Genomic DNA, 42538 nt, shown 5'->3' on the forward strand with positions numbered 1-42538 from the left:
CGTGGGCGACACCCTGTTCATGCCCGACGTGGGCACCGCGCGCTGCGATTTCCCGGGTGGCGACGCCAAGACGCTCTACGCCTCGGTGAAGAAGATCCTCTCGCTGCCGGGCGACACGCGCCTCTTCATGTGCCACGACTACCCGCCCAATGGCCGCGAGGTGCGCTTCGAAACCACGGTGGCCGAGCAGCGCGAGAAGAACATCCACGTGCACGACGGCGTGAGCGAGGGGCAGTTCGTCGACATGCGCACCAAGCGCGACGCGACGCTGGACATGCCGGTGCTGATCCTGCCCTCGGTGCAAGTCAACATCCGCGCGGGCGAACTGCCGCCGCCCGAGGCGAACGGGGTGTCGTACCTGAAGATCCCGGTGAACGCGCTCTGAGCAAAAAAAAGAAGCCGGCTGATGCCGGCTTCTTTTTGGGGGGATACGGGGCCTTACTTCTGGCTCAGCACCCAGGCCGCGAGCTTCTTGGCTTCCGCCTCGCTCACCTGCGGGTTGGCCGGCATGGGGATCGCGCCCCAGACGCCGGAGCCGCCTTTCATGATCTTGCTGGCCAGCATGTCCGCGGCCTTGGCGTCGCTGCCGTACTTCTTGGCCACGTCCTTATAGGAGGGACCGACCAGCTTCTTGTCCACCGCGTGGCAGGCCATGCAGTTCTTGGCCTTGGCCAGTGCCTCGTCGGCCATGGCGGGCGCCGCCAGGGTGGTCATGGCGGCCATAATCAGAAGCGCACGTTTCATGGGGTGTCCTTTTGGAATGTCAGGGGGCGAACGGGGCAAATTCTATCCAGAGGTTTTGCCGTGGCCCTGTTATCGGACTTTCTTTGCCGGAATTTACCGGTGGTTTACCGGAGGCTGTGATGTATCTGCTGGGCCTGGGTATCGTGCTGTTGCTGATGAAGTACCTCGAGTACGGCCCCGTCGCCGGCTGGTCCTGGTGGATCGTGCTGGCCCCGTTCGGCCTGGCCGCGGCCTGGTGGGCCTGGGCCGATTTTTCGGGCTACACCAAGCGCAAGGCCATGGAGAAGATGGACCAGAAGAAGCGCGATCGCCTGGACAAGCAGCGCGAGAAGCTGGGGCTCAAGACGAGCAAGCGCCGCTGAGGCGGCGCTTGCTCTCAGCCCGAAGCGGACTCAGAAGTTGTCCAGCACCGCGCCCTTGCTCGCACTGGCCGCGTTGAACGCGAACTTGGCCTGCACGCCGCGCGTGTAGCGCGGGGCCGGGGCCTTCCAGGCGGCGCGGCGCTTGGCCAGTTCGGCCTCGCCCACATTGAGTTCCAGCACCAGCTGGTGGGCGTCGATGGTGATCGAGTCGCCCTCGTGCACCAGCGCGATGTTGCCGCCCGCCGCCGCCTCCGGCGCCACGTGGCCGACCACCATGCCCCAGGTGCCACCGCTGAAGCGGCCGTCGGTGATCAGACCCACGCTCTCGCCCAGGCCGGCACCGATCAGCGCGCCCGTGGGCGCCAGCATCTCGGGCATGCCCGGGCCTCCCTTGGGGCCCAGGTAGCGCAGCACCATCACGTCGCCGGCCTTGATCTTGCCGTCCAGGATGGCCTGCAGCGCCGACTGCTCGTCGTCGAACACGCGCGCCGGGCCGGTGATCACCGGGTTCTTCAGGCCGGTGATCTTGGCCACCGCGCCCTCGGGCGAGAGGTTGCCCTTGAGGATGGCCAGGTGGCCCTGCGCGTACATCGGGTCGCTGATCGGGCGGATCACGTCCTGGTCCTTGCGCGGCTCGTCGGGCACGTCCTTGAGCACCTCGGCGATGGTCTGGCCGGTGATGGTGAGGCAGTCGCCGTGCAGCAGGCCGGCCTTGAGCAGGATCTTCATCACCTGCGGGATGCCGCCCGCCTGGTGCAGGTCGACCGCGAGGTACTTGCCGCTGGGTTTCAGGTCGCACAGCACCGGCGTGCGCTGGCGGATGCGCTCGAAGTCGTCGATGCTCCAATCGACCTCGGCCGCGTGCGCGATGGCCAGGAAGTGCAGCACCGCGTTGGTGGAGCCGCCCGTGGCCATGATGACCGCCACGGCGTTCTCGATCGCCTTCTTCGTGACGATGTCGCGCGGCTTGATGTCCTTGCGGATGGCCTCGACCAGCACCTTGGCCGATTCCTTGGCCGAGTTCTGTTTCTCGTCGTGCGGGTTGGCCATGGTGGAGGAGTAGGGCAGGGAGATGCCCAGGGCCTCGAAGGCGGAGCTCATGGTGTTGGCGGTGTACATGCCGCCGCAGGAGCCGGTGCCGGGGATGGCGTGCTGCTCGATGTCCTTGAGTTCCTGGTCGCTGATCTTGCCGGCGGCGTTCTGGCCCACGGCCTCGAACACGCTCACGATGTTCAGATCCTGGCCCTTCCACTTGCCGGGCAGGATGGTGCCGCCGTAGACGTAGATGGCGGGCACGTTGGCGCGCAGCATGCCGATGAGGCCCCCGGGCATGTTCTTGTCGCAGCCACCGACGACGACCACGCCGTCCATCCACTGGCCCTGCACGCAGGTCTCGATGCAGTCGGAGATCACCTCGCGGCTCACCAGCGAGTACTTCATGCCCTCGGTGCCCATGGCCATGCCGTCGCTGATGGTGGGCGTGCCGAAGATCTGCGGGTTGCCGCCGGCTTCCTCGATGCCCCGGACGGCCGCGTCGGCCAGCTTCTGCAGGCCGCTGTTGCAGGGGGTGATGGTGCTGTGGCCGTTGGCCACACCCACCATGGGCTTGCCGAAGTCGGTTTCCTTGTAGCCCATGCCGTAGTACATGGAGCGGTTGGGCGCGCGCGATTTGCCCTGGGTGATGTTGTCGCTGCGCAGCGCCTGCGCGGGGGTCTTGTCGGCCATGTCGTCTCTCTCGGGTGTCGTGGGGGAGGGGGAAAGCCCCGCAGTATGCGGCAGCGCCGCCAGGGCATCCAATCGGATCGGCTCGATTCATTGATATGCTGGGCTTATGAACAAAGGCCCGAATCCGCAGCGTGGCGAATGGCGGCAGTGGCGCCAGTTCGCCGTGCTGGCCGAGGAACTGCACTTCGGCCGCGCCGCCGCGCGGCTGCACCTCACGCAACCCGCATTGACCCAAGCCATCGCCTCGCTGGAGGCCGCGCTGGGCGTGCGCCTGTTCGAGCGCAGCCGCCGTCAGGTGGCCTTGAGCGCCGCCGGCGAGGCCCTGCTGCCCGAGGTGCGCGAGCTGCTGCGCCGCGCCGAAGCCTTGCCCGCGCTGGCGCGCTCGGCCGCGCAGGGCGAGAGCGGCCACTTGCGCATCGCCTTCGTCTCCACCGTGGGTTTCAGCCTGCTGCCGCCCTGGGTGCGGGCGTTTCGCGAGCGCTGGCCGCGCGTGGAACTGGAGCTGATCGAGGCCACGGGCGACGTGCAGCGCGAGCTGATCGCGCGCGGCGACGTGGACGCGGGCTTCGTGCTGCACGCGCCGGGCGACAGCGCGCCGGGCCTGCAGCACCTGGCGCTGGTGACCGAGCCCATGGTGCTGGCCCTGCCCGAGGCGCACCCGCTGGCGGGGCGCGCGCGCCTGTCGCTGGCCGCCGTGGCGAACGAGCCGCTGGTGATGTTCCCGCGCCGCATCCTGCCCGAGGTGTTCGACGAGCTCGTGCGCCTGTACCGCGCCGCCGGGCATGAGCCGCGCGTGGCGCAGGAGGCGATCCAGATGCAGACCATCGTGAACCTGGTCTCGGCCGGTCTGGGCCTGGCCTGGGTGCCGCAGAGCGTGCGGCAATTCCAGCGGCCGGGCGTGGTCTACCGGCCCGTGGGCCTGCCCCGGGGCGAGGCCGTGCCGCGCTGCGAGACCAGCCTGGTCTGGCGCGACGCCGCGCTCAGCCCGGCGTTGCAGCGTTTCATCGACGCCGGGCGTTCACAATAGCCGCCATGCTGCAACACCCCCAGATCGATCCCGTGGCCCTGCAGATCGGGCCGCTCGCCATCCACTGGTACGGCCTGACCTACCTCGTGGCCTTCGCGCTCTTTTTCTGGCTGGGCCGCCTGCGCCTGCGGCACGAGCCCTATGCCAGCATCACCCAGCCGCGCCCCTGGGAAAAGCGCGACGTCGAGGACATCCTGTTCCTCGGGGTGCTGGGCGTGGTGGCGGGCGGGCGCATCGGCTACTGCCTGTTCTACCAGCCGGCCTACTACCTGCAGCACCCGCTGGAGGTGTTCTACGTGTGGCAGGGCGGCATGAGCTTTCACGGCGGGCTGCTCGGCGTGATGCTGGCCATGGTGTGGTACGCGCGCAGCCGCGGCCGGCCCTTCTTCCAGGTGATGGACTTCATTGCGCCCTGCGTGCCCACCGGTCTGGCGGCTGGGCGCGTGGGCAACTTCATCAATGGCGAGCTGTGGGGCCGCGTGGCCGACCCTTCGCTGCCCTGGGGCATGGTGTTCCGCGGCGCGGGTGATCTGCCGCGCCACCCCTCGCAGGTCTATCAGTTCCTGTTGGAAGGCGTGCTGCTCTTCGTGCTGCTGTGGCTCTATGCGCGCCAGCCGCGCAAGACCGGCCAGGTGTCGGGCGTGTTTCTGCTGGGCTACGGCGTGTTCCGCTTCATCGCCGAATTCTTCCGCGAACCCGACGCACACCTGGGCCTGCTGGCCCTGGGCATGAGCATGGGGCAGTGGCTGTGTGTGCCGATGATCGTGGCGGGCATCGCGCTGTGGTGGTGGAGCGGGCGGCGCGGGGCGGCGGGCTGACCGCTCCCCCTTGGCGTCATTCCCTGTCTGACAGGGACTTTCGAAGGTCATCGCAGACTTGCAAGATGGCCTTGAGCAGCTTCGCATGGGCTTTCTGCGAGGTAGGCGGTACCTTGTCGGAGTTGCTGAGCAAGCGCTGGGTGTAGCCGATCAGCACTTGCACGAGTGACGCGGGGTGGTGGCGCAGTACCTTGCGCAGGTGCTGGATCTGAGTGATGACGTCCTGATGTTCGGGCCCCAGCGGCAGGGCCGCGCCGATGCGCTGCAACTGCGCGTCATCGAACCGGGCAACCCCCTGCAGCCGATCGATCCAGGACAGCACCGTCGCGGCGGCCTCGCGCCTGGCGCTGGCGTCGTCCTTGGGTAAGGTCTTCAGAAGCCACAACAGGATCAGCACGAGGTTCTCGCTGTGGTGCGGCGAAAGGCGGGCCTCCAGCGCCGACGTGCGCTGCGTCTTCAACACCTGCAGAGGAACGTCCGGCGACGCGGGATGCTGATGCCATTGCCCAATGACCCCGGCAAGCTCCGGATCTTCAAGCGATCCGGCCAGTAGTCGCACCTGGGCGTCCGGCGTTATCAAACCCGCGTCGGTCAGGGCAAGGGCCAGTTGGGCGTGGTCCTTGCCCGAGCCCTCCCGCCAAGCGCTCCAGTCGAGCGCTTGGGCGTTGTTCGCCACCCGCTTCCAGACCTCATCGGGCAACTGAAGGATGGCGGCCTGGATGTCCGGGGGGCTGTGCAGGAACAGCTCGACGAGGAGCTGCTGGGTGGGCTCACCCGGCGGGCCCGCCATCCGGTCGGGTCTTGGGTGGCACAACAACGACACGGTTTGCTTGAACAGGTGGCCTTGCTCGGCGAAACCGCGCCAGCAGGGCGCGTAGCGCGACAGTTGGTGGCCCATGACCATCAGGTGTCCCGTCACCGGATCGGTGTTGACCGGGAGGCTCAGCGCGAGCGTGGCTTCCACCAACCAGATCCACTTGGCCAACCGGTGCCCCTTCTGCGAAAGGGGGCGCGGAGCGGCGGCCACCGCGGCGGCACACATGCGCGAGAGGCTTTGCAGCACCGTTGTGCGGGCGTTCGCCTGCGTGTGATTGTGGGGCTGGCGCTCGCTCGGTGTCAGGAAATGCACGATCTGCCGGACGAGGTCAAGGGCCGCTTCGGGCGTGTCGACGGCCCGGCAGGCGGTGTCCACCAAGGCCTCCAAGCGGCGCCAGTGCTCGTTGTCCAAGGGCGTGGGGTAGTCTTGCAGCAGCAGGCCCATGTCCATGCTGGCCAGGACGGGTTGGATGGCGCTCTGAATCCTGGGGGCCTTCAGTGCCAGACCGAATTCGTGCAGGCCGACGATCAGCGTTCGCTCATGGCGGACGGCGAGGAGGGGGGTGACAAGGACAAGCAGTGCCTCTTTCCACTGCTCGTTGGAGGCGATCAGTACGTCCGGCGAGGTGTTGACCAGCGCTTGCAGGCACCCCAGCACACGATCGGGATCGACCGCTTTCAGCGCCGCCCTCATCTCCTGCTCGCAGATTCGGGCGCAACCGTCCATTTGCTGTATCTGCTGCAACACCCCCAGCAGCGCCAGCATGGGCAGCGCCTCGGAGCTGTCGATCGCATCGGCGATCAACTTGATGAGGGTGGATGCAATGCTTTCGAGGGCATTTCTATCGGCGCACGAGCGCAGGTGGGGAATGGCCTGGCGCAGCACGTCCAGCAGCATCAACTGGCTGCCGTTGTTGGTGGCCACGTCGGCGACGAACTGGGCCAGGTGCGCGGCCGGGAAGTTCTCGGGGTGGGCGTCGTCCCGATAGTCCAGGCTGGCAACCAGGGGACCTGCCGTATCCAGCCTGATGAAGCAGTGTCGTTCACCCAGTGCGTTCAAGATGATGTCGAACTCATTGTCCAGCTCGACGAGCACGCTATCGAAGGGTGTCCTGTGTTCGCTCTTCAAGCTGGAGAGCGGCCGGTCCGCGTGTTCGCGCAGTTGTCGCACGACCATTTTTCTCGCGCCGGGCGTGAGGGTCTGAAGGTATTCACCCGCGGCTTGCGGCGCGCCATGCAGGATCATGGCCGTGACCAGCTCACCGGCGAACACCCGGTTGGCCGGCGCCAGCAGCGGGGTTGCGAGCGGGTTGTCGGATGGGGCGGGTGGTACCAACGAGCTGGGCTTGGCACGGCTCAGCACCGCCCACAGGTCATCGTCCTGCGCCATTTTCTGCACCGTCTCTGGCGGCAGATGCAGGCGCCTGGCCAACTGCAGCAGGGTGTTGGCGGCGCGGCAATGTCGCCGTGTCTGTGTCTTGTCATTGGCCGCGCCGCTGTCATACAGGCGTCGAGCGAACACGGGCTGCACCGCATCCACCAGCGGGAGATCCGACACTCGCTGGGCGACGATCCGCAGCCGGCCTTCCACATCGCCGACCCACCCGGCGCCCTGCGTCGCGGGGGCTGGCTTTTGGGGTGGCCGTTTGCAGATCGGCGGATCGGGCATGGGCGATTGGGGTGGCTTGCGCTCGTTGGCGTCCCCAGTCTTGGGGGTGGTGGTCTTGTCAGCGTGCAGGTGGGAGGCGCTGTTGGCCTTTCCGGCTTTTCTCATGGGGTTTCCGAGGTGGCGAAGGGGCTTCGTCGCCGGGTGTTCGCACGGGTTCCGTGCGAGTTGGCGGAACCCGCGTGCCTCGACGGTGAACTCATGCCTTCGTTCCGATGCAAGGGGGCTCTGCATGGCACTGGATTTGTTGATCCAATGGGTGAATGGCTTTGGCGTGGCCAGGGGCCGAACGGCACAGGTCATGGATGACGCCCCTGGTGTTCTGCTGGATGCGGACACCGCCTCGCTGGTCGCGATCGAGTGGGACGCCCGCGCGCACGCCGTGCACCTGTACGGCCATCCGGGACACGCCTTGGCGCCCCGCCTGCCCGGTGGGGGAGCGCCGCAGGAGGTCGACGAGGACCAGAACGAAGAGGGGGGCGACGAGAAGAACGCAGAGGGCGGGGGGACCTATCCCGCGTCGATTGACCTGAGCGACAGCGACGCCGAGCGGCGCACGCTGCACGTGGACCCCGACACAGGCTTGGTCACGCTGAGCCTGATCGTTCCCTTCGCGTCCCTTACCGCCCCGACATTCGAGGCCGTGATCGACGACTTCATCGCCGACATGAACCTGTGGTCGATGCTGTTCGCCGGCGAGGTGCTGGTGCCCGAGGTCGACGTGGGTTCCCGCGACTCAGGTCGCGACGGTGGCGGTCGCATGCCCTGGAGGGCGATCCTTGGCTGAGGTGGCCCCGCGGGTCGCGCGCCCTACTTCATGCCTTTGCGCACCTGGTTCCAATACGTCCACTCATCCTGCAGACTCCTTCGCTGCGTGCCGTTGTCCAGCTCGAGCAGCAGCTTGCTATAGCGTGCGAGCACGGTCTTCAACAATCGGTGCTCGGCGGGTGAGAGCGGCGTGCTTGTCTGGCGAAGGCGGTGGATGCAGTGCAGGACCCAACCCCGCAACACCTGTGCGGCGATCTGCGGGTTCGCGATCCTGTCAATGAGCACATCCAACTGAAACGCCGCCATGGCCGGCGTGGTGTTCAGCTGCAATTGGGCGCCGATGTCGAGCAGGTCCTTGTCGCTGGCATTGCGCGTGGCCCGCAGCCGGCGGATGCCCTCGGCCAGGATGTCGAACAGCGCCCGGGTGTCGTCGGCTGATGCCTGAGAGGCCGTTGCCTGAAGCCAGCGCAGCAGGGCAGGAAGGCCTGGGCGCCAGTTTGCCGCGTCCGGCGCCTGGCCGCACAAGGCCGACAGCGTCTGCCGCGCCTGAGGGGTCATCTCCGGCCTCGTCTGCAGCACGGCAACCAGCCGGTCGAACCCGGCCTGGGCCAGCAGGCCGCTCAGCACATCGGCCAGGCCATCCGGGAGCAGTTTGCGGTCGTCCAGCAGATCCTGCAGCACCAGGAGCTGCACCGCCGGACTCAGTTGGCCCTTGTGCAACACCTCACGGGCCTCGATGGCGCGCCACAGGACACCCGCCCACAGGCGGCCCACGGGCCAGTGCAGGACCACGGACTGGATCTCGATCGGGCAACGCTTGAACAGATCCCGCATGCGTTCCAGGCTCAGATGGAAAGTCTGCGCAAGGGAGATCTGGCAACCCAGCAGCTTCAGCGTGAGGGCGAAGGGTTCTCCCAGGACGTGGAAATGCGCAAGGCAGGGACCGAAGGTGAGAAGGTCCACGGCACCCGGTTGATGGCCGTCATCTCCGGTCCGCACCAGCTCCATGACGGCGCCCGTGACCCAGGCCCACTGGGCCAGGGTTTCGCCGGCCGCCGAAGGCCAGTGCGCCGATCGTTTGATCAGGCCCTCGACGGCGTGGACGAGGCCGTCCAGCAGGTCGTCGCGCCACTTCCCCCAGGTGGCGACAGGCGGCCCATCGTTCGACACGGCGCTGGAGGTTTTCAGGTTCGCCAGAAACTCCAGGGCGTCCATGACGAAGTGCAGAGCCGCACCAGGCGACGCAACCTGGCCGAGGCGGTCCAGCAGCACCGGAAAGTGCGTGGTGGACACCGTCCTGGGGTGATAGGCCTGCGTCTTGAGCCACAAGCCGGCCCAGCCATGGTCCACCATGGCCTGCAGGGCGGCGGCCTGGTAGAGAGGTTCGGTGCGGATCAAGGGATCCCTGAGCCACAGGCTGGCCCGGATCAACGATTCGATGGCGGCGGCATCGCCCGTGGCGAACAACAGCGTGCAGGCCCGTCGAATCAAGACCGCGAGGGCGACGGCTTGAATCGGCGCGAGCGAGCGGTATTGGTTCAGGAACCGCTCGATCTGCGACTGGGTGGCCAGGCAGACGGACCTGCCATCCCCGCAGTCGAGGCCGAATTCGCGCAGGGCCTCGAACAGGACGTCGCGCGCCCCTGTACGCGTGTCGTCGTGTCCCAGGGCCTGTGCGATGTGGGCGAGCAGCAGATCCGCCAGTTGGGGGCCGGCCTGGGTGCCCGTTTCCAGCATCAGGCGCGTTTGGCCATCCGCATCCCGCCAGATCAAGACGCCCTGTGAGGCCAGGTCGGCCTCGATCGCGCCGAGCGACGGGGCCTCCTGCCGCTCGCTGCGCCAACGCCGGCGCAAGGCGTCGATGGCGGGTCTCAGGGCTTCGTCGGCGTCGCGGCCGTCCTTGAGCATGTCGTCGAAGACCGCTTCCACGAGCTCGCGCACGTCGCTGGCTTTGAGCTTCTGGAGCGGCTGACTCTCGTCTTTCAGCAGCCGGCGCACGACCCGTCGGCGGTCGGCGGCGAGAGGGCAGGCGCTGAGCCACTGAAACGCCACACCCGTTTCGCCCAGGCGCAGCAGCGCGGCGACCATGGCGGCACCGCGGCCGGCGTTCGACTTCGCCGCGCACAGTTGGCCCCACAGCGCCTCGTCCTGGATGAGGGCCAGGCCCAGCGCAGGCTGCACGCCGAACTGGCTGAACAGATCGATCAGCGCGGTGGCGGCCGGCCAGCCGTGCAGCGGGTCGTCGAGGTGATTCAGGCGGCCGAGCAGGGAGGATTTGAGCTTGTCGCTCAACCGCGCTGCCGCACCGGTGAACTCCACGCAGGGTGTGTGGGTCTCGGCATCGATGCAGAGGCGAAGGTACCGGCTCAGGGGGGCCTTGGTCCCGGTGGGCTTCACCGGGACCTGGGCGGGCGGCGTATCAGAAGACGCAGGGAGCGGTGCAGGCCGAGAGGCGGTCTGGTTTGTCGAGACCCGCGGCAACTGGCCGGTGGAGGCGCGTCGCGTCGGCGGTGGTGCGTTGTTGAGCGATCGGGTGCCGGAGCGCATGGCGACAGGAGGGTAGGTGTGACAGCAGAAAGGCACGCATGCGTGCCCCGCTCGTCACGCAGGTTCCTGTCGGCGACGCTGCCGTCATCATGAAGCTGTGACGCGCTCTTTCGCGTCTGCAGCTTCTCACGTCGATCCGGCTTGCCACTCGACAAAGTTGGCGTAGTGCTGCCAGTTCTGGTCCGCGAGTTGCGGAAGAACGGCGTCTGCATACTCGTCGGCGGGTTCGTTGGGGCCTCCCATCACCGTCGCGTAGAACGCGCCCATGTCGCCGTCTTGCAGGGCGTTGCGCAGCCTGTCTCGGGTGGTCGCCGTGATGTTCACCGGAAGGGCCACACCGTCGTTGGCGAGGTAGGTGTCAAAGATCTTCTGAGCCTGCTCCGGCGTGGGCAGGCGGTCTCCCGAGTATTTGGACATCTTCTTGAGGAAGCTGCTGACCTCGCCCACGTGCGCCTTCGTCTTGAAATACAACTCCAAGCGCCCGCGCAGAAGGATGTACTGGTCCTCCGAAAAGATCCGGACCATGTCGCGGCAGCAGGCATCGCGTGAGCTGGCGGGGGGCGGGCCCGCCTCGGCGCCGGCCGTGTGGTGGGCCTTCGCCTCTTTCACGGGCTTCGTTTTTTTGCTGAACAGCGACTTCAGCAGGCCCTTGCTTTCATGTTTTTCGCTCACAGGCTGTCCGGACGGCTTTTCCTTCTTGTTGTTCTTGGGCTTCTCGATCGTGTCGATGCTGGCTTCGCTCTTCTGGCGAAGCAACTTGGTCCGTGGCTTGGACGACGTGCGGATGGCCTTCCTGTCGGTGTGCGGCTTGGGGCTTTCGATGGAGAACTCGATCGCCTTTTCTGCCTTCTTCCGATTCTCTGGCGTGGAAGTCACGGGCTGCCGCTCGGACTGGACCTTCTCGCGCGTGCCCTGCTTCTTCAACAGATCGAGGGGAGGTACGTTGGTGTTGCTGATGATCGATGTCTTGCTGCCGCTTTTCTTGAGCATGGTGGGTTCCTCGTGAAGTGCCCGAAGGCGGTTGAGAGTCAGACGCGGAACGCGCCCGGTTCGAAGCGAGGCGTCGGGTCGTCCATCGCCTGGCACCCGTTGGCCACGTGCCGTCGCCACCGCGTCGCCAGCGCCAGGAAGCCGGACACGTGGTGGTGGAAGTTCGTGGGGTCGAAGGCGGTGGCGGGCAGTTCGGCCACCTGCACCGCGTGTTCACCGGGCGAGCCGATCGCCATGCGCACCGGCAGGTCGTCCTGCCACAGCAGGTTGAAGGTGAGCAGCATCTCGCAGGTGTGGGCGCGGTGCTCGTGGGGCAGGGCGCCCAGGTCGGCCGACAGGGCGAAGCGCTGGCGGGCCTGGTCGTATTCGATCTCGATCACCGATCCGTCCTCCAGGTCGAGCCGCCACTCGTTGCCCTCAGGCCCTTCGGTGACGTTCTCGATCTCGACGACCAGCGGCCCCAGCGCGGCCATGCAGGCCTGAAACTGCCCCAGGAAGTTCATGGTGGACCCCTTGGATACCGGTAAGAGAATGGTGATAAATCGCGCTTTGGTGAGCCCCTTGTCTGGCCGGTTCCGGGCCGGATGACCGAAGCGGAAGGTTCGATGGGCGGCTGTCGTCCCTCCTGTCATCCGTTTGCCGGGGCGGGTTGATCGGGTATTCCCCAGTGGCCAGCGGCACCCCCGTGGCATAGAATTACCCGTAATTACAGGTGATTACTCATGCGCGTGATGCTCAACTCCCTGCACGACGAGGTGGCCTCGCAGCTTCGCGAGCGCATTTTCTCGGGTGAACTCGCGCCCGGCAGCTACCTGGACGAGCCGGCGCTGTGCTCGACGCTGGGCATCTCGCGCACGCCGCTGCGCGAGGCGCTCAAGGTGCTCACGGCCGAGGGCCTGTTGCGCCACGAGCCGCGCCGCGGCTGCTTCGTGGCCGAGATCACCGAGCGCGACCTCGACGAGATCTTTCCTGTCATCGCGCTGCTGGAAGGCCGCTGCGCGTTCGAGGCCGCCAGCAACGCCAGCGACGCCGAACTGGTGGCGCTGGAGCAGTTGCACGACAAGCTCAACCGCGCGGCGCGGGCCAAACGCATCAACGACTACTACGCCATCAATTTCGCCATCCACGAGGCCATCATCGCCCTGGCCGACAACCGCTGGCTGGCCCAGGTCATTGGCGACTTGCGCAAGATCCTCAAGCTCGCGCGGCTGCAGCAGTTGCACGCACCGGGCCGGCTGGAGCAAAGCCTGTCGGAGCACATGGCGGTGTTCGCCGCGCTCAAGGCGCGCGACGCCGAGGGCGCCGAAGCGGCCATGCGCACCCACCTCACGCGCCAGCGCGTGGCGCTGCGCGACCTGGCGCGGCAGCAGAAATCGAGGTTGTCGGCATGAGCGCCGCCCGGCCGCCCGAAGGCGCTCGCACCGCAGCGCGCTGCGCGGAGGTTTCCGAATGAACACGGGGCAATGGATCGCCGAGCGCGTGTCGCAGCTGCGTTCGCCCGCCAGGGGCAAGGCCCCTGCGCCACGCTCCACCAACGAGCGCCTGCGCGCGCGCCTGCGCCACGACGGGGAGGCCTTGGCGCCGCGCGCGCTGCGGCAACTGCTCGACCAGCTCAAGGGCGTGGTCGACCCGATGGTGAGCGAGGTCGAGGGTGGGCGGCGCGCCCAGGCCCTGATCGACTGGTACGCCAAAGCCGACGCGCCCCAACGGCGCGACCTGTGGCTGCTCATGAGCGAGCACTTCACGGCCGACCCGCAGAAGGTGAAGAAAGCCCAGACCGAGTACCAGGCCGCGGTGGGCACGCCCGACGAGGCCGCCGCCGAGGTGCGCTACCGCCGCGCCACCGTCTCGCCGCGCCGGCGCATCCTGCAACGCTTCAGCGCCCACCCGCAAGGCATTCCGTTCCTCGTCGCGCTGCGCGCCGAGCTGCAGCCCGCGCTGCGCAGCGACCCGCGCCTGCAGGCGCTGGACGTGGAAATGGAGTACATGTTCTCCACCTGGTTCGACGTCGGCTTCCTGGAGCTGCGCCGCATCAGCTGGGACTCGCCGGCCTCGCTGATCGAAAAGCTCATTCGCTACGAGGCGGTGCACGACGTGCGCGGCTGGAACGACATGAAGAACCGCCTGGACAGCGACCGCCGCTGCTACGGCTTCTTCCATCCGCGCCTGCCGGGCGAGCCGCTGATCTTCGTGGAAGTGGCGCTGATGAACGACATCGCGGGCAGCATCACGCCCCTGCTGGACGAAGCGGCTGCGCCGGCCGACCTCTCGCGCGCCACCACGGCCATCTTCTATTCCATCAGCAGCACGCAGGTGGGCCTGCGCGGCGTGAGCTTCGGCGACTCGCTGATCAAGCACGTGGTGGACACGCTGAAGGAAGAATTCCCGCGCCTGCGCACCTTCGCCACGCTCTCGCCCATTCCCGGGCTGCGCGCCTGGTTGGCCAAACAGGCACCCGCCGAGCTGCTCGCGGCCTGGGAGCGCTGGAGCGAACTGGACGAAAAATCCCCGGAGCGCCAGGCCTTGCTTTCCTGGGCCGCGCGCTACCTGGGCACCGAACTGCTCGACGGCAAACCCCTGGACCCGGTGGCGCGTTTCCACCTGGGCAACGGGGCGCGCGTCGAGCGCATCCATTGGGGCGGCGATCCATCCACCAAGGGCAACAAGCAGTCCTTTGGCCTCATGGTGAACTACCTCTACGATCTGCGGCGCCTGGACAAGCACCGGTCCATGCTGGCAGCGGGAAAAATCCCGATAGGCGGGGCCGTCGAGGCCCTGTACCGTTGACGGTGACCTGGGCGCCAGGCCCGTCGACTTCATAACCACCAAGGAGACAACATGAACCAGCCCATCCAACGGCGCACGCTGCTGCGTGCCGCCGCCGCCAGTGCCGTGCTCGGCCCGATCGGCGCCACCGGCGTTCGCGCGCAATCGGCCTGGCCTTCGCGCCCGGTGACCTTGATCGTGCCCTTCCCGGCCGGTGGCGGCACCGACGCCTTCGCGCGCCCCATGGGGGCTTCGTTCACTCGCCTGGCTGGCAAGGCGCTGGTCATCGACAACCGGGGCGGCGCGGGCGGCACGCTCGGCGCCAGCATCGCGGCCAAGGCCAACCCCGATGGCTACACCCTCTTCATGGGCGCGGTGCACCACTCCATCGCCCCCAGCATGTACCCCAAGCTCGACTACAACATCGAGACCGACCTGGTGCCGCTGATCCTGGTGGCCAGCGTGCCGCAGGTGGTGGTGGTGAACCCGAAGAACATCACCGCGCCCGATTTCAAGGCCTTCCTGGCGCAGGTCAAGGCCAGCCCGGGCAAGCTCAACTACGCCTCGGCCGGCAGCGGCACCTCGCACCACCTGGCCGGCGAGCTGTTCAAGCAGCAGACCAGCACCTTCATCACCCACATTCCCTACCGCGGCGCCGGCCCGGCGCTGGCCGACCTGATCGCGGGCAACGTGGACATGATGTTCGATGGCCTGGGCTCCTCGGCCGGCCACATCAAGGGCGGGCGCATCAAGCCCATGATGGTCTCGGGCGCCAAGCGCAACCCCGCCTTCCCGGACGTGCCCTGCGCGGCCGAGGTGGGCCTGCCCCAGTACAACGTGACCACCTGGTACGGCGTGTGGGCGCCCAAGGGAACGCCGGCCGACGCGCAGGCCCGCGCCATCGAGGAGATCCGCAAGGCCTGCACCACCGACGAGGCCAAGGGCGTGTGGGCCGCGCAGGGCGCCGAGTTCCCCGACCTCACCGGCCCGGCCTTCGGCAAGTTCGTCAGCGCCGAGGTGAGCAAGTGGGCGCAGGTGGTCAAGGCCTCGGGCGCCAAGCTGGAGTGATCGATTGCCCGCGGAAGGACTGCAACTCGCCATCGACGGCGCCATCGCGCGCCTGACGATCCGCCGCCCGGCGAAGTTCAATGCCATGTCGCGCGCGATGTGGCGCGAACTCGCCGAGGCCGTGGCGGCGCTGGCCGCGCGCGCCGAGGTGCGCGTCTTGGTCGTGGCGGGCGAGGGCGCCCACTTCTGCGCGGGCGGCGACATCGCCGAGTACCCGGGCTTCCGCTTCGACGAGGCCAGCCTGCGCGACTTCCATGAACGCGAGGTCTGGGGCGGCCTGTCGGCCCTGCTGGCCTGCGACAAGCCCGTCATCGCGCAGATCGACGGCCATTGCATGGGCGCGGGCGTGGAGATCGCGAGCTGCTGCGACATCCGCGTGGCCAGCGCCAGCGCGCGCTTCGGCGCGCCCATCGCCCGCCTGGGGTTTCCCATGGCGCCGCGCGAGGCCGAGCTGGTGGCCCGCGAGGCCGGCCTGGCCAGCGCGCGCGAGATGCTGCTGCAAGCGGCGGTGCTGGACGCGCCCACGATGCTGTCGCGCGGCTTCCTGCACGCCGTGGTGCCCGAGGCGGCCTTGGCCGACGAGGCGCTCACGCGCGCGCGGCGCATGGCCGAACTCTCCCCCGAGGCCGCGCGCCTGAACAAGCAGACCCTGCGCGCACTGGCCGCCGGCACCCCCGCCGACGCGCTGGTGAACCGCGCCTACGAGTACGCCGGCCACGCCGAGCACCGCGAAGGCATCGCCGCCTTCCTGGACAAGCGCACACCCGCTTTCTGAGTCCTTTCCATGAACCACCCCGAGAACCCCAACCTCTTCGCCGCGCTGCGCGCCGCCTTCCCCGCCGACCTGGACGCCACCGCCGTGGAGGTGGTGGGCGGCGCCAGCCACGGCCTGCGCTACAGCTGGCGTGACCTGGACCGCGCCAGCGCCATGCTGGCGAACCTGCTCGACAGCCTGAAACTGCCGCCGCACTCGCGCATCGCCGTGCAGGTGGAGAAGTCCGTCGAGAACCTCATCCTGTACCTGGCCGTGCTGCGCAGCGGCCACGTGTACCTGCCGCTGAACACGGCCTACCAGTCGGGCGAGATCGAGTACTTCGTGGGCAACGCCGAGCCCGCGGTGGTGGTGTGCAGCCCGGCCAACTTCGGCTGGGTCAGCAAGATCGCCTTCAAGGCCGGCACACGCCACGTGTTCACGCTGGGCGAGGACCGCAGCGGCACGCTGCTGGAGCGCGCCGCGCACCACGCCGACACGCACACCGTGGCGCGCAGCCAGGCGGACGACCTGGCCGTCATCATCTACACCAGCGGCACCACCGGGCGCAGCAAGGGCGCCATGCTCACGCACGGCAACACGCTCAGCAACGCGCGGGTGCTGCAGTCGTACTGGGGATGGAAGAAGGACGACGTCCTGATCCACGCGCTGCCCATCTTCCACGTGCACGGCCTGTTCGTGGCCATTCACGGCGCGCTCATCAACGGCAGCGCCATGCTGTGGCTCAACAAGTTCGAGCCGAAGGCGGTGATCGAGCTGTTCCCGCGCGCCACGGTGTTCATGGGCGTGCCCACGCTGTACACGCGCATGCTGGCCGACCCTTCGCTCACGCGCGAGGCGGTGGCGCGCATGCGGCTGTTCGTCTCGGGTTCGGCGCCGCTGCTGATCGAGACCTTCACCGAATGGCAGGAGCGCACGGGCCACACCATCCTGGAGCGCTACGGCATGAGCGAGACGGTGATGCTCACGTCCAATCCCTACGCGGCCGACGCGCGTTTCGCCGGCCAGTCCGAACGCCGGGGCGGCACGGTGGGCTTCCCGCTGCCGGGCGTGAGCCTGCGCGTGGTGGACGAGGCGGGCCGACCGGTGGAGGCGGGGGAAATCGGCGGCATCCAGGTGCGCGGCCCGAACATCTTCGCGGGCTATTGGCGCATGCCCGAGAAGACGGCCGAGGAGTTCACCACCGACGGCTACTTCAAGACCGGTGACGTGGGCCGCATCGACGAGCGCGGCTACGTGATCATCGTGGGCCGCAGCAAGGACCTCATCATCTCGGGCGGCTACAACGTCTACCCGGCGGAGATCGAGGGCGCGCTCAACGAGATGCCGGGCGTGGCGGAGAGCGCGGTGGTGGGCGTGCCACACCCCGACTTCGGCGAGGTGGGGGTGGCGATCGTGATCCCGCGCCCCGAGGGCCCGCCCGATCCCGATGTGCTGATCGGTGCTCTCAAAGCCCGGCTGGCGAACTTCAAGATTCCCAAGCGCTGCTTTGTGGTGCCTGAGTTACCGCGCAATACGATGGGGAAGGTGCAGAAGAACCTGTTGCGGGAGCAGTACAAGGGTCTGTTCGCCTAGTTCTTCTCCGGCAGGTCCGGTCGGCGGCGCTCGGGTGTCCGGCTCCGCGACTGTCCCCCGGAGCGGATCGCTGGCGCGCTCCGCTCCTCTCCTCCTCCTTAATGTCGCTGCGCCGGACACCCAGTGGCCGCGAGCCCGCGAAGCCGTGGAGCGAAACGCCGCGAAAGGCCAAGCACTCAGCGAAGCACCAGAACAGGCGTGTGCGAGTGCGTCAGCACCTGCTGCGTCTCGCTTCCCAGCAGCAGCCGCTTGATGCCCTTTCGCCCGTGCGAGGCCATCACGATCAGGTCGCACTTCTGCTTCTTGGCCGTGGAGATGATGGCCTCGGAGATGAGGTCGCTCTTGGCCGTCACCGCCTTGACCTTGACCTCCTTGAGCTGCCCCGCCGCCTTCACCGCGTTCACGACCTCCATGGCCTCGGCCTGCCACTGCTTCTCGATGCGGGCCACCTCCGTTACCGCCAGCGTCACGCCGCCCTCGAAGTAAGTTTGCGGGTAGCGCGGAACCACTTTCAAAGCCACCACCTCCGCACCGGTCAGATCGGCCAGTGACAGGGCGTGGTTCACCGCGTTCTGCGACAGCTTGGAGCCGTCGGTGGCGACAAGGATGCGCTTGTACATGCTTCTTCTCCTCATGGGTTGATGGGAACAAGTTGACACACTACGGCGGCACGGTGCTCCCCGGATTGACCTGCGTCAAGGGGGCGGCGCAGCCTTTGCGAGTACGCTTCGCCCCATGAGTTCCGCCACCTGGGCCGGCGAGCACCGGGGTCCCCTCACCGTCACCGACGACTTCGCCGTGCTCGACGACCCCGTCGAGCAGGCCGCGTTCACCCAGGCCGTGGACGAGTCCGATGCACACCGCGAGTCCGTGCTGGTGGTGCAGGGTATGTATTGCGCGGCCTGCGCCGACACCATCGAGGCCGCGCTGGACGGCGCGCCCGGCGTGGCGCTCGCGCGTGTCAACGCCGGCACGCGCCGCCTGCGTCTGCGCTGGAACCCAGCCCAGACGCGCCTGTCCGAGCTGGCCGCGCGCGTGGGCGAGCGGGGCTACCGCCTGTTGCCGCTGCAACAGGCCCTGTCCATCGACGAGCGCCTGCGCGAAACCCGCCAGGCCCTGTGGCGCCTGTTCGTGGCCGGCTTCTGCATGATGCAGGTGATGATGTACGCGTGGCCGGCCTATGTGGCCGAGCCCGGCGACATCCCGTCCGACATCGACCAGTTGCTGCGCTGGGCCAGCTGGGTCATCAGCCTGCCGGTCGTGTTCTTCGCCAGCGGCCCCTTCTTTCGCCAGGCCTGGACCGATCTGAAGGTGCGGCGAATCGGCATGGACACGCCGGTCGCGCTGGGCATTCTGGTCACCTTCCTGGCGAGTTCGGCCGCCACCTTTGATCCCGGCGGTCCCTGGGGCGACCAGGTCTGGTTCGACTCGCTCACGATGTTCGTCTTCTTCCTGCTCGGTGGGCGCTACCTCGAGGCGCGGCTGCGCCAGCGCACCGCCGGTGCGTTGGACGCGCTGATCAATCGCCTGCCCGCCACCTGCGAGCGCGAACGCGCCGACGGTACCCGCGAGACCGTCTCCGTGCGCCGTCTCACCGCGGGGGACGTCGTCTGCGTTCGCGCGGGCGAGGCCTTTCCCGGCGACGGCGTGCTGCTCGACGCGCGCGCCTCGGTCGACGAGGCCCTGCTCACCGGAGAGGCGCGCCCGCAGACGCGGCGCTGCGGCGATCACCTGGTGGCCGGCAGCCTCAACCTGGCGGGGCCGGTGCGCTTGCGTCTGCACCGCGTGGGCGCCGACACGCGCTACGCCCAGATCGTGCGGCTGATGGAACGCGCCGCCACCGACAAGCCGCATCTGGCGGTGCTCGCCGACCGGATCGCCGCGCCCTTCCTGGTGCTGGTGGTGCTGGCCGCCGCCGCGGCGGCGTTTGCCTGGTGGCAGGTCGATCCTTCGCGTGCACTCTCGATCGCGGTGGCGGTGCTCATCGTCACCTGTCCCTGCGCGCTGTCGCTGGCCACGCCCGCCGCCATGCTGGCCTCGGCCGGTGCCCTGGCGCGCCGCGGCGTGCTGGTGCGCCGCCTGCAGGCGCTGGAGTCCATGGCCGGCGTGAACGCCGTGGTGTTCGACAAGACCGGCACGCTCACGCGCGAGCACCTGATGCTGCGCGAGGTGCTGCTGCGCCAGGGCGCCGACCGCACCCAGGTGCTGGCGCGCGCGGCCGCGCTGGCGCGCGGCTCGCTGCACCCGGTGGCGCGCGCCGTCGCCGCCTCGGCCGTGCCGTCGGACGAACCGCTGCTCGACTGGCACGAAGAGCCGGGGCAGGGCATCTCGGCGCGGCTGTCCAACGGGCGCCTGCTCAAGCTGGGCTCGCCCCTGTTCACCGGCGCCATGCCCGAGCACGACGCCGAAGGCCCGCGCACCTACCTGGTGGACGAGCACGGCTGGCTGGCCACCATCACCCTCAGCGAAGGCCTGCGCGAGGACGCCCGCATGGCCGTGCAACGCCTGCGTGCCATGGGCCTGCAGACCTGGCTGCTGTCGGGCGACCGGGCCGCGCAAGCCCACCGCATCGGCCAGGCCGTGGGCGTGGACCACGTGCTGGCCGAGGCCTCGCCCGAGCGCAAGCTGGCCGAGGTGAAGGCCTTGCAGCGGCAGGGCTGGCGCGTGGCCATGGTGGGCGACGGCCTGAACGACGGGCCGGTGCTGGCCTGGGCCGACGCCTCGTTCACGCTGGGCCGCGCGGCGCCGCTGGCGCAGGCCCGCAGTGATGCGGTGGTGCAAGGCGGACGCGTGATGGACGTGGTGGACACGCTGCTGCAGGCGCGGCGCACCCGCCGTGTGGTGCGCCAGAACCTGTTGTGGGCGGCGCTCTACAACGCCGTGTGCGTGCCCCTCGCCCTGATCGGCTGGATGCCGCCCTGGCTGGCCGGTCTGGGCATGGCGGCAAGCTCACTGCTCGTCATCGCCAACGCCTGGCGCCTGGGCCGGCCCGAGCCGGCACCGAAAGGCTGAGCCATGGACGTGCTCTATCTCCTCATTCCCCTCTCGGTGTTGATCGTCTTCGGGATCATCGGCTTGTTCTGGTGGGCGCTGCAATCGGGCCAGTTCGACAGCGTCGAGCGCGAAGGCGAGCGCATCCTGAAGGACGAATGAGGCCGTCTTGACCTAAGTCAAGCCGGTTCGGCTCCTCGGCCCGGACACTCCCTCTGCAACATCGAGAGGAGTATCCGAATGGCCTTCCACGACAAGGCATCCGCTGGCGCCGCGGTCTACAACGACAAGGTGGTGCGGCAATTCGCCCTGGCCACCGTGTTCTGGGGCGTGGTGGGCATGCTGGTCGGCGTGATCATCGCCGCGCAGCTCACCTGGCCCGCGCTCAACCTGGGCATCGAATGGTTGAGCTACGGCCGCCTGCGGCCGCTGCACACCAACGCGGTCATCTTCGCGTTCGGCGGCTGCGGCCTGTTCGCGGCCAGCTACTACGTGGTGCAACGCACCAGCCACGTGCGCCTGTTCTCCGACGGCCTCGCGGCCTTCACCTTCTGGGGCTGGCAGGCGGTCATCGTGCTCGCGGCCATCACGCTGCCCCTGGGCATGACGCAGGGCAAGGAATACGCTGAGCTCGAGTGGCCGATCGACATCCTCATCGCGCTGGTCTGGGTCGCCTACGCGGTGGTGTTCTTCGGCACCATCGGCCTGCGCAAGGTGCGCCACATCTACGTGGCCAACTGGTTCTTCGGCGCCTTCATCCTGGCCGTGGCCCTGCTGCACATCGTCAACAGCGCGGCGCTGCCGGTGAGCCTGTCCAAGAGCTACTCGGCCTATGCGGGTGTGCAGGACGCGATGGTGCAGTGGTGGTACGGCCACAACGCCGTGGGCTTCTTCCTCACGGCCGGTTTCCTCGGGATGATGTACTACTTCATTCCCAAGCAGGCCGAGCGCCCGGTGTACTCGTATCGCCTGTCGATCGTGCACTTCTGGGCGCTGATCTTCACCTACATGTGGGCCGGCCCGCACCACCTGCACTACACCGCGCTGCCCGACTGGGCGCAGTCCGTGGGCATGGTGTTCTCGCTCATCCTGCTGGCGCCCAGCTGGGGCGGCATGATCAACGGGATCATGACCCTCTCGGGCGCCTGGCACAAACTGCGCGACGACCCGATCCTGCGCTTCCTCATCGTCTCGCTTTCGTTCTACGGCATGTCGACCTTCGAGGGGCCGATGATGTCGATCAAGACGGTGAACGCGCTGTCGCACTACACCGACTGGACCGTGGGCCACGTGCACTCGGGCGCGCTCGGCTGGGTGGGGCTGGTGACCATGGGCTCCATGTACTACCTGATCCCGCGCCTGTATGGCCAGAAGAAGATGTACTCGGTGCCCGCCATCGAGCTGCACTTCTGGATCTCCACCATCGGCATCGTGCTGTACATCGCCGCCATGTGGATCGCCGGTGTGATGCAGGGCCTGATGTGGCGCGCCGTCAACCCCGACGGCAGCCTGACCTACACCTTCGTCGAATCGGTCAAGGCCACCTTCCCCTTCTACGTGATCCGCCTGGCCGGGGGCGTGCTCTACCTGGGCGGCATGTGCGTGATGCTGTGGAACACCGTGATGACGGCACGCAACGGCCGCGTCGACCCGGTGAGCGTGCCCACCGCCCAAGCCGCCCATGCCTGAGGGAACCAACATGTCTTCACAACACAAACCCGCCGGCTTCACGCACGAGCGCATCGAGACCAACAACTTCCTGATGATCGTGCTCATCGTGCTGGTGATCGCGGTCGGCGGCCTGGTCGAGATCGTGCCGCTGTTCTTCCAGAAATCCACCACGCAACCCGTGGAGGGCCTCAAGCCCTACACCGCGCTGCAGCTTGCCGGGCGCGACGTGTACGTGAAGGAGGGTTGCTACAACTGCCACTCGCAGATGATCCGGCCCTTCCAGGCCGAGACGCTGCGCTACGGCCACTACTCGGTGGCGGGCGAATTCGTCTACGACCGGCCCTTCCAGTGGGGCAGCAAGCGCACCGGCCCCGACCTGGCGCGCGTGGGCGGGCGCTACAGCGACGAGTGGCACCGCCTGCACCTGACCAATCCGCGCGATCTGGTGCCGGAGTCCAACATGCCGGCTTACGCCTGGCTGGAGAAGAAGCCCGTGGACGCCGCCGGCATGCCGGTGCGCCTGAAGGCGCTGCGCACCCTGGGCGCGCCCTACAGCGACGAGGAGGTCGCCGGCGCCGCCGAGTCCGTCAAGGGCAAGACCGAGATGGACGCGCTCATCGCCTACTTGCAGGTACTCGGCACCGCCGTGAAGTGAGGCCCGCCATGAACATGGACATCAACACCCTGCGCTCCGCCGTCACCGTCATCAGCCTGCTGGTGTTCCTGGGCATCGTGGCCTGGGCCTGGTCGCGCCGCAACCGCGAGCGCTTCGACGAGGCCGCCCGCCTGCCTTTCCAGGACGAGTGAGCCAGCCCACCCAACAGCCCTCCCACGGGAACCGGGAAACAACATGAGCGATTTCACCAGCGACTTCTGGTCCTTCTACGTGGCCATCCTCACCGTGGTCAGCATCGTCGCCTGCGGCATCCTGCTGTGGGCGGCGGGCACCACCAAGGTCAAGCCCGGGCAGGACAACACCACCGGCCACGTGTGGGACGGCGACCTGCGCGAACTCAACAACCCGCTGCCGCGCTGGTGGGTCTGGCTGTTCGTCATCACCATCGTCTTCAGCCTGGCCTACGGCCTGCTGTACCCCATGTACGGCCGCTATGCGGGCGTGCTGGGGTGGACGTCCACCGGGCAGCACACGAGCGAGGTGCAGCGCCACCAGGACGCCATCGCCCCGCTGTACGCGCAGTTCCGCGACCAGCCGCCCGAGCGCCTGGCCGGCAACGCCCAGGCCATGGCGATCGGCGAGCGCCTGTTCATGAACCAGTGCGCCACGTGCCACGGCTCGGACGCGCGCGGCTCCAAGGGCTTTCCCAACCTCACGGACGGCGACTGGCTGCATGGCGGCCAGCCGGCGGTCATCGAAGCCACCATCACCCAGGGCCGCCACGGCGTGATGCCGCCCCTGGCCGCGGCCGTGGGCAGCGCGGACGACGTGCGCAACGTCGCCCACTACGTGCTCAGCCTGTCCAACAGCCCGCACGACCGCGTGCGCGCCTCGCAGGGGCGCGTCAAGTTCGCCGTCTGCGCCGCCTGCCACGGCATGGACGGCAAGGGCAACACGGCGCTCGGCGCGCCCAACCTCACCGACAACGTCTGGCTGCACGGCTGGGGCGAAGAGGCCATCGTGCGCGCCGTCACCAGCGGCATCGACAACCGCATGCCGGCGCAGAACCAGTTGCTCAACGCGGACCAGATACGCGTGCTCACGGCTTACGTGTGGGGGCTGTCGAACCGCCCCGCCCAATGAAGACCATTCCCATCCAGCCCGTCAACGAGGACGAGGAGATCACGGTCTCCCTCTACGCGGCGCGGGAGAAGATCCAGGCGCGCGCGGTGACGGGCCTGTTCGCGCGCTGGCGCTGGTTCTTCGTGTGGGCCACGCAGATCGTGTTCTACGGCCTGGCCTGGCTGCCCTGGAATGGGCGCCAGGCGGTGCTGTTTGACCTGGAAGCGCGGCGCTTCTACCTGTTCGATCTGGTCCTGTACCCGCAGGATTTCGTCTACCTCACCGGTCTGCTGGTCATCTCCGCGCTGGCGCTGTTCCTGTTCACCGCGGTGGCCGGGCGTTTGTGGTGCGGCTTCGCCTGCCCGCAGACCGTCTACACCGAGCTCTTCATGTGGATCGAACACCGCGTGGAGGGCGATCGTTCGGCCCGCCTGCGGCTCGACGCCGCGCCCATGGGCCTGGCCAAGTTCGGCAAGCGCGCGCTCAAGCACGGGCTGTGGGGCGCCTTGTCGCTGTGGACGGGCTTCACCTTCGTCGGCTACTTCACCCCCATCCGCGAACTCGCGGGCCTGGTGGCCAGCCTCTCGCTCGGGCCCTGGCAGACCTTCTGGATCCTGTTCTACGGCCTGGCGACCTACGGCAACGCGGGCTTCCTGCGCGAGCAGGTGTGCAAGTACATGTGCCCGTACGCGCGCTTCCAGAGCGCGATGTTCGACCGCGACACGATGATCGTGACCTACGACGAGGCGCGGGGCGAGCCGCGCGGCGCGCGCAGCCGCAAGGCCGACCCGAAGGCCTTGGGCCTGGGCTCGTGCGTGGATTGCACCCTCTGCGTGCAGGTCTGCCCCACCGGCATCGATATCCGCAAGGGCCTGCAGTACGAGTGCATCGGCTGCGCGGCGTGCATCGACGTGTGCGACGACGTGATGGACAAGGTGGGCTACCCGCGCGGGTTGATCCGCTTCGCCACGCAAAACGGCATCGCCAATGGCTGGGGCCGCGCGCAGATGATCCGCCGCGCGCTGCGCCCGCGCGTGCTGGTCTACAGCGGCATCCTGCTGGCCGTCACGCTGGCCGTGCTGGGCAGCCTGTGGCTGCGCACCCCGCTCAAGGTGGACGTGATCCGCGACCGCGGCGCGCTGGCGCGCGAGGTGGGGCAGGGGCGCATCGAGAACGTCTACCGCCTGCAGATCATGAACGCGACCGAGACCGCACAGACCTACGCATTGACCGTGGACGGCCTGCCGGGCATCGCCCTGGCGTCCGACGCGCGCGTGCAGGTGGCGCCGGCCGAGGTGCGCGCCGTGGCCGCCCGCGTGCAGGTGCCGCCCGGTTCGGCCGCCAGCGGCCCACACCCCATCCACTTCGAGGTGCGCGCCGAACACGACGAGCGCGTGCAGGTGCGCGAGAAGAGCACCTTCCTCATTCCCCGATGAACCCCAGGCAGGAGACCGCCATGCACCTGACGTCGATCGAACCCGAGTCCACCGAACCCTGGTGGCGCGTGGGCCCCATGTGGCTGGTGGTGGGCGGGCCGCTGGTGGTGGTGGCTGCCGCCATTGCCACCGCGGTCATCGCCATCAACGGCGCCGACCCCGTGCTCGACAAGGCCGCCTACCAGGCCACGCTGGAGCAGGCGCGCCGCCTGCAGGGTGAGCAGCGCGAGCAGGCCCTGATCGGTCTGCAGCCCGCTCACCAGGCGCGCAACCACGCGGCCTCGCCCGTGGTGCGGGACCGCTGACATGCCAGCCCGCAGCTGGATGTGGGTGGGCTGGCCGTCCTTCCTGATGGCCGGCGTGCTGGAGATGCTGGTGTTCGCCGTGGTGGACCCGCGCGAGCTGCACTGGCAGGGCGGGGCGCTGGACTGGTCGCGCCCGGCCGTCTACACCGTGGCCTTCTTCCTGTTCTGGGCGGTGATCGCCTTGTCCAGCGCGCTGAGCGTGTGGCTGGCGCAGGACCTCAGGCGCAGGTCTGCGGATTGACGATGCGCCGCAGCGCATCCGTGTCCTTGATGTGCACGTAGCGCTGCTTCACGTCGACGATGCCGTCGTCGACGAACTTGGAGAAGGTGCGGCTCACCGTCTCCAGCTTCATGCCCAGGTAGCTGCCGATCTCCTCGCGCGTCATGCGCAGGTTGAACTCGGACGGCGAGAAGCCGCGCGCCTGCAGGCGCTGCACCAGGTTGAGCAGGAAGGCCGCCAGGCGCTCCTCGGCGCGCATGCTGCCCAGCAGCAGCATCACGCTGTGGTCGCGCACGATCTCGCGGCTCATGATGCGGTGCACGTGGTGCTGCAGCGGCGTGAACTGGCGCGACAGCTCCTCCACCTGGTCGAAAGGCATCACGCAGACCTCGGCGTCCTCCAGGGCCACCGCGTCGCAGGCGTGGCGGTCGCTCACGATGCCGTCCAGGCCGATGATCTCGCCCGCCATCTGGAAGCCCGTGACCTGATCGCGGCCGTCGGCCGTGGTCACGCAGGTCTTGAAGAAGCCGGAACGAATGGCGTAGAGCGAGGTGAAGCGGTCGCCCACGGAGAACAGGGCGTCGCCGCGCTTGACGCGCTTGCGGGTGGAGATCAGGGTGTCGAGCTGTCCCATTTCCTGTGCGTTCAGGCCCATGGGCAGGCAGAGTTCGCGCAGGTTGCAGCTCGAGCAAGCCACTTTGATGCGTTGGGCGTCCATAGCGTCATTCCCTTGTGGTCAACGCAGCGGAGGATACTCCGACCGGTGCCGGAATTTGGAGCCGCTTGACCAGGATCAAGGCTTCCCGGCAAGGCCCGCGGCACAGTGGCGCCATGCCACAAGGAAACGCCGTGATCCCCGACGAACTGCTCAGACGCTTCGACGTCCCGGGGCCGCGCTACACCTCGTATCCCACGGCCGACCGCTTCGTGGAGGCCTTCACCGAGCAGGACTACCGCCTCGCCCTGGGCCAGCGCCGCGCGGGCTCCATGGCCCTGCCGCTGTCGGTATACGTACACATTCCGTTCTGCGAATCGGTCTGTTACTACTGCGCGTGCAACAAAGTCATTACAAAACACCACTCGCGCGGCGCCGAGTACCTGCGCCACCTTTCGCGCGAACTGGACCTGCAGATCGAGCACCTCGGCGCGGGCCAGTCGGTGTCGCAGCTGCACCTGGGGGGCGGCACGCCCACCTTCCTGAGCGACGCCGAGCTGGAGGATCTGATGGCCATGCTGCGGCGCCACTTCGCGCTGGCGCCCGGTGGCGAGTACTCGATCGAGGTGGACCCGCGCACGGTGGACGCGCAGCGCCTGCGCACGCTGCACCGGCTGGGCTTCAACCGCCTGAGTTTCGGCGTGCAGGATTTCGACCCCGCCGTGCAGAAGGCGGTGCACCGCATCCAGCCCGCCGAGCAGGTGTTCGCGCTGATGGATGCGGCGCGCGCCATCGGCTTCGAGTCGGTCAACGTGGACCTCATCTACGGCCTGCCGCTGCAGACACCCGAGTCCTTCCGCCGCACGCTGGCGCAACTGCAGGCCCTGCGACCCGACCGCGTGGCGCTCTACGCCTACGCCCACCTGCCGGCGCGCTTCAAGCCGCAGCGGCGCATCGTGGCGGCCGAGCTGCCCGGCGCCGCCGACAAGCTGGCCATGCTCTCGGCCTCGCTGGACATCCTGCGCGCCGCCGGCTACGTGCACATCGGCATGGACCACTTCGCGCTGCCCGACGACGCCCTGGCCGTGGCCAAGCGCCAGGGCCGCCTGCACCGCAACTTCCAGGGCTACAGCACCCAGCCGGACTGCGATCTCATCGCGCTGGGCGTCTCCGCGATCGGCCGCGTGGGCGCCAGCTACAGCCAGAACGCCAAGACGCTGGAGGAATACGTCGATCTGCTCGATCAGGGCCGCCTGCCCATCGTGCGCGGCCTGGCGCTCACGCGCGACGATCTGTCACGCCGCGCGGCGATCATGTCGCTGATGTGCCAGGGCGAGTTGCTGTTCGAAAGCATCGACCAGGGCCAGCTGATCGACAGCCGCCGCTACTTCGCCAACGAGCTGCAGGCGCTGGAGCCGTTTGTGGAGGAGGGCCTGGTCACGCTGGACGACCTGGGGGTGCATGTCAGCGAGACCGGCTGGTACCTGATCCGCGCCATCGCCATGGTGTTCGACCGCCACCTGCGGGCCGACCAGGACCGCGCGCGCTTCTCGAAGATCCTGTGAGGCCCGGGTGTCCTCAGGCTCCCTGCTGATCACCGCGCTGCTGATGGGCCTGATGGGCGGCCCGCACTGCGTGGCCATGTGCGGCGCGGCCTGCGCGGGCATCGGGCGGGCGGCCGGCGAACGCGGCACCCGCGCCATCGCGGCCTTCCAGCTCAGCCGCGTGGCGGGTTACGCCAGCGTGGGCGCGCTGGCGGCTGGCTCGGTGCAGGGGCTGGCCTGGCTGGGCGCGCACACGCAGGTGATCCGCCCGGTGTGGACCATGTTCCATGTGGCCGCGCTGCTGCTGGGCGCCTGGTTGCTGTGGCGGGCGCGACAGCCCGCGTGGATCGATGGCGTGGGGCAGGGCGTGTGGCGCCGCGCCAAGCCCGTGATGGCCCGACTGGGGCCGCGCGCGCCCTGGGTGCTGGGCTATGGCTGGGCGCTCATGCCGTGCGGCCTGTTGTATTCGGCGCTGCTGGTGGCCTCGCTCACGGCCAGCGCGGCGCAGGGCGCGGCGGTGATGGCGCTGTTCGCCCTCGGCTCGTCCGTCTCGCTGTTCGCGGGGCCCTGGCTGCTGCTGCGCCTGCGCGAGGCGCGCTCGGGCGCCTGGGGCATCCGGCTGGCGGGGCTGGCGCTGCTGCTCGCCTCGGGCTGGGCCCTGTGGATGGGGATCACCCAGCCCACCGGGCTGTGGTGCCTCTGAGGCCGCCAGCCCGCCGGGCGGTGGTGCCGCTGAGCCTCAGGGCTTCGCGCGTTCGGGCAGCGTGGCCAGCACCAGGCCCAGCAGCGCGATGCCGAAGGCCAGCAACTGCAGGCCGCTGAGGCGTTCGCCCATGAACACCACGCCGATGAGCGCCGCGCTGATCGGCAGCATCACCGTGAACACGCCGGCCTGCGAGGCCGGCACCCGTTTGAGCCCGCTCATCCACAGCCACACCGTCCACACGCTGGCCGCCAGCGCATAGAACACCAGCAGCCCCCAGATGGACAGCGCCACGGCGCCGAAGTTGAACTGCAGTGCCGCCCAGATGCCGAAGGGCGTGATCAGCGCCAGCCCCCACAGGTTGATGATGGCCGAGATGCGCTTGGGGCCCAGGCCTTCGGTGAGGCGCTTGCCGATCACCACGTAGGACGCTTCGCACACCACCGCCGCGAACACCAGCAGGTTGCCCAGCAGCGCCTGCGAGCCGCCGGCCCCAGGGTCCGCGCCTTTGTCCAATGAGAACAGGCCGATGCCCAGGGCCGCGCAAGCGATGCCGGCCGCGCTGCGCGCGCCGATGCGCTCGCGCAGGAACACCCAGCTCATCACCGCCACCACGGCCGGGATCGACGACATCACCACGCCAGCCGCCACCGCCGTGGTCAGGCTCACGCCGAACAGCATGCAGATCGAGAACAGGAAGTTGCCCAGGAAGGACTCCAGGAAGAGCAGGGCGCGCGTGCGCGGGCTCAGCGGCGGTTCGTCGGCCGGCTTGCGCAGCCAGCGCCACATGGCCAGCGCGCCGATGGCAAAGCGCAGCCAGGCCAGCAGGAACACCGGGAACACCAGCACCAGGGGTTTGGACAGCGCCACGTAGCTGCCCACGAGCGCCATGCTCAGGCCCAGGCTGCCATAGGCCGTGGTGCGTTGGAGTGAAGTCACGGGCCGCATCATGCCGCAGGTGCCCCCGGGGGTTTTCGGGATGAGGAATTCGCTTTTCACATCAAGAAACTGCGCGATGCTGCGTCGCGGCAAATTTTCTTGATATGGGAAATTTGATTTCTCATTGAAAAATTCTATATGAATATCGTTGATTTAAAAGGAGAAATTTTTTCTCTTGTATAAGACATAAGAGGTGTTTTTAGTCTTCTATAAGACTTAGAGTCTTCTCCAACGGCACCGCATTTGCCGCGACCCGCCGCCCGGTTCCACCTCAACCTTCAAGGAGTGTCCCCATGCCTCAGTCCCTCACCGAACAGCTCAGCCGCGCGCAACAGATCGAAGCCCTGGAAAAAGACTGGGCCACGAACCCGCGCTGGAAAGGCGTGAAGCGCGGCTACAGCGCCGCCGACGTGGTGCGCCTGCGCGGCAGCATGCACATCGAGCACACCCTGGCCAAGCGCGGCGCGGAAAAGCTCTGGGAAAAGATCAATGGCGGCGCCAAGAAGGGCTACGTCAACGCCTTCGGCGCCATCAGCGCCGGCCAGGCCATGCAGCAGGCCAAGGCCGGGCTGGAGGCGGTGTACCTCTCGGGCTGGCAGGTGGCGGCCGACGGCAACACCAGCGAAACCATGTACCCCGACCAGTCGCTCTACGCGTACGACTCGGTGCCCACCATGGTTCGCCGCATCAACAACACCTTCAAGCGCGCCGATGAAATCCAGTGGGGCCGCGGCATCGAGCCGGGCAGCAAGGAATTCATCGACTACTTCCTGCCCATCGTGGCCGACGCGGAAGCCGGCTTCGGCGGCGTGCTCAACGCCTTCGAGCTGATGAAGAACATGATCGCGGCCGGCGCGGCGGGCGTGCACTTCGAAGACCAGCTCGCCGCCGTGAAGAAGTGCGGCCACATGGGCGGCAAGGTGCTGGTGCCCACCCAGGAAGCCATCGAGAAGCTCATCGCCGCGCGCTTCGCCGCCGACGTGATGGGCGTGTCCACCATCGTGCTGGCCCGCACCGATGCCGAGGCCGCCAACCTCATCACCAGCGACCACGACGCCAACGACAAGCCCTTCCTCACCGGCGAGCGCACGCAGGAAGGTTTCTACCGCGTGAAGAACGGCCTGGAGCAGGCCATCAGCCGCGGCGTGGCCTACGCGCCCTACGCCGACCTGGTGTGGTGCGAGACCGGCACGCCCGACCTGGGCTTCGCCCGCGAATTCGCGCAGGCCGTGCACGCCAAGAGCCCGGGCAAGCTGCTGAGCTACAACTGCTCGCCCTCGTTCAACTGGAAGAAGAACCTGGACGACAAGACCATCGCCCGCTTCCAGGACGAGCTCTCCGCGCTGGGCTACAAGTACCAGTTCATCACCCTGGCCGGCATCCACATCAACTGGTTCAACACCTTCCAGTTCGCCCACGCCTACGCCCGCGGCGAAGGCATGAAGCACTACACGGAGATGGTGCAGGAGCCGGAATTCAAGGCGCGCGAGCAGGGCTACACCTTCGTGTCGCACCAGCAGGAGGTGGGCGCGGGTTACTTCGACGACGTGACCACGGTGATCCAGGGCGGTTCGTCGAGCGTGAAGGCGCTGACGGGTTCGACCGAAGAAGAGCAGTTCCACTGAGCCGAATCCACCGGATACCAGAGGAGACAGGGCCGCCCTTCGGGGCGGCTTTTTCTTTTGTGGCTGACGTTGCCGCCGAGATCGTGTGACTGGCGGGGGCACGGACAAAACCCGTCCGTGGTCTGTCACAAGAGACCTAGGCCCAACGTCTTGTTGAAGAAGGCGGACGCATCCGCCTCTCTCAACCTCAAGCGGAAGGAAACGTTTTCATGACTCGCGCTGTTTGGTTCCAGGCATCTCCGGAAGGGGCGAAGGCCATGGGCGGCCTGCATCATTTCGTCTCGAAGGGCACGGCCCTGCCGCCCTTGTTGACGCACCTCGTCTTTCTGCGTGTATCCCAGATCAACGGGTGTGCCCACTGCATCGATATCCACACACGCGATCTGATTGCCGAGGGCATGTCGGTGGAGAAGCTGGTTCTGGTGCCCGTCTGGCACGAAGCCGAGTACCTGTTCTCCGATCAGGAGCGGGCCGCATTGGCGTGGACCGAAGAGGTCACCCGGGTGAGCGAGACCCATGCGTCCGACGAAGCCTACGCGGCTGCGCTCGGTGCTTTTGGGGAAAAGGACCTGGTGGATCTGACGCTGACCATCGCGACCATGAACGCCATCAACCGCATGGGGGTCAGCTTTCGCATGAAGCCACGAGCCAGGGCTTGATGGGCCAGCGAGGAGACACAGGGCTGCCCGGGCCGCGCTCGGGCGGCGTTTTCTCAGCGAGCCGCCGGGATTTCGCGCACCAGGCGGATGCCCACCAGCGGGTAGCGCGTCTGCGCGGTGTTGTAGTTGCGGAAGGCGCAGCGCGCGTAGAGGGGCCAGGTGTGCCAGGAGCCGCCCCGGCGCACCTTCACCGCGCCATCGGCGGGGCCCGTGGGATCGTCGGTGGGGGAGTGGGCGTAGTGGTGCTCGCCGTACGAGTCCGACACCCATTCCCACGCATTGCCGTGCATGTCGTGCAAGCCAAAGGCATTGGCTGCGTAGGAGCCGACGGGGGCGGTGAACGCATGGCCGTCGCGGCCGGGCACCGCGCGCTCGCGCCAGGCGGGCCAGTTCGCCGCGGCGTCTTCGTCGAAGGTGTTGCCCACGCGCAGCAGCCCCGCCGGGTCGTTGCCGTGCTGGTAGCGGCCGGTGCCGCCCGCACGGCAGGCGTATTCCCACTCGGCCTCGGTGGGCAGGCGGTAGACGCGGCCCTCCTGCTGCGACAGCCAGCGCGCCAGGGCCACCGCGTCGTTCCAGGTGACGTTGACCACGGGGTGGTCGTCGCCCTGGGCGAAGCCGGGGTCCTGCCAGGAGTAGCGCGGCAAACGGCCCTCGAAGGCGTCGCGGCGGGGGCTGGTGGCGGGGTCGTAGGTGGCGTTGTAGCCATAGCCGCCGGTGCCGTCGGCGACCGATTCGGGCACGTGGCCCGAGCGCTGCAGGAACGCGCGGAACTGTCCGACGGTGACCTCGTGGCGGCCCATCTCAAAGGGCCGCGTGAGGCGCACGCGGTGCACGGGCGCCTCGTCCGACAGGGCCTCGAAGCGCGAGGGCTCCAGGCCGGGGTAGGCGGCCGCCAGCGACTCCGCTGATTCCGCGCTGCCCATCAGGAATTCGCCCGCCGGCACCTGCACGAAGGCCATGCCGAGCGAATTGATCGCTCCCGGCGGCGTGGCGCAGGCCGCGACGAGCGCGGTCAGCAGGAGTGGGGCCAGGCGGGGCGTCATGGGCAGGGCGCATCATGCCGAGAAACATCTGCGAACACCATCAATCTGGCAGAGGTTCCCATCGACCCGGCAGGGGTTCAGACTTCGCGGTTTCGCTGGGTGGAACCAGCGGGCGTTGTGTAGGCGCCGGGATCGCTTATTGCCGAAGAGAGAAAGGGGAGGCTCCGCATGACCGCATGTCCATCTGATACGAACAACGCCGGGCCGGCCCCGCTCAGGACCGGGGTGATGGGTATGGACGACGTGTTGGGCGGGGGGTTTCTTCCGAACCGCTTGTACCTGGTGGAGGGGACGCCGGGCGCGGGCAAGACCACCCTGGCCCTGCAGTTCCTGATGGCGGGCGCCCGTGCGGGTGAGGCGGTGTTGTACGTGACGCTCTCCGAAACGCTGGAGGAAGTCGCGGGGGTGGCCGCCTCTCACGGCTGGGATCTGTCCGGCGTGTCCACGCGCGAGATGCTGCCCTCGCAACAGGCGCTCCAGCCCGAGGAGCAGTACACCGTGTTTCACCCCTCGGAGGTGGAACTCGGCGAAACCACCATTCGCCTGCTGGAGGAAGTGGAAAAGGTCAACCCGCGCCGCGTCGTTTTCGACTCCCTGTCGGAATTGCGTTTGCTGGCGGGCAGTTCGCTGCGGTACCGCCGGCAGATCCTCGCCCTGAAGCAGTTCTTCGCCGGCAAGAACTGCACGGTGCTGTTGCTCGATGACATGACGGCGATCGAGCACGACCTGCAGGTGCAGAGCATTGCGCACGCCGTGCTGCGGCTGGAACAGCTCAACCCGCACTACGGCACCGCGCGGCGGCGCCTGATCGTGCTGAAGTACCGCGGCCAGGCGTTTCGCGGGGGATTTCACGACTACAAGATCCGGCGCGGCGGGCTGGAGGTCTACCCCCGGCTGGTTGCGTCGGAGCACCTGGGCGAGCGGGCGCTCGTGCAATTGCCCAGCGGTGTTCGTGCACTCGACGACTTGCTGGGCGGTGGCATCGAATGCGGCACCAGCACGCTGCTGCTGGGCGCGCCCGGCACCGGCAAGTCCACGGTGGCGGTGCAGTTCGCTTTGTCCGCGGCCCAACGCGGCGAAACCGCCGCCTTGTTCGTCTTCGACGAAAGCATCACGACCCTGCGCACCCGCTGCGCGGGCTTGGGCATGGGCCTGGCGCCCTTCATCGCCACCGGAAAGATCCGGCTGCGCCAGGTGGACCCGGCCGAGCTGTCGCCGGGCGAGTTCGTGGCCGGGATACGGGACTCGGTGACGGAGCATGGGGCCACCGTGGTCGTCATCGACAGCCTCAACGGTTACCTCAACGCGATGCCCGACGAAAAGTATCTCATCGCGCAGCTGCACGAACTGCTGACCTACCTGGGCCAGGCGGGTGTGGCCACCATTCTGGTGGGCGCCGAGCACGGCCTCATCGGCACGCAGATGCAGACGCCCGTCGATGCCAGCTACCTGGCGGACGCCGTGGTGCTGCTGCGCTACTACGAAACCGAGGGCGAGGTGCGCCAGGCGATCTCGGTGATGAAGAAGCGCGGCGGCCGGCACGAGCGCAGCATCCGCGGGTTCCAGATGACGTCCCAGGGCCTGGTGGTCGGCGAGCCGCTCAAGCGGTTTCGCGGCATCCTCACCGGCACGCCCGCCCCTTCGCCGGACCTCGCTTCGCCGCCAGGTTCGCTCATGCGGTGAATGCCGTCGAGGCGCCGCCCACCGACCTGCGCGTGCTGCTGCGCATGGTCACGGCGCGCGACGGCGCGATGGCCGTGCGGGTGCTGTCGCAAGCCGGTGTGGCGGCCAAGGCCTGCGGGGACGCGGCGCAGATCGCCCGCCTCATGCACGAGGGCGCCGGGGCCCTGCTGATCGCCGAGGAGGTGCTGAGCGACGCGGGCTTTGCCAACGTGAAGCAGCAGTTGCAGACGCAGGAGCCCTGGTCGGACATGCCGGTGCTGGTGCTGGCGCGTGCCGGGATGGATTCCCTGGCGATCACCGATGCGCTGCAGGAACTGGCCAACGTGACGGTGCTGGAGCGGCCCATGCGCGTGTCGTCGCTCGTCAGCGCGACGCGCAGTGCCCTGGCGGCCCGGCAGCGCCAGTACCAGCTGCGCGGCACGCTCACCGGTCTGCAGGAAGCGGACCAGCGCAAGACGGAGTTCCTGGCCACCCTGGCCCACGAACTGCGCAACCCCCTGGCGCCTTTGCGCACCGGCCTGGAACTGCTGGCCAAGAGAAACCGCGACGTCGAGGAAGACTGGATCCACTCCCTCATGGCCCGCCAGGTCAGCCACATGGTGCGGCTGATCGATGACCTCATGGAGGTGTCGCGCATCACCCGCGGCAAGATCGAGTTGCAGTTCGCCCCGGTGGCGCTGCAGGACGTGCTCAGGCATGCGGTCGAGTTGAGCCTGCCATTGATCGAGGCCCATGCCCATCAACTTGCGGTGGCCGTTCCGGATCAGCCGGTGGTGGTGCACGGCGATTCGATCCGGCTGACGCAGGTGTTCTCCAATCTGCTCAGCAACGCGGCGAAGTACACCCCGCGCGGCGGGCAGTTGGCGCTGTCGTTGACGCACGACGGCGCCCAGGCCTGTGTGACGGTGTCGGACAACGGCCCAGGGATCCCCGTGCACATGCGGGACGCCGTGTTCGACATCTTCGTTCAGGTCAGTGACGCGTCCCGCGCGGCCCAGGGCGGCCTGGGCATCGGCCTGACCCTGGTGAAGAGCCTGGTCGAGTTGCATGGGGGCACGGTGAAGGCCGACAGCGCGGGCCTTGCGGGCGATGGCACCCGCATGGTCGTTCACCTTCCCTGCGCCGGCGGGCAGGTCTCGCTGCCACAGGCGTCGCCGCCCGGCGAATCGCTGACGAGCGCCGCCGGGCACCAGCATGTCCTGGTGGTGGACGACAACGAGGACGCCGCCGACACCCTGGTGGTCTTGTTGCAGACCCTGGGCGTCGACGCGACGGTGGCCTACAGCGGCGCCAGGGCGCTGCAGATCATGGAGGAGCGCGCACCCACGGTGGCGCTGCTGGACATCGGCATGCCCGGCATGGACGGCTTCGCCCTGGCCGAACGCATTCGCGGCAACCCGGCCTGGTCGCCGGTGACGCTCGTGGCCCTGACCGGTTGGGCCCAGAAGTCCGATAGGGAACGGACCGCCGCGGCGCGCTTCGACCACCACCTGGTGAAGCCGGTGGACGTGGGCCAGCTCATCCGGATCCTGAATGGCTTGCCTTGAGATGGGCTGCTGCCCGATGGCGATAGCTGGCTCACGGCCATTGAAGGGTCACGACGTCGAACGGCAGCAGCGGCGGTGGCTGTTTCAGCTTGTCGAGCTGCGCGTTGACCACCATGAGCCCATTGGCGCTGGCGGCGGCGGTGGTGGGGTACTTCAGCCGGGTGTCGCTCAGGCGATCCACCACGCGCGCATGGCTCCAGGCGTCGTTGAGTTGCAGGCGCGCGATTTGGTCGTCGGCGTTGCGCACGACGTACAGGTCATTCGTGCCGCGCAGCACCAGGCCATCACCGTGGCGCAGATCGCCGCCGACGACGTGCACCTCGGACACCGACCGGCCGGCGATGTCGATGCGCCAGAGCTGGCCCGTGACGAGCTGGATGGCCAGCAACCAGCGCCGATCGGGCGAGGCGACGATGCCATTGAGGTTGATCTGGTTGGGCTGGTAGCGGATGGGCGTGTCCCTCAGGTCGAGCCAAGGCTCCAGCGTGGGGGCGGCGTCCAGCTCCTGGCGCGCGCGCCATAGCACGGGGCGAAACGAGTCGGTCACGTAGACATGGCCGTCCGGCGCAAGCGCCAGGTCGTTGAGGAAGCCGTGGGTGCCGGGCGGGCTCTTGAGGTTGGCCAGGGTCGCGCCGTTGGCCAGGCTGATCACCGACACATTGCCCTGCGGCCCCCCGGCCACCCACAGGCGCCCGGCGGGATCGGTCGCCATGCCGAAGGCGCCTTGCCGGCCCAGGGCGCCGCCGGACTGGAACATCGTGGCCTTGTCTGAGCCCGGCGCGATGCGCCAGATGTGCCCTTCACTGGTCGATCCGACGTAGGCATCGCCCGTGCGCGTGTCGATGGCAATGCCCTCGGGGTAGGCGTTGGCGCTCTCGATGACGGCGCGCCCGATCACCGGCCCGGGCTGTTCCGACTCGATGAGCCCGCACAGCAAGCGCCCGCCGGAGTTGCCGGCCGGGTCGCTGACGAAGTCATCCGCGCGTTCGTGCACGACCAGGCTGCGGCCAAAGGCGGAATGGGGCCCGGGCGAGAGCGTTACCTGAGGATGGAGATGGCGCAATTGGCCGGAGCCATCCGCGCCGACGGTGATGTTGGGCAGATCGCCCGCGTGGACGTGGTTGACGGGCTGGCCCGGCTGCCCGTGGTTGCGGGATTGGCCGGGGTCGAAATGGCCGCCCGCCGCCCCGAAAGCCACGGTCTGGCCCGTGGCCGGGTCCGGGCCCGGGGCGCAGTGGCCGTTGGTGTGGATGTGCACGCCGTGCGGGCCGGGGGAGAGCCCCTGCACGGTGATGGCGATGTCGACGCCGCCGGGTGTTTCGGTCAGCGTGGCCTGCCCCCGCGCCTCACCCGCGGGCGTGAACAGCCGCGCAACGGCGGGACTACGTTTCACGGCGTCGGCGGCCGTCGTGGGCGTGGGCGAGATCTGATGCGGGGTTTTACAGGCGGCCAGCACGAGCAGTGCCGCCAGTGCGCAGGTCGAGGGCAGGGCGCGTGGCATGGGAGGCTCCTTTCGGGCTCATGGGCCGGAGTAGGTGATGCGGTAGATGACGCCGTTCTGGTCCTCCGCCACCAGCAGCGAGCCGTCGGCGGCCACCGCCAGCCCCGCCAGGCGACCGAACTGCGCGGGACGGCGGGCCTTGCTCTGCTCCGACGGCGGCGGGTTCGGTCCGGGCTGTGTCAGGTGCTGTGGCGCCGCATCGATCAGCCAGCCCGTGGCGAAGTCTTCGATCGAGGTGGGCCGGCCCGATGCGTCGAAACGCACGCGGGCGATGCGGTAGCCGCTGGGCTGCGCGCGATTCCAGGAGCCACGAAAGGCGACGAAGGCATCGTTGCGGTATGCGGGCGGAAACTGGCCGCCCGTGTAGAAGGCGAACCCGATCGGGGCGGCGTGGGCGGTGTAGGTCAGCGTGGCGCCCGCGGTCGTGGGGCAGAACGCGTCTTTCGTCGTGCCGGGGGGGTCGTTGAAGACCTGTGGCGAGGGCCGGCGGTCCGGCTGGCAGAACGGCCAGCCGTAGTGCAGGTTGGGCTGCAGGTGGTTGAGTTCTTCCTGTGGTGTGTCGTCGCCGTGGTAGTCGGCGCCGTGGTCGAAGCCATACAGCTCGCCGCTGGCGGGGTGCCAGCCGAATCCGATGGTGTTGCGCAGGCCACGCGCGAACACGCTGCGCGCGCTGCCGTCCGGCTGGGCGCGCAGCAGGGTGGCGTTCTCAGGGTTGGCGTCGCGGCAGTCGTTGCAGGTGGAGCCCACGGAGATGTAGAGCATGCCGTCGGGACCGAAGCCGATGGTGCGGTTGGGGTGCTGGCCCGCGTCGGGCAGGTCATCGATGATCACGCGCGGCGTCGCCAGGGTTCCGTCGGGCTGCACGGCCGCGGTGAGCACCTTCTTGTCGGTCGCGATGTACAGATCGTTGCCCTGCAGGGCCAGGCCATGGGCAAGCTTGAGGTTCTGCGCCACCACCTGGCGTTCGTCGGCGCTGCCGTCGCGGTTGGTGTCGCGCAGCAGCAGCACATCCCCTTGCTCGCGCCGGCTCACGTACACGTCGCCCTGGGGCGTCGGCAGCAACCACCGCACGTTCTGGAGGTCCTTGGCGAACACGGTGATCCGAAAGCCCGGTGGCACGCGAAGCCAACCGAGCAGTTCGTCCTGAAACTGGATGGGGCTGGGCTCGAGCACGGTCACCGCCGTCGTGACCGGGCCATCGCCGGGGGGCAGTTGCGCGTGCGCCGGGGCCATGGCCAGCAGAGGGGCCGCGAGGGAGAGGGCGTGGATGGATCTCATGTCGGGCTCCGCGGGGGACGTGGCGCTCACCCGGCAAACGCCGTTCCTTGCGGCGATGGCTCCTGCCCGAGACGGGCGGCTTTATGGGACAATGCCCGCTTCTGTCCATCAGCAAGAGCGAGAAAGGCATGTCGGTTATGACACCGCGAACTCAGGAGTCCTTCTCCGCGGCCCATTGAGGCCAGCAGTTCGCGCCTGCCCGAATCCTTTTCCTCTCCCCACGAAAGCGCGGCCCCAGCCGCGCTTTTTTGTTTTCCGGATACGCAACATGCCCCAGATCACGCTCCCCGACGGTTCGCAACGCAGCTTCCCCGCGCCGGTGACGGTGGCCGATGTCGCCGCCTCCATCGGCGCCGGCCTGGCCAAGGCCGCGCTGGGCGGCAAGGTGGACGGCAAGCTGGTCGACACCAGCTTCACGATCGACCGCGATGCCTCGCTCGCCATCGTCACCGCCAAGGACGCCGAGGGCCTGGAGATGATCCGTCACTCCACGGCCCACCTGCTGGCCTACGCCGTGAAAGAGCTCTACCCCGAGGCCCAGGTCACCATCGGCCCGGTGATCGAGAACGGCTTCTACTACGACTTCTCGTACAAGCGCCCCTTCACGCCCGAGGACCTGGCCGCCATCGAGAAGCGCATGACCGAACTCGCCAACAAGGACGAGAGGGTCGAGCGCCGCGTGCTGCCGCGCGACGAGGCCGTGGCCCACTTCAAGGCCATGGGCGAGCACTACAAGGCCGAGATCATCGCCAGCATCCCGTCCAACGAGGACGTGAGCCTGTACCGCGAGGGCGGCTTCGAGGACCTCTGCCGCGGTCCGCACGTGCCCAGCACGGGCAAGCTCAAGCACTTCAAGCTCATGAAGGTGGCCGGCGCCTATTGGCGCGGCGATCACCGCAACGAGATGCTGCAGCGCGTCTACGGCACGGCCTGGGCCAGCAAGGAGGAGTTGCAGCAGTACCTGACGATGCTGGAAGAGGCCGAGAAGCGCGACCACCGCAAGCTCGGCCGTGAGCTGGACCTCTTCCACCTGGACGAGCACAGCCCCGGCACGGTGTTCTGGCACCCCAAGGGCTGGACGCTGTGGCAGGAGGTGGAGCAGTACATGCGCCGCGTCTACCGCGACAACGGCTACCTGGAGGTCAAGGGTCCGCAGATCCTGGACAAGGCCCTGTGGGAGAAGACGGGCCACTGGGACAAGTACCGCGACAACATGTTCACGACGGAGTCGGAAAAGCGCGACTACGCGCTCAAGCCGATGAACTGCCCGGGCCACATCCTCATCTTCAAACAGGGCATCAAGAGCTACCGCGACCTGCCGCTGCGCTACGGTGAGTTCGGCCAGTGCCACCGCAACGAGCCCACGGGCGGCCTGCACGGCATCATGCGCGTGCGCGCGTTCACGCAGGACGATGGCCACATCTTCTGCACCGAGGGCATGATCCTGGACGAGTGCGTGGCCTACACCAGCCTGCTGCAGAAGGTCTACAAGGACTTCGGCTTCGAGCACATCATCTACAAGGTGGCCACGCGTCCGGCCGCGCGCATCGGCTCCGACGAGAGCTGGGACAAGGCCGAACACGCGCTCATGGAAAGCCTGCGCCGCTCGGGCTGCGAGTTCGAGATCGCCCCGGGCGACGGCGCCTTCTATGGCCCCAAGATCGAGTACACGCTCAAGGACGCCATCGGCCGCCAGTGGCAGTGCGGCACCATGCAGGTGGATTTCTCCATGCCCGAGCGCCTGGACGCCGAGTACGTGGCCGAGGACGGCTCGCGCCAGCGCCCGGTCATGCTGCACCGCGCCATCGTGGGCAGCCTGGAGCGTTTCATCGGCATCCTGATCGAGCAGCACGCCGGTGCGCTGCCCGCCTGGCTGGCGCCCCAGCAGGTGGCGGTGCTCAACATCACCGACGCACAGGCCGATTACTGTCGGGAAATCGCGAAATCACTGAAGAATCAAGGGCTTAGGGTCGAGACGGACCTGCGCAACGAGAAAATAACGTATAAAATACGGGAGCACGCGTTGCAAAAGCTGCCTTTCATTGCCGTTGTGGGCGACAAGGAAAAGGCCGCTGGTGCGGTGGCGGTGCGGGCCCGGGGCAACAAGGACCTGGGTGTCATGTCGCTGGAGGACTTCTCCCAACTGGTCGCGACATCGGTTTCATCCAAGGCTTGAACGCCCTCGGGCACTGCCCGGTGAAGCTGCCGCACTGCCCAGCGCCCATGGCGTGTGCAGCCCGGCGGCCGAAAGGCCGTTTTTGACTCATTGACCCACGTTAAGGACACGCACCATCGCTACCAACTTTCGCGACCGCCGCCAGCGTGAAGAACGCGCGCACCGCCTGAACCGGGAAATCATGGCCCCCGAGGTCCGCCTCAACGGCCCGAACAACGAGCCCCTGGGCATCGTCAGCTTGCAGGAAGCCCTTCGAATGGCTGGCGAGCTCGACGTCGATCTCGTGGAGATCGCCGCCACCGCGGTTCCGCCGGTGTGCCGCCTGATGGATTACGGCAAGTTCAAGTACCAGGAACAGAAGAAGGCGGCCGAAGCGAAAGCCAAGCAGACGGTCATCGAGATCAAGGAAGTCAAGTTCCGCCCGGGTACCGACGACGGCGACTACAACATCAAGATGCGCAACATCCGCCGTTTCTTGGACGACGGCGACAAGTGCAAGATCACGCTGCGCTTCCGCGGCCGCGAGATCACGCACCAGGAGTTGGGCCTCGCGCTGTTGAACCGCATCCGCGACGAGCTGGGCGACCAGATCATCGTGGAACAGTTTCCGAAGCTGGAAGGGCGCCAGATGATCATGATGATCGCGCCCAGCCGCAAGAAGGTGGCGGCAGCGAAACCCACGGCCGAGGCGGCAACGCCGGCGGCCAGCCCATCGGCGGCTTGAGCCGCCGGCGGCAGACGGATTCGAGGGATTGAGCGGGCGGGGTTGGTCCCCCGCCGGTTCGAGGCACGGGCCGCAAGGCCGGTGCCGAAAAGAAGGTCTGAGAAGGCCTTCTCAAAAGTGGCTCGGGGCCCATCAAGACCGTGACCGGCTGTCACGGCGCCTCACGAGCACAAATCAAAAAGGAGCATTCCAATGCCCAAAATGAAGACCAAGAGCAGCGCGAAGAAGCGTTTTCGCGTTCGTCCCGGTGGCACCGTCAAGCGCGGTCAAGCCTTCAAGCGTCACATCCTGACCAAGAAGACCACCAAGAACAAGCGCCACCTGCGTGGGGCCGTCAACGTTCATGAGACCAACATGGGTCACATGGCGCAGATGCTGCCGTTCGCTGGCCTGTAATCAAGACGAACAAGGAGAAGCACTATGCCTCGCGTCAAACGTGGTGTCACGGCTCGCGCC

General features: G+C 67.9%; 39 protein-coding genes and 1 pseudogene. 28 read left to right on the top strand and 12 right to left on the bottom strand.

Going from position 1 to position 42538, the window contains the following annotated elements; genetic code table 11:
- Positions 1–385 (top strand): annotated as a pseudogene (locus tag VLG41_RS22205) (MBL fold metallo-hydrolase); the annotation flags it as partial.
- A 53-nt stretch (positions 386–438) separates the two neighbouring features.
- Here VLG41_RS22205 and VLG41_RS22210 read toward each other — a convergent pair.
- On the bottom strand, positions 439–744 hold the full coding sequence (locus tag VLG41_RS22210) for a c-type cytochrome (protein ID WP_325351554.1): 306 nt from the start codon (positions 742–744) through the stop codon (positions 439–441).
- 119 nt (positions 745–863) lie between these two features.
- On the opposite strand from VLG41_RS22210, the gene VLG41_RS22215 reads away from it, so the two are divergent.
- A complete protein-coding gene (locus tag VLG41_RS22215; protein ID WP_325351555.1) occupies positions 864–1106 on the top strand; it encodes a TIGR04438 family Trp-rich protein in 243 nt (80 codons plus the stop codon).
- 30 nt (positions 1107–1136) lie between these two features.
- On the opposite strand, the gene ilvD is transcribed toward VLG41_RS22215, so the two are convergent.
- Entirely contained in the window at positions 1137–2831 is a 1695-nt protein-coding gene (gene ilvD, locus VLG41_RS22220; protein WP_325351556.1) for a dihydroxy-acid dehydratase, read from the bottom strand.
- A 106-nt stretch (positions 2832–2937) separates the two neighbouring features.
- Here ilvD and VLG41_RS22225 point away from each other — a divergent pair, with 106 nt between their 5' ends.
- Positions 2938–3858 (top strand): LysR family transcriptional regulator, encoded by a 921-nt coding sequence (locus VLG41_RS22225; protein WP_325351557.1) that lies wholly within the window; start codon positions 2938–2940, stop codon positions 3856–3858.
- Between the two features lie 5 nt (positions 3859–3863).
- On the top strand, positions 3864–4676 hold the full coding sequence (lgt, locus tag VLG41_RS22230) for a prolipoprotein diacylglyceryl transferase (protein ID WP_325351558.1): 813 nt from the start codon (positions 3864–3866) through the stop codon (positions 4674–4676).
- Positions 4677–4692: 16 nt separating this feature from the next.
- On the opposite strand, the gene VLG41_RS22235 is transcribed toward lgt, so the two are convergent.
- Positions 4693–7266, bottom strand: a complete 2574-nt coding sequence (locus VLG41_RS22235) for a hypothetical protein (protein WP_325351559.1) — start codon at positions 7264–7266, stop codon at positions 4693–4695.
- 124 nt (positions 7267–7390) lie between these two features.
- Here VLG41_RS22235 and VLG41_RS22240 point away from each other — a divergent pair, with 124 nt between their 5' ends.
- On the top strand, positions 7391–7945 hold the full coding sequence (locus tag VLG41_RS22240) for a type III secretion system chaperone (protein WP_325351560.1): 555 nt from the start codon (positions 7391–7393) through the stop codon (positions 7943–7945).
- 23 nt (positions 7946–7968) lie between these two features.
- Here VLG41_RS22240 and VLG41_RS22245 read toward each other — a convergent pair whose 3' ends face one another.
- The 3 genes from VLG41_RS22245 to VLG41_RS22255 all read right to left on the bottom strand — a co-directional run bounded on the left by VLG41_RS22245 (position 7969) and on the right by VLG41_RS22255 (position 11966).
- A complete protein-coding gene (locus tag VLG41_RS22245) occupies positions 7969–10245 on the bottom strand; it encodes a hypothetical protein (RefSeq protein ID WP_325351561.1) in 2277 nt (758 codons plus the stop codon).
- 354 nt (positions 10246–10599) lie between these two features.
- Positions 10600–11463: a hypothetical protein gene (locus VLG41_RS22250; RefSeq protein WP_325351562.1), complete on the bottom strand. Its 864-nt coding sequence runs from the start codon at positions 11461–11463 to the stop codon at positions 10600–10602.
- Positions 11464–11501: 38 nt separating this feature from the next.
- Complete coding sequence (locus tag VLG41_RS22255; protein ID WP_325351563.1) at positions 11502–11966, bottom strand: type III secretion system chaperone; 465 nt, start codon at positions 11964–11966, stop codon at positions 11502–11504.
- A 219-nt stretch (positions 11967–12185) separates the two neighbouring features.
- On the opposite strand from VLG41_RS22255, the gene VLG41_RS22260 reads away from it, so the two are divergent.
- The 5 genes from VLG41_RS22260 to VLG41_RS22280 are packed head-to-tail and all read left to right on the top strand — an operon-like array spanning position 12186 to position 17644.
- On the top strand, positions 12186–12854 hold the full coding sequence (locus VLG41_RS22260) for a GntR family transcriptional regulator (RefSeq protein ID WP_325351564.1): 669 nt from the start codon (positions 12186–12188) through the stop codon (positions 12852–12854).
- A gap of 58 nt (positions 12855–12912) precedes the next feature.
- On the top strand, positions 12913–14250 hold the full coding sequence (locus VLG41_RS22265; protein ID WP_325351565.1) for a malonyl-CoA decarboxylase: 1338 nt from the start codon (positions 12913–12915) through the stop codon (positions 14248–14250).
- A gap of 51 nt (positions 14251–14301) precedes the next feature.
- A complete protein-coding gene (locus VLG41_RS22270) occupies positions 14302–15297 on the top strand; it encodes a Bug family tripartite tricarboxylate transporter substrate binding protein (RefSeq protein WP_325351566.1) in 996 nt (331 codons plus the stop codon).
- 4 nt (positions 15298–15301) lie between these two features.
- A complete protein-coding gene (locus tag VLG41_RS22275; RefSeq protein ID WP_325351567.1) occupies positions 15302–16072 on the top strand; it encodes an enoyl-CoA hydratase/isomerase family protein in 771 nt (256 codons plus the stop codon).
- 9 nt (positions 16073–16081) lie between these two features.
- Positions 16082–17644: a malonyl-CoA synthase gene (locus VLG41_RS22280; protein ID WP_325351568.1), complete on the top strand. Its 1563-nt coding sequence runs from the start codon at positions 16082–16084 to the stop codon at positions 17642–17644.
- A 176-nt stretch (positions 17645–17820) separates the two neighbouring features.
- Here VLG41_RS22280 and VLG41_RS22285 read toward each other — a convergent pair whose 3' ends face one another.
- Positions 17821–18264 (bottom strand): universal stress protein, encoded by a 444-nt coding sequence (locus VLG41_RS22285; RefSeq protein ID WP_325351569.1) that lies wholly within the window; start codon positions 18262–18264, stop codon positions 17821–17823.
- Positions 18265–18379: 115 nt separating this feature from the next.
- On the opposite strand from VLG41_RS22285, the gene VLG41_RS22290 reads away from it, so the two are divergent.
- From VLG41_RS22290 to VLG41_RS22330, 9 genes are all read left to right on the top strand, one after another.
- On the top strand, positions 18380–20656 hold the full coding sequence (locus VLG41_RS22290; protein WP_325351570.1) for a cation-translocating P-type ATPase: 2277 nt from the start codon (positions 18380–18382) through the stop codon (positions 20654–20656).
- Between the two features lie 3 nt (positions 20657–20659).
- On the top strand, positions 20660–20797 hold the full coding sequence (ccoS, locus tag VLG41_RS22295; RefSeq protein ID WP_325351571.1) for a cbb3-type cytochrome oxidase assembly protein CcoS: 138 nt from the start codon (positions 20660–20662) through the stop codon (positions 20795–20797).
- A 78-nt stretch (positions 20798–20875) separates the two neighbouring features.
- Positions 20876–22324 carry a cytochrome-c oxidase, cbb3-type subunit I gene (gene ccoN / locus VLG41_RS22300; protein WP_325351572.1) on the top strand — a complete coding sequence of 483 codons (1449 nt, stop codon included), beginning with the start codon at positions 20876–20878 and terminating at the stop codon, positions 22322–22324.
- A 10-nt stretch (positions 22325–22334) separates the two neighbouring features.
- Positions 22335–22961 carry a cytochrome-c oxidase, cbb3-type subunit II gene (ccoO, locus tag VLG41_RS22305; RefSeq protein WP_325351573.1) on the top strand — a complete coding sequence of 209 codons (627 nt, stop codon included), beginning with the start codon at positions 22335–22337 and terminating at the stop codon, positions 22959–22961.
- Positions 22962–22969: 8 nt separating this feature from the next.
- Complete coding sequence (locus VLG41_RS22310) at positions 22970–23113, top strand: cbb3-type cytochrome c oxidase subunit 3 (protein WP_325351574.1); 144 nt, start codon at positions 22970–22972, stop codon at positions 23111–23113.
- A 43-nt stretch (positions 23114–23156) separates the two neighbouring features.
- Entirely contained in the window at positions 23157–24065 is a 909-nt protein-coding gene (ccoP, locus tag VLG41_RS22315) for a cytochrome-c oxidase, cbb3-type subunit III (RefSeq protein ID WP_325351575.1), read from the top strand.
- On the top strand, positions 24062–25480 hold the full coding sequence (gene ccoG, locus VLG41_RS22320) for a cytochrome c oxidase accessory protein CcoG (protein WP_325351576.1): 1419 nt from the start codon (positions 24062–24064) through the stop codon (positions 25478–25480). The genes ccoP and ccoG overlap by 4 nt, the downstream gene beginning before the upstream one ends.
- Positions 25481–25500: 20 nt before the next feature.
- A complete protein-coding gene (locus VLG41_RS22325; protein ID WP_325351577.1) occupies positions 25501–25785 on the top strand; it encodes a nitrogen fixation protein FixH in 285 nt (94 codons plus the stop codon).
- A gap of 1 nt (position 25786) precedes the next feature.
- Positions 25787–26026 carry a hypothetical protein gene (locus VLG41_RS22330; protein WP_325351578.1) on the top strand — a complete coding sequence of 80 codons (240 nt, stop codon included), beginning with the start codon at positions 25787–25789 and terminating at the stop codon, positions 26024–26026.
- Here VLG41_RS22330 and fnr read toward each other — a convergent pair.
- Positions 26004–26723, bottom strand: coding sequence for a fumarate/nitrate reduction transcriptional regulator Fnr (gene fnr, locus VLG41_RS22335; protein WP_325351579.1), 720 nt, complete (start codon positions 26721–26723; stop codon positions 26004–26006). The two genes, VLG41_RS22330 and fnr, sit on opposite strands and share 23 nt — an antisense overlap.
- A 113-nt stretch (positions 26724–26836) precedes the next feature.
- Between fnr and hemN the strand changes: the two genes are divergently transcribed.
- A complete protein-coding gene (hemN, locus tag VLG41_RS22340; protein ID WP_325351580.1) occupies positions 26837–28225 on the top strand; it encodes an oxygen-independent coproporphyrinogen III oxidase in 1389 nt (462 codons plus the stop codon).
- 43 nt (positions 28226–28268) lie between these two features.
- A complete protein-coding gene (locus VLG41_RS22345; RefSeq protein ID WP_325351589.1) occupies positions 28269–28907 on the top strand; it encodes a sulfite exporter TauE/SafE family protein in 639 nt (212 codons plus the stop codon).
- A gap of 36 nt (positions 28908–28943) precedes the next feature.
- Here the strand turns inward: VLG41_RS22345 and VLG41_RS22350 are convergent, their stop codons facing one another.
- Positions 28944–29855: a DMT family transporter gene (locus VLG41_RS22350; RefSeq protein ID WP_325351590.1), complete on the bottom strand. Its 912-nt coding sequence runs from the start codon at positions 29853–29855 to the stop codon at positions 28944–28946.
- Between the two features lie 284 nt (positions 29856–30139).
- Between VLG41_RS22350 and aceA the strand changes: the two genes are divergently transcribed.
- On the top strand, positions 30140–31471 hold the full coding sequence (gene aceA / locus VLG41_RS22355; RefSeq protein ID WP_325351581.1) for an isocitrate lyase: 1332 nt from the start codon (positions 30140–30142) through the stop codon (positions 31469–31471).
- A gap of 209 nt (positions 31472–31680) precedes the next feature.
- Positions 31681–32130 carry a carboxymuconolactone decarboxylase family protein gene (locus VLG41_RS22360; protein WP_325351582.1) on the top strand — a complete coding sequence of 150 codons (450 nt, stop codon included), beginning with the start codon at positions 31681–31683 and terminating at the stop codon, positions 32128–32130.
- Between the two features lie 53 nt (positions 32131–32183).
- Here VLG41_RS22360 and VLG41_RS22365 read toward each other — a convergent pair whose 3' ends face one another.
- A complete protein-coding gene (locus VLG41_RS22365; RefSeq protein WP_325351583.1) occupies positions 32184–33173 on the bottom strand; it encodes a formylglycine-generating enzyme family protein in 990 nt (329 codons plus the stop codon).
- A gap of 168 nt (positions 33174–33341) precedes the next feature.
- Here VLG41_RS22365 and VLG41_RS22370 point away from each other — a divergent pair, with 168 nt between their 5' ends.
- A complete protein-coding gene (locus VLG41_RS22370; RefSeq protein ID WP_414652529.1) occupies positions 33342–34856 on the top strand; it encodes an ATPase domain-containing protein in 1515 nt (504 codons plus the stop codon).
- Entirely contained in the window at positions 34853–36403 is a 1551-nt protein-coding gene (locus VLG41_RS22375; RefSeq protein WP_325351585.1) for a hybrid sensor histidine kinase/response regulator, read from the top strand. The genes VLG41_RS22370 and VLG41_RS22375 overlap by 4 nt, the downstream gene beginning before the upstream one ends.
- 31 nt (positions 36404–36434) lie before the next feature.
- Here VLG41_RS22375 and VLG41_RS22380 read toward each other — a convergent pair whose 3' ends face one another.
- Both VLG41_RS22380 and VLG41_RS22385 read right to left on the bottom strand, forming a co-directional pair.
- The gene (locus VLG41_RS22380) at positions 36435–37904 is read right to left on the bottom strand and encodes a superoxide dismutase family protein (protein ID WP_325351586.1); all 1470 of its coding nucleotides are present in this window, start codon (positions 37902–37904) and stop codon (positions 36435–36437) included.
- A gap of 18 nt (positions 37905–37922) precedes the next feature.
- On the bottom strand, positions 37923–39182 hold the full coding sequence (locus VLG41_RS22385) for a PQQ-dependent sugar dehydrogenase (protein ID WP_325351587.1): 1260 nt from the start codon (positions 39180–39182) through the stop codon (positions 37923–37925).
- 268 nt (positions 39183–39450) lie between these two features.
- Between VLG41_RS22385 and thrS the strand changes: the two genes are divergently transcribed.
- The 3 genes from thrS to rpmI all read left to right on the top strand — a co-directional run bounded on the left by thrS (position 39451) and on the right by rpmI (position 42478).
- Positions 39451–41358 (top strand): threonine--tRNA ligase, encoded by a 1908-nt coding sequence (thrS, locus tag VLG41_RS22390; RefSeq protein ID WP_325351588.1) that lies wholly within the window; start codon positions 39451–39453, stop codon positions 41356–41358.
- A gap of 115 nt (positions 41359–41473) precedes the next feature.
- Positions 41474–42082, top strand: coding sequence for a translation initiation factor IF-3 (infC, locus tag VLG41_RS22395; RefSeq protein ID WP_325351591.1), 609 nt, complete (start codon positions 41474–41476; stop codon positions 42080–42082).
- 192 nt (positions 42083–42274) lie between these two features.
- Positions 42275–42478 (top strand): 50S ribosomal protein L35, encoded by a 204-nt coding sequence (gene rpmI / locus VLG41_RS22400; protein WP_009517525.1) that lies wholly within the window; start codon positions 42275–42277, stop codon positions 42476–42478.
- Positions 42479–42538: the final 60 nt, after the last annotated feature.

Origin of the sequence: Hydrogenophaga sp. (assembly GCF_035481345.1) — a bacterium.
Classification (GTDB): domain Bacteria; phylum Pseudomonadota; class Gammaproteobacteria; order Burkholderiales; family Burkholderiaceae_C; genus Hydrogenophaga.

Excerpts from the sequence above, each read along its gene's own strand:
- VLG41_RS22210 (WP_325351554.1), bottom strand. The coding sequence starts at position 744 with ATGAAACGTGCGCTTCTGATTATGGCCGCCATGACCACCCTGGCGGCG.
- VLG41_RS22215 (WP_325351555.1), top strand. The coding sequence starts at position 864 with ATGTATCTGCTGGGCCTGGGTATCGTGCTGTTGCTGATGAAGTACCTC.
- ilvD (WP_325351556.1), bottom strand. The coding sequence starts at position 2,831 with ATGGCCGACAAGACCCCCGCGCAGGCGCTGCGCAGCGACAACATCACC.
- VLG41_RS22225 (WP_325351557.1), top strand. The coding sequence starts at position 2,938 with ATGAACAAAGGCCCGAATCCGCAGCGTGGCGAATGGCGGCAGTGGCGC.
- lgt (WP_325351558.1), top strand. The coding sequence starts at position 3,864 with ATGCTGCAACACCCCCAGATCGATCCCGTGGCCCTGCAGATCGGGCCG.
- VLG41_RS22235 (WP_325351559.1), bottom strand. The coding sequence starts at position 7,266 with ATGAGAAAAGCCGGAAAGGCCAACAGCGCCTCCCACCTGCACGCTGAC.
- VLG41_RS22240 (WP_325351560.1), top strand. The coding sequence starts at position 7,391 with ATGGCACTGGATTTGTTGATCCAATGGGTGAATGGCTTTGGCGTGGCC.
- VLG41_RS22250 (WP_325351562.1), bottom strand. The coding sequence starts at position 11,463 with ATGCTCAAGAAAAGCGGCAGCAAGACATCGATCATCAGCAACACCAAC.
- VLG41_RS22255 (WP_325351563.1), bottom strand. The coding sequence starts at position 11,966 with ATGAACTTCCTGGGGCAGTTTCAGGCCTGCATGGCCGCGCTGGGGCCG.
- VLG41_RS22260 (WP_325351564.1), top strand. The coding sequence starts at position 12,186 with ATGCGCGTGATGCTCAACTCCCTGCACGACGAGGTGGCCTCGCAGCTT.
- VLG41_RS22265 (WP_325351565.1), top strand. The coding sequence starts at position 12,913 with ATGAACACGGGGCAATGGATCGCCGAGCGCGTGTCGCAGCTGCGTTCG.
- VLG41_RS22270 (WP_325351566.1), top strand. The coding sequence starts at position 14,302 with ATGAACCAGCCCATCCAACGGCGCACGCTGCTGCGTGCCGCCGCCGCC.
- VLG41_RS22280 (WP_325351568.1), top strand. The coding sequence starts at position 16,082 with ATGAACCACCCCGAGAACCCCAACCTCTTCGCCGCGCTGCGCGCCGCC.
- VLG41_RS22285 (WP_325351569.1), bottom strand. The coding sequence starts at position 18,264 with ATGTACAAGCGCATCCTTGTCGCCACCGACGGCTCCAAGCTGTCGCAG.
- VLG41_RS22290 (WP_325351570.1), top strand. The coding sequence starts at position 18,380 with ATGAGTTCCGCCACCTGGGCCGGCGAGCACCGGGGTCCCCTCACCGTC.
- ccoS (WP_325351571.1), top strand. The coding sequence starts at position 20,660 with ATGGACGTGCTCTATCTCCTCATTCCCCTCTCGGTGTTGATCGTCTTC.
- ccoN (WP_325351572.1), top strand. The coding sequence starts at position 20,876 with ATGGCCTTCCACGACAAGGCATCCGCTGGCGCCGCGGTCTACAACGAC.
- ccoO (WP_325351573.1), top strand. The coding sequence starts at position 22,335 with ATGTCTTCACAACACAAACCCGCCGGCTTCACGCACGAGCGCATCGAG.
- VLG41_RS22310 (WP_325351574.1), top strand. The coding sequence starts at position 22,970 with ATGAACATGGACATCAACACCCTGCGCTCCGCCGTCACCGTCATCAGC.
- ccoP (WP_325351575.1), top strand. The coding sequence starts at position 23,157 with ATGAGCGATTTCACCAGCGACTTCTGGTCCTTCTACGTGGCCATCCTC.
- ccoG (WP_325351576.1), top strand. The coding sequence starts at position 24,062 with ATGAAGACCATTCCCATCCAGCCCGTCAACGAGGACGAGGAGATCACG.
- VLG41_RS22325 (WP_325351577.1), top strand. The coding sequence starts at position 25,501 with ATGCACCTGACGTCGATCGAACCCGAGTCCACCGAACCCTGGTGGCGC.
- VLG41_RS22330 (WP_325351578.1), top strand. The coding sequence starts at position 25,787 with ATGCCAGCCCGCAGCTGGATGTGGGTGGGCTGGCCGTCCTTCCTGATG.
- fnr (WP_325351579.1), bottom strand. The coding sequence starts at position 26,723 with ATGGACGCCCAACGCATCAAAGTGGCTTGCTCGAGCTGCAACCTGCGC.
- hemN (WP_325351580.1), top strand. The coding sequence starts at position 26,837 with ATGCCACAAGGAAACGCCGTGATCCCCGACGAACTGCTCAGACGCTTC.
- VLG41_RS22345 (WP_325351589.1), top strand. The coding sequence starts at position 28,269 with ATGGGCCTGATGGGCGGCCCGCACTGCGTGGCCATGTGCGGCGCGGCC.
- VLG41_RS22350 (WP_325351590.1), bottom strand. The coding sequence starts at position 29,855 with ATGCGGCCCGTGACTTCACTCCAACGCACCACGGCCTATGGCAGCCTG.
- aceA (WP_325351581.1), top strand. The coding sequence starts at position 30,140 with ATGCCTCAGTCCCTCACCGAACAGCTCAGCCGCGCGCAACAGATCGAA.
- VLG41_RS22360 (WP_325351582.1), top strand. The coding sequence starts at position 31,681 with ATGACTCGCGCTGTTTGGTTCCAGGCATCTCCGGAAGGGGCGAAGGCC.
- VLG41_RS22365 (WP_325351583.1), bottom strand. The coding sequence starts at position 33,173 with ATGACGCCCCGCCTGGCCCCACTCCTGCTGACCGCGCTCGTCGCGGCC.
- VLG41_RS22370 (WP_414652529.1), top strand. The coding sequence starts at position 33,342 with ATGACCGCATGTCCATCTGATACGAACAACGCCGGGCCGGCCCCGCTC.
- VLG41_RS22380 (WP_325351586.1), bottom strand. The coding sequence starts at position 37,904 with ATGCCACGCGCCCTGCCCTCGACCTGCGCACTGGCGGCACTGCTCGTG.
- VLG41_RS22385 (WP_325351587.1), bottom strand. The coding sequence starts at position 39,182 with ATGAGATCCATCCACGCCCTCTCCCTCGCGGCCCCTCTGCTGGCCATG.
- thrS (WP_325351588.1), top strand. The coding sequence starts at position 39,451 with ATGCCCCAGATCACGCTCCCCGACGGTTCGCAACGCAGCTTCCCCGCG.
- rpmI (WP_009517525.1), top strand. The coding sequence starts at position 42,275 with ATGCCCAAAATGAAGACCAAGAGCAGCGCGAAGAAGCGTTTTCGCGTT.